53 protein-coding genes and 1 pseudogene (1 of these 54 cut by a window edge) are annotated in these 57,671 nt (G+C 51.0%); 15 read left to right on the top strand and 39 right to left on the bottom strand.

The genetic code is table 11. From position 1 onward, the window contains the following. Positions 1-352 precede the first annotated feature (352 nt). The 3 genes from LGV68_RS08345 (at position 353) to LGV68_RS08335 (ending at position 3,799) form a co-directional block, all read left to right on the top strand. Entirely contained in the window at positions 353-2,122 is a 1,770-nt protein-coding gene (locus LGV68_RS08345) for a sodium:solute symporter family protein (protein ID WP_020328916.1), read from the top strand. A gap of 61 nt (positions 2,123-2,183) precedes the next feature. Continuing rightward, positions 2,184-3,347: an oligogalacturonate lyase family protein gene (locus LGV68_RS08340; protein ID WP_044366496.1), complete on the top strand. Its 1,164-nt coding sequence runs from the start codon at positions 2,184-2,186 to the stop codon at positions 3,345-3,347. Between the two features lie 131 nt (positions 3,348-3,478). Beyond that, positions 3,479-3,799: a heavy metal-binding domain-containing protein gene (locus LGV68_RS08335; protein WP_024375009.1), complete on the top strand. Its 321-nt coding sequence runs from the start codon at positions 3,479-3,481 to the stop codon at positions 3,797-3,799. Positions 3,800-3,921: 122 nt separating this feature from the next. Here LGV68_RS08335 and LGV68_RS08330 read toward each other — a convergent pair whose 3' ends face one another. Next, positions 3,922-4,593, bottom strand: coding sequence for a LuxR C-terminal-related transcriptional regulator (locus tag LGV68_RS08330; RefSeq protein WP_024375010.1), 672 nt, complete (start codon positions 4,591-4,593; stop codon positions 3,922-3,924). A gap of 301 nt (positions 4,594-4,894) precedes the next feature. After that, a complete protein-coding gene (locus LGV68_RS08325; protein WP_020328912.1) occupies positions 4,895-5,347 on the bottom strand; it encodes an Lrp/AsnC family transcriptional regulator in 453 nt (150 codons plus the stop codon). 121 nt (positions 5,348-5,468) lie between these two features. Between LGV68_RS08325 and rarD the strand changes: the two genes are divergently transcribed. Then, complete coding sequence (gene rarD, locus LGV68_RS08320; RefSeq protein WP_233939758.1) at positions 5,469-6,398, top strand: EamA family transporter RarD; 930 nt, start codon at positions 5,469-5,471, stop codon at positions 6,396-6,398. Here rarD and LGV68_RS08315 read toward each other — a convergent pair. Further along, positions 6,387-6,905: a TetR/AcrR family transcriptional regulator gene (locus LGV68_RS08315; RefSeq protein ID WP_172558512.1), complete on the bottom strand. Its 519-nt coding sequence runs from the start codon at positions 6,903-6,905 to the stop codon at positions 6,387-6,389. The two genes, rarD and LGV68_RS08315, sit on opposite strands and share 12 nt — an antisense overlap. 119 nt (positions 6,906-7,024) lie before the next feature. Here LGV68_RS08315 and LGV68_RS08310 point away from each other — a divergent pair, with 119 nt between their 5' ends. Together LGV68_RS08310 and leuA are read left to right on the top strand one after the other, a co-directional pair. Further along, a complete protein-coding gene (locus LGV68_RS08310) occupies positions 7,025-7,231 on the top strand; it encodes a hypothetical protein (RefSeq protein ID WP_032080933.1) in 207 nt (68 codons plus the stop codon). Between the two features lie 175 nt (positions 7,232-7,406). Beyond that, positions 7,407-9,086: a 2-isopropylmalate synthase gene (gene leuA, locus LGV68_RS08305; protein ID WP_252536518.1), complete on the top strand. Its 1,680-nt coding sequence runs from the start codon at positions 7,407-7,409 to the stop codon at positions 9,084-9,086. Here the strand turns inward: leuA and LGV68_RS08300 are convergent. The 5 genes and pseudogenes from LGV68_RS08300 to ppiC all read right to left on the bottom strand — a co-directional run bounded on the left by LGV68_RS08300 (position 9,083) and on the right by ppiC (position 12,812). Further along, a complete protein-coding gene (locus tag LGV68_RS08300; protein WP_222736221.1) occupies positions 9,083-9,847 on the bottom strand; it encodes a helix-turn-helix transcriptional regulator in 765 nt (254 codons plus the stop codon). The genes leuA and LGV68_RS08300 overlap by 4 nt on opposite strands. 649 nt (positions 9,848-10,496) lie before the next feature. After that, positions 10,497-10,846: pseudogene (locus LGV68_RS08295) on the bottom strand (hypothetical protein). A 100-nt stretch (positions 10,847-10,946) separates the two neighbouring features. Beyond that, complete coding sequence (locus LGV68_RS08290; protein ID WP_165881129.1) at positions 10,947-11,333, bottom strand: tautomerase family protein; 387 nt, start codon at positions 11,331-11,333, stop codon at positions 10,947-10,949. Between the two features lie 108 nt (positions 11,334-11,441). Further along, positions 11,442-12,026: a hypothetical protein gene (locus LGV68_RS08285; RefSeq protein WP_202659482.1), complete on the bottom strand. Its 585-nt coding sequence runs from the start codon at positions 12,024-12,026 to the stop codon at positions 11,442-11,444. 507 nt (positions 12,027-12,533) lie between these two features. After that, a complete protein-coding gene (gene ppiC, locus LGV68_RS08280; protein WP_020328905.1) occupies positions 12,534-12,812 on the bottom strand; it encodes a peptidylprolyl isomerase PpiC in 279 nt (92 codons plus the stop codon). A gap of 260 nt (positions 12,813-13,072) precedes the next feature. On the opposite strand from ppiC, the gene LGV68_RS08275 reads away from it, so the two are divergent. Continuing rightward, positions 13,073-13,993 carry a chemotaxis protein gene (locus LGV68_RS08275; protein ID WP_020328904.1) on the top strand — a complete coding sequence of 307 codons (921 nt, stop codon included), beginning with the start codon at positions 13,073-13,075 and terminating at the stop codon, positions 13,991-13,993. A gap of 5 nt (positions 13,994-13,998) precedes the next feature. On the opposite strand, the gene LGV68_RS08270 is transcribed toward LGV68_RS08275, so the two are convergent. Together LGV68_RS08270 and LGV68_RS08265 are read right to left on the bottom strand one after the other, a co-directional pair. Continuing rightward, positions 13,999-14,370, bottom strand: coding sequence for an MmcQ/YjbR family DNA-binding protein (locus LGV68_RS08270; protein WP_172465305.1), 372 nt, complete (start codon positions 14,368-14,370; stop codon positions 13,999-14,001). Between the two features lie 15 nt (positions 14,371-14,385). Further along, a complete protein-coding gene (locus LGV68_RS08265; RefSeq protein ID WP_020328902.1) occupies positions 14,386-14,868 on the bottom strand; it encodes a MarR family transcriptional regulator in 483 nt (160 codons plus the stop codon). Positions 14,869-14,985: 117 nt separating this feature from the next. On the opposite strand from LGV68_RS08265, the gene LGV68_RS08260 reads away from it, so the two are divergent. Both LGV68_RS08260 and LGV68_RS08255 read left to right on the top strand, forming a co-directional pair. Further along, positions 14,986-15,882, top strand: coding sequence for an EamA family transporter (locus LGV68_RS08260; RefSeq protein WP_020328901.1), 897 nt, complete (start codon positions 14,986-14,988; stop codon positions 15,880-15,882). A 207-nt stretch (positions 15,883-16,089) separates the two neighbouring features. Further along, positions 16,090-17,106 (top strand): GGDEF domain-containing protein, encoded by a 1,017-nt coding sequence (locus tag LGV68_RS08255; RefSeq protein WP_020328899.1) that lies wholly within the window; start codon positions 16,090-16,092, stop codon positions 17,104-17,106. 91 nt (positions 17,107-17,197) lie between these two features. Here LGV68_RS08255 and LGV68_RS08250 read toward each other — a convergent pair whose 3' ends face one another. Further along, positions 17,198-17,776 (bottom strand): Malate synthase-like protein, encoded by a 579-nt coding sequence (locus LGV68_RS08250; protein ID WP_020328898.1) that lies wholly within the window; start codon positions 17,774-17,776, stop codon positions 17,198-17,200. A 158-nt stretch (positions 17,777-17,934) separates the two neighbouring features. Here LGV68_RS08250 and LGV68_RS08245 point away from each other — a divergent pair, with 158 nt between their 5' ends. Continuing rightward, on the top strand, positions 17,935-19,449 hold the full coding sequence (locus LGV68_RS08245; protein WP_075990017.1) for a DUF3612 domain-containing protein: 1,515 nt from the start codon (positions 17,935-17,937) through the stop codon (positions 19,447-19,449). A gap of 272 nt (positions 19,450-19,721) precedes the next feature. Here LGV68_RS08245 and LGV68_RS08240 read toward each other — a convergent pair whose 3' ends face one another. Both LGV68_RS08240 and LGV68_RS08235 read right to left on the bottom strand, forming a co-directional pair. Beyond that, the gene (locus LGV68_RS08240) at positions 19,722-20,156 is read right to left on the bottom strand and encodes an Mpo1-like protein (RefSeq protein ID WP_024375563.1); all 435 of its coding nucleotides are present in this window, start codon (positions 20,154-20,156) and stop codon (positions 19,722-19,724) included. 35 nt (positions 20,157-20,191) lie between these two features. Further along, positions 20,192-21,553, bottom strand: a complete 1,362-nt coding sequence (locus tag LGV68_RS08235; RefSeq protein WP_222807791.1) for a diguanylate cyclase — start codon at positions 21,551-21,553, stop codon at positions 20,192-20,194. Positions 21,554-21,687: 134 nt separating this feature from the next. Between LGV68_RS08235 and LGV68_RS08230 the strand changes: the two genes are divergently transcribed. Continuing rightward, the gene (locus LGV68_RS08230) at positions 21,688-22,302 is read left to right on the top strand and encodes an alpha-ketoglutarate-dependent dioxygenase AlkB (protein WP_252536516.1); all 615 of its coding nucleotides are present in this window, start codon (positions 21,688-21,690) and stop codon (positions 22,300-22,302) included. Positions 22,303-22,415: 113 nt separating this feature from the next. Beyond that, positions 22,416-23,525, top strand: coding sequence for a DUF3541 domain-containing protein (locus tag LGV68_RS08225; RefSeq protein WP_199465124.1), 1,110 nt, complete (start codon positions 22,416-22,418; stop codon positions 23,523-23,525). Between the two features lie 64 nt (positions 23,526-23,589). Here LGV68_RS08225 and LGV68_RS08220 read toward each other — a convergent pair whose 3' ends face one another. Then, positions 23,590-24,507 (bottom strand): DMT family transporter, encoded by a 918-nt coding sequence (locus LGV68_RS08220; RefSeq protein ID WP_208553014.1) that lies wholly within the window; start codon positions 24,505-24,507, stop codon positions 23,590-23,592. 92 nt (positions 24,508-24,599) lie between these two features. Here LGV68_RS08220 and LGV68_RS08215 point away from each other — a divergent pair, with 92 nt between their 5' ends. Both LGV68_RS08215 and LGV68_RS08210 read left to right on the top strand, forming a co-directional pair. Beyond that, complete coding sequence (locus tag LGV68_RS08215) at positions 24,600-25,496, top strand: LysR substrate-binding domain-containing protein (protein WP_140229195.1); 897 nt, start codon at positions 24,600-24,602, stop codon at positions 25,494-25,496. Between the two features lie 115 nt (positions 25,497-25,611). Further along, positions 25,612-26,775, top strand: coding sequence for a GGDEF domain-containing protein (locus LGV68_RS08210; protein ID WP_020328890.1), 1,164 nt, complete (start codon positions 25,612-25,614; stop codon positions 26,773-26,775). On the opposite strand, the gene LGV68_RS08205 is transcribed toward LGV68_RS08210, so the two are convergent. Next, positions 26,772-27,065 (bottom strand): hypothetical protein, encoded by a 294-nt coding sequence (locus LGV68_RS08205; RefSeq protein ID WP_020328889.1) that lies wholly within the window; start codon positions 27,063-27,065, stop codon positions 26,772-26,774. The two genes, LGV68_RS08210 and LGV68_RS08205, sit on opposite strands and share 4 nt — an antisense overlap. A 202-nt stretch (positions 27,066-27,267) precedes the next feature. Between LGV68_RS08205 and LGV68_RS08200 the strand changes: the two genes are divergently transcribed. Continuing rightward, on the top strand, positions 27,268-28,116 hold the full coding sequence (locus LGV68_RS08200) for a pirin family protein (protein WP_047460924.1): 849 nt from the start codon (positions 27,268-27,270) through the stop codon (positions 28,114-28,116). A 150-nt stretch (positions 28,117-28,266) separates the two neighbouring features. On the opposite strand, the gene LGV68_RS08195 is transcribed toward LGV68_RS08200, so the two are convergent. From LGV68_RS08195 to LGV68_RS08080, 24 genes are all read right to left on the bottom strand, one after another. Further along, positions 28,267-28,953 carry a response regulator gene (locus LGV68_RS08195; RefSeq protein WP_252536514.1) on the bottom strand — a complete coding sequence of 229 codons (687 nt, stop codon included), beginning with the start codon at positions 28,951-28,953 and terminating at the stop codon, positions 28,267-28,269. Between the two features lie 282 nt (positions 28,954-29,235). Continuing rightward, positions 29,236-30,636 carry an ATP-binding protein gene (locus LGV68_RS08190; RefSeq protein ID WP_158148574.1) on the bottom strand — a complete coding sequence of 467 codons (1,401 nt, stop codon included), beginning with the start codon at positions 30,634-30,636 and terminating at the stop codon, positions 29,236-29,238. Continuing rightward, complete coding sequence (locus tag LGV68_RS08185) at positions 30,636-31,433, bottom strand: protein kinase family protein (RefSeq protein ID WP_158129427.1); 798 nt, start codon at positions 31,431-31,433, stop codon at positions 30,636-30,638. Before LGV68_RS08185 ends, LGV68_RS08190 begins: the two co-directional genes overlap by 1 nt. Continuing rightward, complete coding sequence (tssM, locus tag LGV68_RS08180) at positions 31,430-34,840, bottom strand: type VI secretion system membrane subunit TssM (RefSeq protein ID WP_252536512.1); 3,411 nt, start codon at positions 34,838-34,840, stop codon at positions 31,430-31,432. The genes LGV68_RS08185 and tssM overlap by 4 nt, the downstream gene beginning before the upstream one ends. A 12-nt stretch (positions 34,841-34,852) precedes the next feature. Further along, complete coding sequence (gene icmH, locus LGV68_RS08175; protein WP_158129429.1) at positions 34,853-36,073, bottom strand: type IVB secretion system protein IcmH/DotU; 1,221 nt, start codon at positions 36,071-36,073, stop codon at positions 34,853-34,855. A gap of 4 nt (positions 36,074-36,077) precedes the next feature. After that, positions 36,078-37,403 (bottom strand): type VI secretion system baseplate subunit TssK, encoded by a 1,326-nt coding sequence (tssK, locus tag LGV68_RS08170; protein ID WP_041943237.1) that lies wholly within the window; start codon positions 37,401-37,403, stop codon positions 36,078-36,080. 10 nt (positions 37,404-37,413) lie between these two features. Beyond that, positions 37,414-37,929, bottom strand: a complete 516-nt coding sequence (tssJ, locus tag LGV68_RS08165) for a type VI secretion system lipoprotein TssJ (RefSeq protein ID WP_252536511.1) — start codon at positions 37,927-37,929, stop codon at positions 37,414-37,416. Then, positions 37,926-38,915 (bottom strand): FHA domain-containing protein, encoded by a 990-nt coding sequence (locus LGV68_RS08160; RefSeq protein ID WP_252536509.1) that lies wholly within the window; start codon positions 38,913-38,915, stop codon positions 37,926-37,928. The genes tssJ and LGV68_RS08160 overlap by 4 nt, the downstream gene beginning before the upstream one ends. 8 nt (positions 38,916-38,923) lie before the next feature. Further along, positions 38,924-39,658, bottom strand: coding sequence for a transporter substrate-binding domain-containing protein (locus LGV68_RS08155; RefSeq protein WP_212572291.1), 735 nt, complete (start codon positions 39,656-39,658; stop codon positions 38,924-38,926). Beyond that, a complete protein-coding gene (gene tssH / locus LGV68_RS08150) occupies positions 39,655-42,273 on the bottom strand; it encodes a type VI secretion system ATPase TssH (protein ID WP_252536508.1) in 2,619 nt (872 codons plus the stop codon). Before tssH ends, LGV68_RS08155 begins: the two co-directional genes overlap by 4 nt. Continuing rightward, on the bottom strand, positions 42,239-43,264 hold the full coding sequence (locus tag LGV68_RS08145) for a type VI secretion system baseplate subunit TssG (protein WP_252536506.1): 1,026 nt from the start codon (positions 43,262-43,264) through the stop codon (positions 42,239-42,241). Before LGV68_RS08145 ends, tssH begins: the two co-directional genes overlap by 35 nt. Then, complete coding sequence (gene tssF, locus LGV68_RS08140; RefSeq protein WP_252536504.1) at positions 43,255-45,030, bottom strand: type VI secretion system baseplate subunit TssF; 1,776 nt, start codon at positions 45,028-45,030, stop codon at positions 43,255-43,257. Before tssF ends, LGV68_RS08145 begins: the two co-directional genes overlap by 10 nt. Beyond that, a complete protein-coding gene (gene tssE / locus LGV68_RS08135; RefSeq protein ID WP_004727572.1) occupies positions 45,023-45,445 on the bottom strand; it encodes a type VI secretion system baseplate subunit TssE in 423 nt (140 codons plus the stop codon). The genes tssF and tssE overlap by 8 nt, the downstream gene beginning before the upstream one ends. After that, the gene (locus tag LGV68_RS08130; RefSeq protein WP_233920929.1) at positions 45,442-46,875 is read right to left on the bottom strand and encodes a type VI secretion system contractile sheath large subunit; all 1,434 of its coding nucleotides are present in this window, start codon (positions 46,873-46,875) and stop codon (positions 45,442-45,444) included. Before LGV68_RS08130 ends, tssE begins: the two co-directional genes overlap by 4 nt. Positions 46,876-46,894: 19 nt before the next feature. Then, on the bottom strand, positions 46,895-48,373 hold the full coding sequence (gene tssC / locus LGV68_RS08125) for a type VI secretion system contractile sheath large subunit (protein WP_014257730.1): 1,479 nt from the start codon (positions 48,371-48,373) through the stop codon (positions 46,895-46,897). Continuing rightward, positions 48,373-48,876, bottom strand: coding sequence for a type VI secretion system contractile sheath small subunit (gene tssB / locus LGV68_RS08120; protein ID WP_104965043.1), 504 nt, complete (start codon positions 48,874-48,876; stop codon positions 48,373-48,375). Before tssB ends, tssC begins: the two co-directional genes overlap by 1 nt. Positions 48,877-48,899: 23 nt before the next feature. Beyond that, positions 48,900-49,424, bottom strand: coding sequence for a type VI secretion system tube protein Hcp (locus tag LGV68_RS08115; protein WP_004727569.1), 525 nt, complete (start codon positions 49,422-49,424; stop codon positions 48,900-48,902). 150 nt (positions 49,425-49,574) lie between these two features. Next, positions 49,575-50,900: a type VI secretion system ImpA family N-terminal domain-containing protein gene (locus LGV68_RS08110; RefSeq protein WP_252536499.1), complete on the bottom strand. Its 1,326-nt coding sequence runs from the start codon at positions 50,898-50,900 to the stop codon at positions 49,575-49,577. A 32-nt stretch (positions 50,901-50,932) separates the two neighbouring features. Beyond that, positions 50,933-52,012: a hypothetical protein gene (locus tag LGV68_RS08105; RefSeq protein WP_154183094.1), complete on the bottom strand. Its 1,080-nt coding sequence runs from the start codon at positions 52,010-52,012 to the stop codon at positions 50,933-50,935. A gap of 52 nt (positions 52,013-52,064) precedes the next feature. Continuing rightward, positions 52,065-52,355 carry a PAAR domain-containing protein gene (locus tag LGV68_RS08100; protein ID WP_252536497.1) on the bottom strand — a complete coding sequence of 97 codons (291 nt, stop codon included), beginning with the start codon at positions 52,353-52,355 and terminating at the stop codon, positions 52,065-52,067. Then, positions 52,355-52,936, bottom strand: coding sequence for a hypothetical protein (locus LGV68_RS08095; RefSeq protein ID WP_158129437.1), 582 nt, complete (start codon positions 52,934-52,936; stop codon positions 52,355-52,357). The genes LGV68_RS08100 and LGV68_RS08095 overlap by 1 nt, the downstream gene beginning before the upstream one ends. 2 nt (positions 52,937-52,938) lie before the next feature. Next, positions 52,939-55,002 carry a type VI secretion system tip protein TssI/VgrG gene (tssI, locus tag LGV68_RS08090; RefSeq protein WP_252536495.1) on the bottom strand — a complete coding sequence of 688 codons (2,064 nt, stop codon included), beginning with the start codon at positions 55,000-55,002 and terminating at the stop codon, positions 52,939-52,941. Positions 55,003-55,041: 39 nt separating this feature from the next. Then, positions 55,042-56,049 carry an ABC transporter substrate-binding protein gene (locus LGV68_RS08085; protein ID WP_055465520.1) on the bottom strand — a complete coding sequence of 336 codons (1,008 nt, stop codon included), beginning with the start codon at positions 56,047-56,049 and terminating at the stop codon, positions 55,042-55,044. Further along, positions 56,046-57,671, bottom strand: the 3' portion of a protein-coding gene (locus LGV68_RS08080; RefSeq protein WP_252536491.1) for an MFS transporter. Its footprint extends 486 nt past the window's final position; the window shows 1,626 of its 2,112 coding nt (coding positions 487-2,112); its start codon lies off the right edge, out of view; it ends in the stop codon at positions 56,046-56,048. The genes LGV68_RS08085 and LGV68_RS08080 overlap by 4 nt, the downstream gene beginning before the upstream one ends.

Below are 57,671 nucleotides of genomic sequence, written 5' to 3'. Positions count from 1 at the left end.
TTCCACACCAAAGCACACGACTTCGCGTATTCTTAACAAAGAGCTGATGATACCGAAGCCGCTGTGACTCACTCTCATTTCACTCGAACTGCCTTGTTTTTATCACTTCTGATTATCGTAGAACGGTTAGTTTTTCAGTCAGTTAATCACGCTAAAGCCTTGCGGTACAAGCTCTCAGTCAATATGGAGGCGCGCTGACTATGGCAAGAAACTGGAAAGGTCTGTTTATGATTCAGATCACTAAATCATTAAAAATATAAAAATTGAACCATTGTTTCGATTTTTATCACATACCATTTCAAGTTCTTCTCATATAATCATCGAAAATTAAAACAGCGTTTCGAGGTTTAACATGCAATACGATTATCTTGTCATTGCAGGCTATTTTGCCCTGATGGTGGCAATCAGCTTGCTGTTCAAAAAGATGGCCAGCAACAGTACCAGTGATTACTTCCGCGGGGGCGGTAAAATGCTCTGGTGGATGGTGGGTGCGACCGCCTTTATGACTCAATTTTCTGCCTGGACATTCACCGGTGCTGCCGGTAAAGCGTTCAGCGATGGTTTCGCCGTCCTCGCCGTCTTTATCGGTAACATGGTGGCGTATGTGTTCGCTTACTTCTACTTTGCTCGCCGCTTCCGTCAGATGCGTGTCGATACCCCAACCGAAGGCGTGAAGCGTCGTTTTGGTGGCGTCAACGAGCAGTTCTTCACTTGGGTGATCATTCCTCTGAGCGTGATCAACGCCGGGGTATGGCTCAACGGCCTGGGTGTGTTTGCCTCTGCGGTATTTGATGCCGACATCGTGACGACCATTTGGGTTACCGGCTTAGCTGTACTGGCAATTTCATTGCTGAGTGGCGCCTGGGGTGTAGTGGCTTCTGACTTCATTCAGACTCTGGTGGTTGCGGTTATCTCTGTCGCATGTGCACTGGTTGCGCTCTACGTGGTGGGTGGCCCGAGCGAAATCGTCAATAACTTCCCTGGCGGTTTCATCATGGGCCCGGATATGAACTATCCGCTACTGCTGGTGTGTACCTTTATCTTCTTTGTGGTGAAACAGCTGCAAAGTATCAACAACATGCAGGAATCTTACCGCTTCCTGAACGCAAAAGACTCGAAAAACGCCAGCAAAGCTGCTCTGTTAGCGCTGGGTATGATGGTGGTTGGCGCGGTGATTTGGTTCATTCCACCTTGGGCTTCTGCCATCCTTTACCCTGATGCGGCAACTCAGTATTCGCAACTGGGCGCGAAAGCGGGTGATGCGGTTTACCTGGTGTTTGCACGTGAAACCATGCCTCTTGGCACCGTGGGTTTGCTGATGGCCGGTCTGTTCGCCGCCACCATGTCTTCGATGGATTCAGCACTGAACCGCAACTCCGGCATCTTCGTTCGCAGCTTCTACGCACCTATCATGCGTAAGGGTCAGGCAACGGATAAAGAGCAGCTACGCGCAGGGCAAATCGCGTGTCTGGTGAACGGTCTGCTGGTTATTTTCATGGCGCAGTTCTTCAACTCGCTGAAACACCTGAGCCTGTTTGATCTGATGATGCAAGTTGCGACGCTGTTGCAATCTCCGATTCTGGTGCCGCTGTTCCTGGGTATCCTGATTCGTAAAACGCCAAAATGGGCACCATGGGCAACGGTTGTATTCGGTATGCTGGTTTCTTGGTCTGTAGTGGAATTCTTCACCCCGGCAAACGTGGCAAGCTGGTTTGGTATCGATGAACTGACTCGTCGTGAAGCAGGCGAAATGCGCACCATCATCACGATTGCGGCGCACCTGTTCCTGACCGCCGGTTTCTTCTGCCTGACCACACTGTTCTACAAAGAAGAGAACGACTCATACAAAGCGCAAACAGCCGAGTTCTTCAAAGATGTGGACACAGAATGTGTTGCCGAAGAAGGTCAGGACATCGTTGACCGTATGCAGCGCAACAAGCTGGGCAGTTTGGTGATGTACATGGCGGCGGGTCTGTCATTGATGATTCTGATCCCGAACCCAATGTGGGGACGACTACTGTTCCTGGGTTGTGCGGCGGTGATTGCTTTCGTCGGCTACGCTCTCAAACGCAGCGCCGGGCTGGACACCGTAGTAAAAAAAAGTGTGATTTCTTCTAACTGATTCAATTGAACGTTCACTGCCAATCCTCGTCGGTTGGCAGTGCCATTTGCGGAGATTATTTATGGCTAAAGGTGATGTAATTCAGCTGGCATTCGAATCATTCATCGACAGCGACACCCAAGTAAAAGTTACTCGTCTGACTCCAACGGATGTGATTTGTCATCGTAACTACTTTTATCAAAAGTGTTTTACCAAAGACGGCAGCAAACTGCTGTTTGCCGGTGACTTTGATGGAACCCGTAACTACTACCTGGTCGATCTGAACACACAACAGGCCAAGCAGCTTACGGAAGGCAAAGGTGACAATACCTTCGGCGGCTTCATCTCTGACGATGATCGTTCTTTCTTCTACGTCAAAAATGAACTGAACCTGATGAAAGTGGACCTCGAAACACTCGAAGAACAGGTCATTTACACCGTCGATGAAGAGTGGAAAGGTTACGGCACCTGGGTGGCGAACTCCGAATGCACGAAACTGGTCGGTATTGAAATCCTCAAGCGTGACTGGCAGCCACTGACCTCGTGGGAAAAGTTTGCTGAGTTTTACCACACCAAACCCACCTGCCGCCTGATCAAAGTCGATATTCAAACTGGTGAACTGGATGTAGTCCATCAGGACAACGCGTGGCTGGGCCACCCGATTTACCGTCCGTTTGACGATTCCACCATTGGCTTCTGCCATGAAGGTCCGCACGATTTGGTCGACGCACGCATGTGGCTGGTGAACGAAGACGGCAGCAATGTTCGCAAGATAAAAGAACACGCACCGGGCGAATCGTGCACTCATGAGTTCTGGATTCCGGATGGTAGCGCCATGGCCTATGTTTCTTACTTTAAAGGCATGACCGAGCGCGTGATTTACAAAGCCAACCCGGACACGCTGGAAAACGAAGAAGTGATGGTGATGCCGCCATGTTCACACCTGATGAGTAACTTCGACGGCTCTCTGATGGTGGGTGACGGCTGTGATGCCCCAGTGGATGTGGCTGACGCGGAAAGTTACGACATCGAAAATGATCCGTTCCTCTACATCCTCAACACCAAAACCAAGCACTACGCCAAGCTGGCCAAACACAGTACATCGTGGGATGTGCTCGATGGTGACCGTCAAATCACTCACCCTCACCCATCTTTCACACCGGGTGATACGGGTGTGCTGTTTACCAGTGATTTTGAAGGCGTGCCAGCCATTTATATCGCCGACATTCCGGCTGAATTGCGTTAAATCCCCCTATGCTCCGATAAGCCTTCGCTCACTGCGAAGGCTTTTTTTTGTCCGCCCCGATTGCTGCACGGAACTCTCGGCTGGTTTACACTTCTAACTCGCGTAAACCTTAAAACATAACGGAGTCAGGAATGATCGTCACCACCACCCCTCAGGTTGAAGGCAAACGTATCGTGCGCTATTGCGGCGTCATCGCCGGAGAAGCCATTTTAGGCGCCAATATTTTCAAAGATCTGTTTGCTGGCATTCGCGATATCGTGGGTGGCCGTTCAGCAACGTATGAGCATGAATTACAAAAAGCACGCACCATTGCCCTACAAGAGTTGCAAGCGCGCGCCACAGAGCTTGGGGCGAACGCCGTTGTCGGGATTGATCTGGACTACGAGACATTCGGAAAAACCAACGGCATGTTAATGGTGTCCGTCAGTGGTACAGCGGTAATAGTCGAATAAAGTAAAAAGGCAGCCTTAGCTGCCTTTTCTGTAATAAATAAACCTTCGTTGACTCATAAATATAAATCTAAACTTTAGTATGGCATCGGATATTCATATTTATCTAAGATCTGTTTTTATTATTAGCTGACTTCTTCCATGCCAATATTACTCTTCGCCCAGATTAACGCCTGCAGACGATTCTTCGCATTTATTTTCTTAAATACATTGTGCAGGTGAGTCTTCACGGTGTTTTCACTCACGTAAAGTTTATCGGCGATTTCAATATTTGAAGCACCACTGCCAAGCAGTTTAATAATTTGTTGTTCACGGCGAGTCAAACGAGTGTAGACCTGTGACGTCACAGCCGGAGCACCTGCGCGATAGTGCATGATGTACTCCTGAGCCAACTTACGGGTCAGCCACATTTCGTCTTCCAGAATCTTGTTCATGCCTTTGACTAACGCTTCAATATCGTCGTCGGCGAAGAACACACCAGATAGTTTTTGCCATTTAAACAAAGACTTAGATTCAGCCTCGGGCGGGCAATTGATCACCACCTCTTTGGCCTCCGGGCACGTCATCTGTTTAAACGTGTAGTAATCGCCGAGGGTCTCGCTCTCAATGCATGAATAATCGATGATGATAATTTTGACGTCGTGACACGCAGGATCATTCTCGTGCTGCCACACTTCACTAAACGGTGAAACATCAATCCGAACCGGCAATTTGGATTCTAATGCGTCTTTTAATAATCTCGATTGCATGCATACATCGGAAAGTAATCGTACGTTTAGTCTTTTTCCTTCACTCATTACAAATACTCCTAAGCCCTATGACTGACATAAGTAAAAACTAACCCGAAGGAGGGGGAAGTCAATGCGCCAAATTCGCTAGGAACTATTTATATACGAATAATGCTTATTTTAGTTGAACTAATTCATCAACTTAATTCATTGTCTTATTTATGAGAAGCATTGATAGATTTAATTATATCCATGTATTAGTGAAGCTTAAATAACGACATGCATCACAATTAAATAGCCAAATATTAATAATTCAGACAATTAATATCCTGTTCGATCCAGCTTCTTTGCCCCAACAACCTAAGGCAAGTTACAGTACATCCAACGTCGCCTTCACTCGCTCCAGCGCCACCATGGTTCTGAACCATTTCACGTTGGGGTTACTGTGAAACAGCTTGTCGCAAATCTCCTGAAAACGTTGCATGTTGGGCACCACCAGCACTAAGACAAAGTCAGCATCGCCGGTAACGTAATAACACTGCTGAACTTCTGGGCCGGAGAAACTTTGCTTGAGGACATCCAGATCGAGCGCATACGTTTTCTCTGCCTGTACTTCAACCACAATCGTGATGACCTGATTGAGTTTGTCAGGGTCCAAAACCGCAACATTGGCTTGAATGTAACCATTGTCTTTGAGTTTTTGGATACGCCGCTGAACAGAAGCCGTCGACAAATAAACCGCATCCGCCAACTCGCGCAGCGGGGTTTGGCAGTTACGCTGCAACAATTCCAACAATGCATAATCGTATTTATCTAACGTCATCAGACTCTTCCGGTGAGAAATTTTCTCACTCACGTTATGAATTTCGAGCGCCTTTATCAAGTCTGACGCAATAAAATATCTTCACTTTATTCATAACCCTTTTGTGACCATGCAAAAAACCATGCACACCCCATTAGGCGTCACCCTCAATGTGATTGCCTCTGCGCTCTTTGCGCTGATGTTCGCCTACACCGCTTTATTGCAAGAGCTGAAAGGCGAAGAAATTTATGGCTGGCGAATTCTGCTCACCTTTCCACTGCTCACGCTGTTCATCCTGCTAAGAGGCTATTGGTCTCAGGTCGCCACGTTGTTTCAGCGCCTGCGGACCGAGCGCTTTTTTTGGTTGTCACGCATCGTATCGTCGTTTCTGATTGGCATTCAGTTGTGGCTGTTTATGTGGGCACCCGTCAATGGTTACGGGCTTTCGGTGTCGCTGGGTTACTTCATTATGCCAATCACCATGGTGGTGGTCGGGCGCTTTGCGTTTAAAGATCGCATGTCGCGCTTTCAGCAGCTAGCCTGTTTGTTTGCATTGGTCGGCGTTATAAACCAACTGGCCATCTCTCAAACATTGTCATGGCCAACGCTCATGGTTTGTTTAGGTTATCCGATCTATTTTTGGCTGCGCTACAAAACCGACACCAACCACATTGGCGGCCTGTGGTTTGATATGATGCTCAGCCTGCCTTTCAGCTTGTACTTCATTTTTCACAGCGGCGATGTGCTGCAAGCATTGAGCATCAATTTGGATTTGTTGTGGCTTATCTTAGGGTTGGGCGCTATCAGTGCGCTGGCGCTGGCCTTTCAATCGCTGTCAGCACCGCATCTGAATCTAACACTGTTTGGCTTGCTGGTTTATGTCGAACCCGTGTTATTGCTGCTGGTTGCACTGTTGCTCGGCGAAAGCATTTACGCTGGCGAATGGCCAACTTACATCGCCATCTGGCTTGCCGTCGTCGTATTGATGATGGAAGGCGGGCTGAGTCTGCGTAAGTCCAGCAGGACGGTAAAACGCACACCAAGCGACGAACCCATTCGTTCAACTGAGTAAGCTTTGGTATTTGCTTTCTAATGTTTGAAGCGCGAGTTCAAGATTGGGCTCTGGCTTGCTCAGATGAGTTATCAGAGTCATGAAGTAGCAATCAAGCAACACCGGCATTTTTTCGGCTAACGCCGCCGGAAGATTGGCCGTATCAAAAATCGCCTGATTGAAAGATTGGTAGTAGTCCATGTCCCACACCACTTCTTTAAGCAGGGCACGACTCAAATTCACGTTAGCAAAATAGTAGCCGTAATAGGTGCGAGCAAACTGCATCGCCAGCTCACACATATCTTGCGAAGGTTGATTGACTCCTTGTTGCGACAACCGCTCCAGTTGATTCATGACGCCTTCGCGCAGTATGGCCAATTTAGTCTCAAAGTGACTGAAAACCGTTCCATCCGCCACGCCAGCCTGACGCGCTATCTGGCGAGTCGAGGTTTCTTGATATCCTTGAGTTTCAAACAGTTGCCACGCAGCTGCCAGTATTCGCTCTCTCGTTTGCTCTCGCTTACCCATAATCCACTCATCATCATTTCATGCCGTTGCATCATACCTTTCCCTACTCACATTGACAAACTGAGCGCGCTCACTTATAAATTGAGCACGCTCAATAAAACGATAATTTGGAGAAAATAATGATAACGATGCTCAAGACCGTGATGCTGACACTCTGCCAATGGTTTGTATTTTTGCCAGGCTTGTTTTGCTTTTCGTACCTGCTGAGGCCGCTGCTGATTGTGGTGTTGGTGCCGGGTGGCCTGCTGCTTTTGGCCGTGATTGGCGGACAAGAAGTCAGAGCGGAAATGAAACAGATGCTTAAAGGAATGATGACGTCGCTTTGACTCAAGCAAACAGCCAGTTTCAATATCGATTGCGCGTAATGAGAGCCCGACTTAGCTGATTTGAATGTCGCACTTTGTCCAATTCACGACGATGCCTGTCCAGTTCTGCGCAGATATCCTGGCGGCGCTTATTTAGCATGAATGTCCGATTTACTTACCCACGGATAAATTCATCATGTTAGATAACCCTGCAGACAAATACCGACCGGCTGCGATCATTCCGTTTCCGCAGCGAACCTGGCCTTCAAAAGTGCTGACGCAGGCGCCGCGTTGGTGCTCCACGGATCTGCGTGACGGCAATCAGGCTCTCGCCAACCCGATGAATAAAGAGAGAAAACTGAAGTTCTTTCACCACTTGGTTGAATGCGGATTCAAAGAGATCGAAGTCGCTTTCCCTTCTGCATCACAAACCGATTTCGATTTTGTGCGCTGCCTGATTGAAGAGCGCCTGATTCCAGACGACGTCACCATTCAGGTCATCACCCAATCGAGAGCGGATCTGATTGAGCGCACCGTCGCCGCGCTCAACGGAGCGCCAAAAGCCATCATCCATTTATACAATGCCACCGCGCCGCTCTTTCGTGAGCTGTTGTTCGAGCAAGGCAAGCAAGCCACATTGGAACTGGCCGTCAAGGGGGTGAGGCAGATTAAGGTCTTGTGCGACGCACATCCACAAACGCAGTGGACACTGGAATACTCGCCAGAAACATTCAACTTCACCGAGCCAGAATTTGCACTGGAGATTTGCGAAGCCGTTGCCGCTGTCTGGCAGCCAAGCCAACAGCGCCCGCTCATTCTTAACTTGCCCACCACGGTGGAGTGCAACACGCCGAATGTATTCGCCGATCAAATCGAGCACTTCATTCGTACCTTCTCTTGCTTGCAGTTTGTCACCATCAGCGTACATCCGCATAATGACTGCGGCACCGGAGTCGCCAGTGCTGAGCTTGCGATGCTGGCAGGCGCCACTCGTATTGAAGGCTGTCTGTTCGGCAACGGCGAGCGGACCGGCAACGCCGATTTGGTGACAATTGCGCTCAATCTGTACTCACAAGGCATCGATCCGCAACTGCGCTTTTCAGACATTCGACGCACGGTGGAAGTCGTCGAAGAGTGCAATGAGCTGCCCGTCCACCCTCGCCATCCCTACGGCGGGCGACTGGTGTTTACCGCATTCTCCGGCTCGCATCAGGACGCGATCAAAAAAGGCTTTGCCCGCCATCACCAAGCGCCTCAACCAGTTTGGTCGATCCCTTATTTACCACTCGACCCCATGGATCTGGGTTGCAACTACGAAGAGGTGATTCGGGTCAACAGCCAGTCGGGGAAAAGCGGTGCAGCGTGGTTGCTGCAAGAGAACCACGGCTTGTCGCTCCCCAAAATGCTGCAAGTGGATTTAAGCCAACGCGTGAAACGCCATACTGATCAAACCGGACGCGAAATCTCGCTTGCCGAATTGTGGCAGCTTTTCAGACAAGCCTATGGATTAACGCCATCGCCAGAGATGTGCCTGATGAGTTATCAGAGCCAACCCACACTGGATGGCCAGAGTATTGAAAGCCGCCTGCGTTTCAATGAAGAAGAGATATTATGCTCTGGCGTTGGCAACGGTTTACTCTCAGCCATGTTAAACGCACTCACTAAGCAGTTTGGTGTCGCGAGCAACATCGTCGATTACCACGAACACACGCTCGGCTCGCACACGCAGAGCAAGGCGGTGACCTACGTTCAGCTTCAGTCTCAATCGTCGAATGTGAACCACTTTGGCGTGGCGATTGAAGAGGATGCGACCAAGGCATCGCTGCAAGCCTTGATGAATGCCTACGCCAACCTGCTCAAAACACAGAATAGTTAGAGCGCCATTGAGGCCGTATATTCGCTCGGAGACAGCCCGATACGGCTTTTAAACATGGCGCTGAACGCACTCGGGCTGTCGTATCCAATGGCCAGCGCGCTGTCGAGCACACTGTGGCCGCTGGCTAACAGTTCGAGAGCGTGAATCAAGCGTTTCTGGCGCAGCCATTCGGTAAACGTGAGCCCCAGCTCTTGTTGAAATTTGCGCGAAACGGTGCGTTCACTTTGGCTCAAATATTTCGCCGCATCAGACGCGGTCCAAGGGTGAGCAATGCGTTCAGACACGTAATCACACAGCGTGATTAACCCATCTGAACTTGGATTTGGCAGATAAAAGTCGACTGGTTTAAGTCGGCGCAATTCATCGAGAATCAGCTCAAAAATGCGCTCTTCCCGCGTTCCGGCAATCCGTTCATCGGGCAGCGACACCGCTTCAACAATCAGATGTTTCAGTAAAGACGGCACTTCCGACAACACGCAAGTGTTAGGCATATCAGCTCGTGCCATCGAATCGACAAACAGCGTACGCACTTTGACATTGCCCGTAATTCTGAGGCTATGGGAAACGCCAGCCGGAATCCACATGCCTTTATTCGCGGTCACCACCCAAGTTCCGGCGGCCGTATCCACCCGAATCACGCCATTTAACGCGTGCAGAAACTGCGCACACTGATGCTCGTGTGCAGCTTCTGTATCACCATGAGTGTAATCGTGAGCGTAAGCCAGAACAGGCGGCCCCAACATTTCGTCGCAGAATTTCATTGTGTGTTCGCTAAAGCTAGCCTCATTAAACGTGGTGGAGAATCACCAGAAAAATCATACTAGCGGTCACACCGTGAGATGCAACTGTTTGGAACGTCTGGCTTAATCGGAAAGCAGAGTTTGGTGTTCCACACCCTATCTATCATGGCTAAACAAATCGTCAAACATTAGAAAAGGTAAAAGCGCAACCAAGGGGAAACGCAGTTTAAAGCGCGTAATTAAAATTCGATGAATTAACGCCTCGTTACTGTGAGACAAACGTAAGCCATACTTGAGCGCAGTGAAACTGTCCTGAGGTTGGAGGAGCTCTAAAACAACCTGTTTTCGGCCTGCCCTTATCTCGATATGAATGTATTGAAAATACCGACCAATAGCAGCACACCTATAATAATGGCCAGACCTAGATAGCTTATTTTCATGCGCATTGAGTCGTCGTTTCCAGCCGGAAATTTGCCCAATGTCACCGTTTTTGAAATCGCATATCCAACCGTATAAAAGAACCACCCGACTAATCTAATTTCAAGTAGTAGCATAAACACTCTGCCAAACACTCTGAGCAGCATACTTATAAGATCATCCATTTATTGCTCCATTTTCAATACCAAGCGTAGGGAATAACTATTAACGCCATACTCGTTTATGCTCGTACTCAAAGAAATTGAAGGACTAAACAAGCAATAAACGCTGGTAGACCAGCTATGAAAAAACTAAGCCAGTCTGGTAGTTCATTCGATAGTGCTCTCGTTCGTCTTTTGCGAAATCATGGCCTTCTACCATTTTGTAGACTTTATCTGTTCTAGGATCATCTAACCGAGTCGTCTTACTATGGATACCACCTTCCCACATGAGCTTCGCCAAAAACCATATGACGATGACAACAAAGAAAAGAAAGTCGACCAACTGAGTAGTAGCAAAGAATGGAACAAACTGGGCTAGAGCTATAACAACAAGAACCGCTGAGAGGTTAATTAGAACCAATTTTTTGAGCAAATCGAGCAAAATTACCTCCTAGAGCAGAGCACTGAGTTAAGGGGTGACTGCCACAAAACCACCGCAAACTAAAAAGGCCACGCGGCATGAATCTCTCTTGAGCGCCTTGCTATACGTTGACCTTGTAGGTTAAGTCTGACACTTCATCACCTGTGATACCTCTGAAACCCCAACAATGAGCAGGTTGCTCTTTGATTGTAATTTCAACATCAATGGGAGCGATGCCTAAACTCGATTCAATATTATTAAATAGAGCCTTTATTAGAGCCTTCTTGGTTTCGACTTTGCGACCTTCCATCATATTTACTTCTATCACCGTGTAAGCATCAGAACGGCCACTAGGATAGTAGAAATCACTTTTATCGAGAGGGACGAATCTTTGAGCTCGCTTATCCTCAGGCAAACCTAAGGCTTGAGTCATTGATTGTTGGATCACATCTGATAAATCAGCTTTTATGGCGTTCAAATGCTCTTTAATTCCATATATAACGACCACGATTTCTCCTTAAAACGTATAACGCCCGCCACAAACGCGAGTAACTTGTTGCGAGTTGAGCTGCAAAGCGGCGCTTTGGTGGCGATTGTTAGCCAAATACTAACTAATTTAAAAAACTTTTCCCGTAACATCTATGCAGTAACTGCTAGTCGTTGAATTTACTCTCAGCTGAAGTTTTGATTTCTCAGCGCCATATTCAGCTACGTATTTCTTAACCTCCTGAGCAAATTCCTCTTTTAGAAAAAAACTAGCTGATTGACCGTATGACAGAGACACAGGTAATTGATGCCCAAACCGCTCTAAATTGGTGACAAAATAAACAGCATTTTGTTTATTATCTACAATCAGGGAAATTGAACTAACCAAAGACGGCCTAGCCCCTTTAGATACTACTGTGACACAATAATTTCCGTTTGGAGTAAACTCCGTTATCGCTGTACAAAATTTAACCTCGACATTTTCACTTTCGCGAATCCTCTGCTGTTCTGCTAACCATAGTGCAACCAAAACAGCAACAACCGCTGCAATACTTGAAACCCAAGTTCCAACCATAGAGAGAATGGGTATAACCAAAGCGGAGAATTGCTCTAAACTTAACGAAACCCCCAGCGCAACGCCAAATAAAAAGAACAACCCCGCGCTCAATATAATCGCGAATGTGATTAGTGCGTATTTTTGAAATTTCCAAGTCACTCAGATTTTCTCATTTGACTAACATTTTATTAGTGCGTATGCGCACTTCCCTCATTAAACCAGTAAAAACGCGCATTGTTAACTGATTGTATTTCAAAGAAGTAATTACCTGTATCTTAAATACACCATTCGGGGAAACGCGCATGCGCGTTATCCAAACCTATTATTTACTGGATGAAACACATAGGTGATTAACTTTAAGGTTATTTGCTACGAGAAAAATGAGAAAACGCGCACGAATACAGGGTAGGAATCACTATAAACCCTTAATTTAAATACAGCTGTATAGTTGTAATCAATCTCTGGAAGCTTTCATCAGACGAGATATATAGATGAGAATTTTTCGGGAGAACATCCGTTTGTTGCTTCGCCGCAGACAACTGACTAATTCTTTGGGGCAGAAATAAGCACATCATGGCAAGCCAGAACGTGCTTACCATGATGTTGAGACAGGGATTTGGATGGGAATATTTAAGCTATACGTCGGCGAGCTTACGCTGCTAACGATTAAGTGCGGTACAGCACTTTAACAACGTGCCAGCCAAATTTAGTTTTCACCAGTTGAGGGGTGAGGATTTCACCTTGGAAACACGCTTTATCAAACTGTGGCACCATTTGCCCTTGGCGAAACTCACCCAAATCGCCACCTTTTTTGCCCGATGGACACAGTGAATATTTCTTGGCCAGAGTCTGAAACTTTGCACCTTTCTTTAGCTGCTGAATGATGTCATCAGCCTGTTCTTTGTGCTTCACCAGAATATGAAGCGCTGCTGCGGTTCTTGCCATATTTGACCCTCAAACGACTTAGTGCGGTAAAAAAGTGGCTTAGTCTATCGGAACTCCGACCGAGTTGCACCCTGCATTGACGACGACATTCTAGCTACAATTTAATGAATCTTTGTTATCGGTCGCTAAAGGAATTGAAACGAAGTTGTATAACTTATTGAACAACTTCTCACTCAATAGTAAAAAAGCGCCGTTACCGTTGCTGATACGATATTTTCGGTTAGTATAGTTACTCATGCGTTTAGATTAAGAATTTCGTTATGGCTAAAACCATTAGTAAGGCAAATCAGTCACAAGGCATGCTGATGTTCACGCTGAACATGCAAAAGCAGTTGTTTGCGATTGGTACACTCAAAGTACGAGAAATCGTTCCTTACTTGCCGATGACTCAAATCCCCTACTCTCACCACCACGTTGTGGGCACTGTGACTATCCGCAATATGACCGTGCCTGTCATCGACATGGCTGCGGCGATTGGTTTTCGTCCGATTGCTCCTCAAGAGTACAAAAACAGCTATCTGATTGTGACGGACTGTCTGCGTACCGTAGTAGCATTCATGGTGCGTGGAATTGAGAAGATCATCGAGTGTGACTGGCGTTCGATTGAATCAGCGCCGCCAACCGCCGGACGCAATGTGTTCGTCACTGGCATCACCCGTTATCAGGAGCAGATTGTTCAACTGCTGGATGTGGAGCTGCTGCTGTCAAAAATCTATCCGCAGTATGAATCGACCAAAGTGCCGATGCTGACTGACGTTGAACGTGAACGCTTGAAAGCCCTGAACATTCTGTTGGTTGACGACTCATCGATTGCACGCAAACAACTGGCGGATGCACTGGATCGCATTAATATTCCGTATCAGATCTGCAAAAATGGTCTGGAAGCGGCAGATTTAATGAAAAAGCTGGCTGGCGAAAATCAGGCGATTGATATTTTGGTGAGTGATATTGAAATGCCAGGTCTGGATGGTTATGAGCTGGCGTTTGAAGTGCAGAACGATCCAAAACTCAGCCATGCATACTGTATTTTGCACACTTCTTTGTCGAGTGAGATTTGTGTCGACCGCGCTCATCAGGTTGGTGCGCATGAAGCACTGGAAAAATTCAATGCAACCGAGCTAATCGAAGCCATGCTACGTGGCGCGAAGAAGCTTGAAGCTCAGCGCCACTCACACGCGTAATGCATTCAGCCTTGCAAGGTCAGGCTTTGCAAGGCTTCTCTGTCTGATTTCTTCAGTTTGCTGACCACCAGTTGGTAGGAACGCAGACACAAATCTTCAATCATTCCCGTATCAACATCGCCTTCTAAATCGACCGAAATCCAGTGACGCTTGTTCATATGATAGCCCGGACGAATGGATGAAAACTGGCTGGTAAGAACTTCGCCGTCCTGCGGAGTGCATTTTAGTGTCACGAAGTACGGCGCGCTCTCCTGAGAGACATAAGCAAACATTTTTCCGCGAATCTTATACACCAGTGGATCAGGGCCAAACGGATAGCACGCTTCCGACTGGAGCAGAGAATCGAGATAGTCGGTCAGTTGTTGCAAAGTCATCATCACGTACTCCTAAGATTATTCGAAGCTAGAGAGCCAAAATTTCAGTAACTGAGTGAGTTGCTGCTGATCGTCACCCGACAATCCTTCCACCAGCTTTTCCTGAATTTTCACATGCTCAATCACCAGCTCATTGACCACGTCTAAACCTTCATCACTGAGCTGAACTTCAATACTGCGACGATCCGCGGTGCTGTGCAAACGGTGAATCAAACCTTTTTGTTCAAGCTTATCAAGGCGATTGGTCATCGCACCGGACGTCAGCATCATCGAAGCAAGCAGCTCCGACGGAGTCAGGCGATAAGGTGCGCCCGCTCGCAATAAGGTGGCCAGTACATCGAACTCGCCCATTTTCAAACCGTAGCGCTTATGAACTTCCGCAACGGCAGTTTCCAGGTGTTTGGTCAAACGCATCATGCGTCCCATAATGCTCATCGGTAACGTGTTGAGCTGCGGCCGTTCTTGTTGCCATTGTGACAATACGCGATCAATCGCATCCATCAGTGTGGGTTCTCCGTCTGTGTTTACTGACAAAATACTTTAACATAAAGATACTTTACAAAAAGTATTTCTTACGATAACTTTCTGCTCAGATATCTCAACATAAAGATACTTAACATGAACATTTTAATTGCCATGATACCTGCCTTCTTTTGGGGAACCACCTACGCGGTGACCAAATACACCCTAGCGGACTGGCCTCCGCTACTGCTCGGAGCCATTCGAGCGCTGCCTGCTGGCCTGCTGCTGCTGGCCCTGCGCCCGAGCCTGCCGGAGAAATCCCGTTGGCGTCCACTGCTTACCATTGGCCTGGTCAACATCGCTGCCTTCTTTAGCCTCATTTTCGTGATGGCTCTGACCTTGCCTTCCGCTATTTCAGGTGTGGGCATGGTATCGGTTCCCGTATTCGCGATGTTTTATCACTGGCTGGTCAGTCGTCAGCGTCCATCGTCAATTCAGTTGCTCAGTGGCGCGGCATTGATTGCTTTGGCTTGGTTCTTGTTCGACCCGAAATCGCTCAGCCTCAATCCATTGGGTTTGATGGCGATGCTGGCCGCCATTCTGTGTATTATCTTCGGCTCAACTCTGACCAAGTCTCTCGGCGGCAAAATCCACTGGTGGACAGTGCTCAGCTGGCAGCTGATCATCGGCGGTGTGGCACTTGGTCTGGCGGCTCTCGTGCATGCCTTTTTCTCGCCTCAGGTCTACATGGAGACACTAACGCACATCAGTACACGTAACATTCTGGGTTTATTGTGGATTGTGCTGCTCAACACAGCGCTCGGCTACGGATTGTACGTGTGGCTCTTGCAAAGAATGTCGGTGGTGGATTTCACGTTTGGTGGCATTGCCAACCCGGTCGCCGGGATCGTGTGTGGCGGTTTATTGCTGAATGAGATTTATCGTCCGGATCAATACGCATTGATGGGAGGCATGATTGTGATGTCTTTACTGCCACAAGTGGTTGCTCTGATCCGTCAGCGCCACACTATGCGCGTGGTTTCTCAGCAGTAGTCGTTTTCGACCGGTGTGACGTCACACCGGTCAAGCTTTGATTTAGCGTCGCGGCATCGCAATGCGTGCGTTTTATCACAGAGAGCGACGATAGTGAGAAAAACGTTCAGATAAACCACAATTTCAGTCTGTTTTTTGCGGCGCGAAGCCTCGAGATCCGCTAATCTTAGCGCATAGAGTTTAGGTGCCTTTTAACTTATCCCAAGAATGACTGACGACGACTTTAAAAAATCCACTTCTAACTTAAAGAAGGCCGTTCCGCTGATGATGAAACATCACGTTGCGGCTACTCCTGCGAATTACGCCCTTTGGTACACCTACGTTGACAACACCATTCCTCAGCTCAATCAGGAAATGGATGTTGTACTGGATAACTTCGGGCTGTGCCCGCCTGCATCCGGCGAATACATGTACAAGCAATACATCGCGACCAAAGCCGAAACCAGTATCGGTGAACTGCGCGCCAACATTGAGCTGCTGGTTAACGAAGTGGCAAGTTCGATGTCGGACACCATGACCGATACCACCGCTTTTGAAACGATTATTGACAGAAGCTTTAATGATCTGGAACGTGTCGAAAAAGAAAATCTGTCGATTGAAGAAGTGATGTCGCTCATCCGTCAGTTGGTCAGTGAATCTCGCGATATTCGCCACTCGACCCGCTTTCTTAATAGCCAGCTGAAAACCGCGAGCCAGGAAATCACGCGCCTCAAGACTCAGCTCGCGGAAGTGCAAAAAGATGCGCTGTTTGACACTTTATCAGGGCTATACAATCGACGTGCGTTTGACGATGACATCAGCGCTTTGCTGCACGCACAGCAACCGATGAGCATTGTGCTGCTCGATATTGACCATTTCAAAACGTATAACGACGATTTCGGTCATCTGTTCGGTGATGCGGTGATCCGTGCAATTGGCAAGCGCCTCCATTCCAGTTGCCGCGAAGGCATTACCGCCTATCGCTTTGGCGGTGAAGAGTTTGCATTGATTGTGCCCAACAAGTCGCTGCGCAGTGCTCGCCAGTTCTCTGATGCGCTGCGCCGTGCGATTGAAAAGCTGAGCGTGCGCGATCGCCGCACCAGTATGCAGGTTGGCAACATTACGGCGTCATTTGGTGTCGCAGAGCGCGACCCTACTGATACCGTTGAAACGCTGATCGATCGCGCCGACAAGATGCTCTATGAAGCGAAAAATCTTGGCCGAAACCGTGTGATGCCCATTTAAGTTCAAGGCAGATTTAACATTTGCCATGTGCAAAATAGAAAATCCTCCCAATGGAGGATTTTTTTATGGAGAGCGTTTCATCAGGATGGCATTACAAATTAAAGCAGTAGTTCAGGTAGTAATCTTCGCCGCTTTTTGCGGTGTATTCTTTGTCTTCACTGCATGCCTGAGGTTTACCACGTTCATCACCTTTCACCAGACTAATCCAGTGACGCATCGCTGCGGTTGGCGTGGTGTTGTCGCCCATCTGTGTGAAAGTGGTACAGGTTTCTAACTGAATATCGTCAATCTCTACCAACTCCACACAGCCTGTGCCTTTCTGGCAACCCAACATCACATCCACATGACAGCCGTTACCATCACGGAACAGAATCGAACATGGGTTATCTTTGCCACCCGTGAATGCTACAAAGTGCTTCGGATGTTTCAGACCGCTGTGACGTCCATCTTTGAAGTAAGCGAGAACGTGGTGGTAATCAATCACGTAACTGGTCACTTCCTGATGAGACCCTGTTTCCAGCGGGAACAAACGGTCGAGCAGTTGTTTCGCTTTCAGCTGTTTTTCACGTTGCTGGTTTGCGCTGATTGTCTCGACGGCGAAGACTGCTTCAGCGATAAAGGGTTTCTGTTGTTTTTGGATTTCTGTTTTATCGAATGTCAGCATATTCATCGTCTTTCCCTCATGGATAACATTAAATTTCGTCCTAGAGCAAATAATCCAAACTTGCGTTTAATTTTCGTTCAAGTTTGTGACTTGCTTAATTTGTAGACTAGCGGATTTTTAACTACAATTTCACAACAAAAATTTTACAATGTGAATTTTACAAAATGGCCGTGTCAAAAAGCTTAGTCAGACAATCTCATTTTCTGGGAACGAAAGTGAGAAACCTTAGGAAACGCAACCACTTAACGATGGAAGATCTGTCGGCGCGTTGCATTCGCATTAATCCGGAGTACGCCCCCTCGGTTTCTTACTTGTCGATGATCGAACGGGGAAAACGGGTTCCGAGCGTCGAAATGTTGGAAGTGATCGCCGAAGTGTTCCAAAAGGACCCAACATGGTTTCTTGACGACGAGCCGGAGCAAGCCGACATCACGCCAGACAAAGGCAACCGCGGCGGTATCAGCGGCATGGCGCTGGAGCCGAGCTTTCTGTTTTCCAATGACATCCTGCAAATTGCGATTCCTGAAATGCTGTCACAAACCGGCATCACGGGTCGCCAGTTCGCCCACCTCCTCATTCGCGCGCATCAGGAAAGCCTGCAAAACCACTTTCCGGATCTGGAACGAGCCGCGGAAGATGTCGGCCTGAAGCGCCTGAATCTGGCTGTCGAAGATCTGTTTGATATCGCCAAAAGCCTTGGCCTCAACATTCGTTGGGTACAAAGAACGCCACACGATGTGGTCGACGAACTGGGCGTCAGCGCCAAACAGCTTGTGACCTCGTTCTTTGAGCCGCCAGGCACCATTTATCTCAATGAGATTCTGCGCAACTACCCGACGCGGCTTAAATACGATTTGGCGGTGTACATTGGTCACAACGTGCTGCACAGCAAAGACGGTCTCAAGAGTGTACTGTCGGTCGGTCACACTCAGGGTTGGGAAGAGCAGGACACACAACCGACTTCGGAGCTCAACTCTCAGGACATTTTGCAGGCGTGGCGCGACTTCGAATCGAGTTTCTTTGCCGGTGCTTTGCTGTGTCCGAAAGTGCCGTTTCGTCAGTTGCTTGATCGCAACGGCTATGAAATCGACGTGCACAAGAAAGCCGGCGTCTCTCCTTCGGTTGCGATGCGTCGCATGACGGTGGTTTCGCCTTATCCGCACTGGCACTACTTCGACGCATATGGCGAAGGCAAACTGAAAGCTGTCTATCGTGGCAACGGCATCCCGCTACCGTGGGGTAACATGCGCAAAGTGAACGACCCTTGTCAGCACTGGGCGGTATTTCGTCGATTGTCTGAACCGCAGGATGGCAGCTCAGCTCAGATTTCGATTCTCAACGTGGGAGATGAACCCAGGATCTATTGCTGTGAATCGGTGAACATGATTGATCCTGCGGGCAACAACCGAGTGTTGTGTGCCGGGATTGACCTCAACCCGGCGATTGCGGCGCAAGGTGGCGATGCACGCTCGATTGCAGAAGAACTGAAAGCCTCTTGCGTCAGCCAAGGCGGCAGTACCGTGATCCCTCGTCACATCAAAAAAGATCTGCTGACCATTGCCAAGATCCTGAACATCAACTGGATTGAGCGTGGCATTGAAAATGATGCGAGGCTGATTTGTTCACGCGGAGCTGTGTGTCCACGAAAACCGAGTTGTTATGAGAAATGTGGCGGATAGCAGGCAGAAAAAAAGCCAATCGCAATACTCGCGATTGGCTGATATAGATGTGAACAAGAAGGTTCACTAACAACGTCAGTTGGCTAGGTGACCCTCGGCTTAAAAGGGTCGAACTATATAATGCAGATAGCGTGCCAACTTTTATTTTTACTGAAACACACGCTTTCTGGACAAATATTCATCAGTTTCATTACAACAGATATCATAATTGAATTGCAATTTGCGAATATATGCAGATTGCAAATGTTATATGGAATTAATTGGCCAGCATGTTAATGCTTATAGAACACCCAGATCGGCCCAATTAATAAGAATTGCAGATCACTCAGAAAGGAAGGTTTCTTGCCTTCAATTTTATGGCCAACAAACTGCGCTATCCACAGCAGTACGAACAGAGCCAGTGACAGCGGCAATAAAGGCAATGCCATCAGTTCCACACTCCAGGCCAACCCGATACAGGCCAGCGTAAAGCCGAGCATCATCAGAAAAACGGTCATGGATAAGCGGTAGTAGAAACCAAGAACCGGCACCGCAACCAGCCAGATCCAGTCAACGCGCCATTCCATTAGCGGTGCCGCAGGCAGCGACCAGATAAGGCCAACGATAGAGAGGTAAATCCCGGGCACGGCCACACGGTGAATTCTTTTGTTGATCGGGTTTTGATGGCTGACAGCATACGCATCCAGCCATTGATTTAGCGTTCGCATTATTCATCCTTGAACAACGGTAGAGGAAGGCTCAGTCAGCGATGTGTCTGACGCCGTTTTACGGCGTACATGCGTTCGTCAGCCAGTTTGAGCATGGCATCGATATTTTCGATGTCCGCGCTATAAATAGCGTGGCCAATACTGATATGTAAATCAATCAGATGCCCTTCGTAAATCACCGGAGTGTGACAGAGTGCGGCTTCTATCGCGCTGACAACGGTTTTAATGTCCTCTTCCACAATCCGCGGCAGCAGCACCAGAAATTCATCGCCGCCGATACGCGCGATCACATCTGAACCACGCAGCACAGATTTCAACCGTTCAGCACACGCGATCAGAACCTTATCACCAGCCGCATGACCATAGGTATCGTTGATGAGTTTGAATTTGTCCAAATCAATATTGAGCAGAGCAAAGCTGTCGTGATTGCCAGATTTCTTGGCGTGGTCAAAGAAACTCTGCATGGTGAACATGAAGTAGCGCCGGTTAGGCAGGTGCGTCAGTGTGTCATGCATTGCGCGGTTGTGGGCCGTGCGATAGAGGCGATAAATCACCACAAACGCAATCGCGAGCAGCGCCATCACCGGATAGCCGACCAAACGCACCAGATTGACTTGATACCAGGGCACGTTGTCCAGCATTTCGTGCTTCTCAGCGGCGGCAATCGCCCAGCTACCATAAGGGAAATGCACGGTCTCTACCGCAAACGCATTATCAAATGTACTCTGCTTACCGTAGAACAGGTCACCATTCATGCCGGTGCTGTCGATACCACGAATCGCAAAATCGTAGGTATACACAAACGACTCGATACCCGAGGCCAAAAACAGTGATTCCCAGTCCAGTACAATGCTGCACACACCCCAATATTCCTGATTCATCGGCGGATCAGTAAAAATTGGAATACGCACGATCAACGCCCGCCCGCCCTGTACCAGATTGACTGGGCCAGCAATGAAAATTTGCTTGGCCGTTCGGGCTTTCACGATGGATGCCCATTGGCTGGGTACTGTTCGATAGTCCAGCCCCATGGCGGCTTTGTTCTCGTCGTAGGGGAAGATGTAACTGATGACATCATTCGGTGCGAGACCAATCACTTTGAGGTGTTTACCTTCACGCAGGATGTGGTTGGCTAATTTGTTCCAGTCCCGCACTTTAGAATCAGGGCGCAGAGTGACAAGAGTAGACAGGCTATTCGCCACATAAATATCAGAAAGGATAGAGGCTTCCAGTCGAAAACGGATTAAAGAAAGCTCTTCACGTGCATGAGACTGAAGTCCGTCCCGAATGTACGCTATTTGATGATTGTTGAGCGCTTCTATCAATCCAATGCTGGAAAGAATAAATACGAAAAAAAGTACACGAATAGACTTTCTCTTGCCTGAGGTTTGACTCATGCAATCCCTCTCTTTGCCTGTCGTCTTTTGCGCCAGGTTCTGGTATTTAGTGTATGGCTTGCCGCTATTTACTTAGCATAACCAAAGTAAGCAACAAATCTATAATTAAATAACAACATTATTGATATAAGTTTATGGAATCTGAAAACTTCAGTCTGTTCGCCGATGAACCACAATGGCTCCCCATCACAGATGGTAAATTGCTGTGGGTCGAACACTTTCTGACTCCGACTCAAGCCGATCATGCATTTTCCGTTCTCACTCAAGAGCTGGACTGGCAACAGGAAGCGATCACGCTGTTTGGCAAGTCGGTATTGCAACCCAGATTGCAAGCCTGGTATGGCGATAAAGCCTATACCTACTCGGGCCTCACCATGCCGCCCAACGTCTGGACACCCATGCTTGCCGACCTGAAGCAGCGCTGTGAATTGCTGGCTGGTCAGGCGTTCAACTCGGTACTGGCTAACTTATATCGTGACGGCCAAGATTCGATGGGCTGGCATCAGGATAACGAACCCGAACTCGGCCAACAGCCCGTGATCGCTTCACTTTCTCTGGGCGAAACCCGACGTTTTGTTTTACGCCACCTGCACAGCAAAGAGAAATTTGAGCTGCCACTCAGCCACGGCTCTCTGCTGATTATGGCAGGTAATACTCAGCATTTCTGGCAGCACTGCGTGCCCAAAACCGTGCGTACGCTGGAACCGCGCATTAATCTGACCTTTCGCCTAATACACGGTGGCGGATGATGGGCAGAGTCCCATTCCGCCGATTTTTCACACAACACTGACCCATTGCTCACACGAATACCGCCACCTTGGCCTAATGTGTTACGTTATCTTTGGTTAACTCTCGGTTCACTATGTCGTTACGTAAAACCAGTCTGGCGCTCCTGATAAGCAGCGCTCTAATCCTGCCGTTTTCTGGCTTGCAGGCGCAGCCGGAACCCGTTACGGCATCAAACAGTTACACCTATACCGCCGACGTCATTCGCCATACTTACGAAAGCCAGCTGTATACCCTACCCGCATTTAAAGAAGGTCATTACGGCTTACGCATGTACCGACAAACGCTGGATAAGAAATATGCCGCCGCAATCTGGAGTGACATGGCCCGCGTCGCAAGTCGGCTCAACTACTTCGCCGCGGAAGTGAACACGCCAGAGCAGATTTATCTCTATTCTCAGCAAGAGCTGGCAGACTATGCGGACGAAACTGACGAGCGCTCTAAACTGAGATACACCGTGACCAAACATATGCCTGAATATCTTTATCTCGGCATCGATCTGCTCGGTTCGATGGCGCGGGCGAACGAATATGGTCTCAAACACATTGACGATCAGAAGCTACGCGACGTCATTCGCCGCTATGATTTTCGCAAGTACGCAACTGACAAACCGATGATTGAAGCCTGGGCAGCGCAGCTGGCGAATCAGGTTTATTGGCTGCGTCAGTTGGGAGAGCAGGATGTGGTCAATGATTTCATTCAGGCATTTCGCGATACCTACCCGGATAACAAAGATGCGGGTTTATCGAATCAGCAGTACGGCAACAAACTTTATGGCATGACGCACATCATTTTCGCCGATTCGGAATACTATCAACACGCCGTCAGCGAAAAACAGTATCAGTGGATATATGACTACTACCGCGCCAATATCGACACCATTTTGCAGCGCGCGAAAGAAGACATCATTGCCGAAGTCGGTATTTCGTTCCTGCTCGCAGGGCTGGAGGACGATCCGGTGGTTGAGAAGACCCGTCAGGCAATTCAGAATGCAGTCAACAAAGACGCAGGCATGGTTCCATCCACTACGGGCAGCACCGATGTATCGGAAGGTGAGCACCGCAACGTGCTGGCAATTATGCTGCTGGACTGGAAGGGCGTGAACGAAGCGCCGACCATTCAACACCAACCTAAAGTATTTAGCAGCCTGCCCTACGGTTTGGTTGCCAACACCCCATCAGAATAAAAAGGGGCGAAAGCCCCCTTTTTTACTACCATGACACCGCTACTCCGTAATCCCACTCAAAGCCCTACGAGGCCGAATGTAATTTGTGGCTCGCCGCATGCCACAGCTTGGGCAGCACGCTGGTGCTGACGGTCGCCACCACAATGAGCACTAGCCCCAACTGCTGCGCTGCGGTGTAGCTGACATTGAAAAACAGCAGCTGCAACGCCGCGGAAAACAGCAGGTTGGTGAAAATCAGCGGAGCCAACTGAGACCCCGACTCTGCCAGTCGGTAGGCCTTCGCCCGAAAGACCTGAGTATTGATCACCAACAATGAGACCACGACCAGTGTTGCAACCGTGAGTAGCAGGTGACGGTCCATCGATAAGTCGAGCGCAGAATGCCAAGGCACCAGCGTCAACATCGGGAACAACATGGCCGCTGCCATGGTGAAGCTCCAGACATTGATCTCGACCGAACGTAAGCTGCTTTTCGACGCTTTATAGAGACTCAGTTGTGAACCTGCATTAAATAAGCCCGCGAACAATCCGGCCAGCAGTTCCGGCCGCCACTCCATTTGCGTGACATCGCCAGACAGCATCACCACCCCCGTAAAGGTCGCGATTAATCCTGCCACCGTCACCCAAGGCATCCGCACACCAAAAATCAGTTTTTCTAACAACGGAATGAACAAAGGCCCGGTACTGAACAACACCACCCCTTCCACTAACGAGAGATGCTGCAGAGAATAGATAAAACACACCTGACACGCCGCCAGACACACAGCCCGCACAGCCAGAGGCTTCAACATCGCTCGCTCCGGTATGTGAAAACGGCTGACTGCCAAAAACGCCAACAAAATCAAAGCAGGAACCGCAAAACGCAGAAAGCTTAACAGGCTGATGGGGACAACGGTGGTCAGATATTTGGTCAAAAGCCCCGTGACAGACAAACTGGCCGTCGACGACAACATGAACACTACAGGCAATAGTTTATTAGGCATACAACACTCCTTAACTTGCGCCCTATGTTACGTAAATGACAGCACAAAGAATAACGAGTAATATTGACCAAACCTGTTAGGAAAACTTACACATGCGTAAACTCATCCCACTCAAATCGCTCTACACATTTGTTGCAGTCGCCGAAACAGGCAGCATGACAGAAGCCGCCCAAGTGCTGAGTGTCAGTCATTCAGCGGTCAGCCAGGCCATAAAATCGCTGGAGAGCCAACTTAATCAGCCGCTGTTCAATCGGGTGGGTCGTTCAGTCACACTTAACAGTGCCGGACAAAAATACTACCGTAAAGTGGCTCCGGCGCTGGAACAGATTGTCGATGCCACAGAATCCATGCTGGTGTCGCACAACAGCAATCGCCTGACTCTGAATATGATCAACTCTCTGGCGCTGCACTGGTGGATCCCCCGAGTGCCGACTTTTCAGGCGTTTGCCCCCAACGTGGATATTCGTATTTCGACCTTAACGGGCGCTTTCTCACTTGAGGCAGAAGGGGTCGATGTGGCCTTAATCCACGGTTTTCAGCGGGAGTGGCAGGGGTATTACTGCGAAAAATTGGCCGATGACGAAATCGTGCTGGTCTGTCACCCTGAACTATTGAGTGAGCGCAACATGACGACGGAGCAAGTTCTTGAGCGTTATCCCGCAATTGTCGCGGCCAACCCAAGGCGCCTGAGCGATTGGTCGATTTGGTGCGAGGCCAATCAGTTGCCACAACCCAAGCAGCAAAAAAACCTGACCTTTTCCACATCGGCTCAAGCCGTGCAAGCTACGATACGAAAGCTCGGCGTATTTGTCACTCACCGCCAGTTCGTGCGTGAAGAGATTCAACATGGTCTGCTGATGGAAATTGGTCACAGCACACTCCATCCGGAGCAAGCGTTTTACTTTGCCTGCCCGAAAGACAAGCTCAAACTGGAAAGCGTTTTACTACTGCGTAAGTGGCTAAAACAGGAGTTCAGCCAGGCTCAGTAAAGAATCTTTTGAAAACATTGAATTAGGTCACAGGCTTTTTTTCATACTTTGCTTCAGACAAAAAATTCTTAACTAGACTGTACTCGAGCGGTTTTATATCAAGGATGAGACAGTCATGAACAGTCTGGTGGGACAACAACTTAAAGAGATGGCCAAATTGGGCCGTCTGCGTAAACAAAAAGTTGTCCTGATTAGTTCTATCATCACTGCGTTAGTGCTGAGCCTGAATGGCTATCTGTTGTTGGTTGATAACCAGTTGGTGTACAGCCTGTTTAATCTGGCGTGTGCTGCTGCAGCCATCGCCAATATGATTTACAGCCGCTATCGACGCTCCGCGCATGCTGACCTCATCCTGACCAGTTTGCTGCTTACGCAAGCAATGATGCTTCTGGCACATGGTGACATTGAAGGCAGCAAACTGTTTTGGGTCTACCCGATTGTTGCCACCATCATCTTTATCAACCGTTTCCAGACAGGTCTCTTTCTGAGTATCGGTTTTTGCATGCTGTCGATATTGTCGATCTACAGCAACCGGCATGCGTCAATAGGGCCTGATACCATGGCGTCTGACTACTTTGTCATCAGCCTGATCTCGCTCACCGCAATCTGCAACACCTCAGCCTATTTCTATTCCAAAGCGGTACGCTACATTCATTTACTTTATCGAGAAGGGATTGAAGAGCTGGCCTATACTGACCAGTTGACCGGCCTTGCCAACCGTTGGAGCTTTGAAAACTGGGCGACCGCAAAACTGGCAGAGCCGCATCCTCACTCACTGATTACCGCACTGGTATTTCTCGATATCGATAACTTCAAAGCCATCAATGACAACTACGGGCATGATGTCGGCGATCGCGTGTTGAAGCATTTCGCCCAGCGACTGAAAAACAACGTGCGCCACAGTGACCGTCGAACGGAGCGCCATGACTATTCGATTGCCCGCTTTGCCGGCGATGAGTTCGTGTTGCTGCTTTATGATGTAAAGTCTTTACAAGATCTCGACAGCATTCTGCACCGCATCAGCCATCTGTTTGAGGAGCCATACAAGGAAGGAGACACGAAATTATTGAACAATCTGACGGTCAGTGCCGGGGCTGCGCTGTTCCCGCTTGATGCGGATAACTTAGAAGAGTTGACGCGCTGTGCTGACAAGGCCATGTACGCAGCGAAACATGGCGGCAAAAACCAATACCGCTACTACCACAACGTCACCACGCACCATGATGAAGAAGCCGAGCAAGAGCTCGCTCAATTCACTCCCGCGAAAAACCAAAGCTAAACATCCATATACATCAGCCACAAAGCGATGATGGCGAATACCACCAGCCAAATGGCGTAACGAGCCGTATTCGGCTTGTTCTCTTTCGGTTTGATCACAGGTCGCATCGCAGCGCGACGTGCTCGTCTCGCCACTTCAACAATCGACGGCTGTTCCTGCTCATGCAGCTCTTCACGCTTCTTCTGCGCACTGTTGGCCGCACGGGTAAAGCGCTGCAACTGGTCCAGCGTCATGTCATCATCCGGGTTGTAGCGCGGATTCTGGTCGGTGTGTTTGGGAAGCACAGCCATCGTGACCTCCTCGTCAATGAATTCATCTGGTTAAAGTATAGACCAACTCAATTAGTCCGTTAGTGGGTCACCTCGCATCTGTGTTGAACGACTGACTTTTGGTATTGTTCAAAATTCTTGAATGACTGCCTCAAATCCGCCCCCTCTTCTTTCGTCAGTACTCAACTACAATTCACTCATGTTCCACCAACGGAGAAGAACAATGAGCAAAGTAAGAGAAATTCGTCAGCTGATCCCGTCGCAAGCGACTTCTGACGGCGATGGCGTGAAAATCCGCCGCCTGGCAGGATTCAATAATGCGAGCTTCTCACCGTTTCTGATGGTGGATGAACTCAAATCCGACGAACGCAAAGACTACGTGGGTGGATTTCCTCCTCATCCGCATCGCGGTATCGAAACCCTGACCTACATGTTGCAAGGTCATTTTCAGCATCGCGATCATATGGGTAATGTGGGTGAACTGCGCAGCGGCGGCGCACAATGGATGGCGGCAGGACGTGGTGTGATCCACAGCGAAATGCCAATTATGGAAAACGGCGATTTGCACGGTTTCCAGATTTGGATCAACCAACCAGCGCGCGACAAGATGATCCCGGCCAGATATCACGACTTTCAGCCGGAAACCATCACCGAGCATCGCAGCGAAACACTCGGTCTGCTGCGTGTTCTGGCGGGCGATATTCGCGCTAACGGTGAAGCACTGCAAGGTCCGCTGACTCAAACTGGTGTCCCTGCCACCGTTGCCGATTGGCAGGCTGGTCCGGGCAGTGAGCTGACTATTGAAACCGACGAAAACCACAACATGATGCTGTACGCCTACAAAGGCAGCATCAAAGCGGGTGAACGAGTAGTCATGCAAGGCGAAATGGCATTACTGTCCAAAGGAGAGACGGTGTCTCTGGTCGCCAATAATACCAGCGGCGTGCTGATTTTCATCGGTGAACCGATCAACGAACCTGTCGTACATTACGGCCCGTTTGTAATGAACAGCATTCAGGAAATCGAACAAGCGATCAACGATTACAACGCGGGTAAGTTCGAAAGCTATTAATTGATGAGATTTGAGCCCGGATTGGGCTCATCACTGACACAAAAAGCGAATAATCCACTGCCATTCCTTTTTGTCTTTCTGCCACACTCGATGAGTGTGGCATTTTTCATTGTCGGTTTGTTGAATGAGAAACTGAGCAGTTAAAAGGGGTCATTCAACTTTGTAGCCAACACCGTAGATGGTGTGAATCACATCGCCCGAGCAATTCAGCTTTTTACGCAAGTTACGCATATGGCTATCGATGGTTCGGTCGTTAATGATCCGATCATCCGTGTAGCACGTCTGCATCAGCACTTCCCGAGAAAAAATGCGGCTTGGCCGAATCATCATGGTGTGCAGCAAACGAAACTCGACCGGTGTCAGATCAATGCCTTTACCATCAGCAATACATAAAAAACGATCCATATCGAGCGTAATCGTCCCGTAGCTGATCATCCGTTCGTTGCTGTGCTGACCTCCGTTGTTTTTCTGATTCTGAACCCGGCGTAATATGGCGCTGACCCTAGCGACCACCTCATTGGGCAGAAACGGTTTGCAGACGTAATCATCTGCTCCAATATTCAAACCTTTTAATCTATCCGCTTCATCCACTCGCGCAGTGAGCAAAATGATTGGCACTTCATTCCCCATGGCTCTCAGTTGACTATAAATCGTAAATCCGCTGACTTCCGGTAACATCACGTCAAGAATGACGAAGTCGGGGTTCCCATTGGTGATTTCGGCTACCGCATTTTTTCCTGAAGTAATGATGCGGCATTCGTAATCGTGTTTTGTCAGGTAATCTGACAGTATTTCTGCAATTTTTATTTCGTCTTCTACAACATAGACAAGCGCCATTCTTATTATTCCTGTTTAATCAGTGAATGTTTTGTGGCGTCTTCAGAATCAATTTTTATGGTTTTCTACAGATTCCGATCCGCAATGCAACTGGCAAGCTTAACACTGTTAACATTGTTAACAAAGCCTTGTGAATCAAGGGCTCGACTCACTTAAAAGCGTAATCCAAGTTGCATAGGAATCTATTTTCTTAATAAAAAATGGTGTCTGATCCGCAAAAATGGCTGTGACGCAAGCCATTTCCATGCGCACTTTCAGACTTCTGCCACACAAAACACACAATCAGTTTCTTGGCAGTTCCACCAACACATCCAAACCACCGCAGTCTGATGGCATGGCTCTTATTGTTCCCTGATGGGCATCAGCGATGTTTTTACAGATAGCAAGCCCCAGCCCGGCCCCGTTGTGCGCGCGATTGCGCGAACTGTCTTCACGATAGAGCGGGTCAAACAGATACTGGCAGTTCGCCAGCGAGACACTCGGCGCTGAATCACTCACTTTGATCACCACGTGCTGCTTGGTCTGATACAACATCACCTGAACCACGCCCGGTGCATCGGTATAGCTCACCGAGTTACTGATCAGGTTCTTCATCAATTGCAGTATGCGTGAGCGATCAGCCGACACCATCGCGGACTGGCCTGCAAAGGTCATGGTCAGTCCCTTCTCTTCCGCTTTCCACTGCATGGCATCCACGGCTTCACTGATGACATCAAACAGATCAACACGCGCAAACTCGTAACGCAGACCGCCGATATCCGACAGAGAAAGTTCGTAAATATCCTCAGTAAACTTGCGTAACTGGTCGACTTCTTGCTCGATTGAACGTAAACGTTCCATATCGAATTGGCGTACACCATCTTTGATGGCCTGAATCTCGCCCGTCAGCACTGTGAGTGGTGTGCGCATATCGTGAGAGATGTTGGCCAGCCAGGTTTTGCGTGACAGCATGGAGCTGTGCAGTATGTGCGCCAACTGATTGACATCCCGCATCAGGGTACCGATTTCATCCTTAGAGTCGTCCACCAGATGAATGTCGTAATCCCCGCTCGACATGCGATGAATCGCGCTGATGACTTCACGCGTGCGGCGCAGCAGGAAAATAGACAAACCGTACGAGACCATTGAAATAACGATTAGGCTGATCCCTCCCAACCACAAGCTGCGTTCCAACTGAGTACGCGAAACCTGTGTCTCCATCGTATCTTTGAAATGACGTACCGGAAGACTCTTCAGCCAAGCGACCGTTTTGCCTTCAAAACGCAGCGGCACACGCACCTCATTCGGCTGATCATTCGTCAGCAATGAGGCACCCGCGATAAAATGACCGTTGAGATCGAACAGCGCCGCACTCGGTGCTCTCGCGCCGGGCAACGGTTTGTTGGGAAACTTATTCAGGTTGGGACCTTGCGGGTGTTTCGGAAAACTGGCCAGGATCGCGCTGACCTCATTCTTCGGCATCGCACGAATGTTTTGACCAGACAGCACATACAGATCGACCAACTGAGGTGCCAGCATCTCCAAGCGAGTCTGTTCCAGCGCATTGGTATAATCGAAAAAGCCTTGCTCGTAACTCCAACGAGCCATGATGAGCATGGCCGCGGTTAATGTCAGCATGGTGGTCATCAGCACCAGTTTTAATTTCTGCAGGATATTGAGCCGCTGCCAGATTCTGTTAAACATTACTTCTCCGTTGCGCTAACCGTTTCGCTGGCGGAAGACCACTCCGTCAACGCATCCGACTCCGCGCCTAAATCTAATCTGATAGCCGAGATCCACTTCGCCAATATCGTCTTCACGTCATCCGGCATTCCCCAGTCCGTTGACTTAAGTTCTACCAGTTTCAGTAAGCTATTCACCGTCAGACATTCATCGAGGCTGTCCGGTTCACACAATAAGGTGATACATATCAGCATGGCATAATAATCGTGTTCCAGCCGGGCCAGCGGGCTGGGCGTTGGGTAATGAAAGCTGGGCGTGAACTGCAGCATACCGCGCTCTTTCCATGGTTCACCCACTCGCCGCGCATTGGCAAAGTCCACCAGACAAGCATGCAGAGACGGCAAACAGAGAATGTTGCTGGGTTTAATATCGCCATGCACCACATGCGCTGCATGCAGTTGACCGATATCTTCAAGCAGCGTTGGCAGACTCTGTGACAGCCATTGACGGCGCTGCGTTGTATCCAACGTTTTCCAAAACAGAGCCGCTGGCTGTCCTTCCAGATAGCTGGTGATCAGAACCGTATTGACGGCGTATTTGTTGAGAGACAAAGTTTCGTGAATGGGAATATCGAGATGGCGCAAACGCATCAACCACAACGCTTCCCGTTGCAGCACATAGGCATCTTCCACCGTTTCACCAAATTTCACCCGCCATGCCTGCTGATCATCACGCACCAGCAGGCAGCGGCGCCCCAGCATGATTCGCTCCCCTTGGGGGAGCAAACCATCCAGCCATGTTGGTATCAGGCTACTCATAGTTCGATTGGAATGTTCAGGCCGTCAAAGAAACGGGGGGCAAACGGCTGCTCAGCACTTTTCGACTTAATCTTGAGGCTGACTTCGTTGCTGTCTGACTGATAGCGCCAGGCCACATCATCGCTGCCCACCACCGATGCGCTCTGCATCTTGTCTGCGACCCGGAACCAGCTCCATTCACCGCTCAGCTTCTCGCGGGTTTCCGCCCCTTTATCATCTTTGGTGATGATGGCGATGTCCTGAGTTTGGTTAGCCGGGATCGGCCAACTGAGCGATTGCCACAGCAGCGGGCCATTGCGGTATTCAAACAGTTTGCTGCCTGACTCGAGAGTAAATCCGGTCAAGTCCGGCGACATCTTTTCCGCCCGCAGCAAAAACTCGACGCCTACACGCCCATCAATAAACAGACCACTTTGCATGCGTTTGACCGCATCGCTGAACGGTTGATAAGAGTCGGACAACGGCAGCATCTGATTGACGATGAAGCCTTTCAGCTGAGTTTGACGGCCATGCGTCAGGTCAAAGTAGGCGGCATATTTCTGCGCAAACTCATCAAACTGACCACCGGATTTAAAGAAATCCGCAAAATCGGCCAACGAGGCATCGAACTCCGCTTTCTTATCAAACGGGTAACGGCCGGCAAAATGACGCACATAGCCGCCGTACAGCACGCTCCAGTCGTTATTGATCACCGTTTTCATCGCACTTTGTGCCAATCGGTTAGTCGTTCGCGCCACGCCGCGCATCAATACCGGAAGAACGGGATCATTGTAATCTGCCGCCAGTGTATTGAGCTGGGCCAACGGGTTATTGGAATCGGTGTTTTGCAACTGCGCCAGGAAGTAGCTGCCGCGATCCTGCGTTTCTTTGGACTTCTCTATCCAGTCACGGGTTTGTTGCAACTGTGCCAGCGCAATACTGAGTCGGCTTTGCCCCGCTTCGTTCACCGCCACCAGTTGATGCATCGCCTTGAACGGCGCAGCAATCGATGCACGCACGCGTTCGCTGGTATTGCTGATCGCGGTCACGCTCGGTTCGCCCTCTTCCGTCTGTTGCTCTTTGGCTTCACGGCTCTCTTTTGGCGCGGGTTCGCCTTCTTTCTTCTGGCTCAGGTTGGTATGCACCGCGACCAGATTGTAGAACTGGCTGAGCGGCGAATAGACCGGATCGACCGTCATATCAATCTGTTTGCTGATCTCACCCCATCCAGACACTTCCACCCAACTGATGTTAGCCATCAAATCCTGCCAGTATTTGACGTAATCGCCGATATAGCGTTCACGCAACTGGCGGTTGATTCGGTTCATTTCAGCATCACCGCTGATATTGCCCATCACACCTTCATAAGATTTGATCGCTTCTGACGCCAGCTGAAAGCCGGTTTCGTTGTACAGATCTTCAAAGCCTTCACGGGTAAACAGATACGGAATCAGATAGCCGGTAAAGCCAGGCTTGAACTCGAACACCTTCTGATAGGACGGATTCAGCTTGGTGCGCATATCCACACGGCGTGAAAAATCCGGGTGCTGCAAAATGTGCTGATAGAGCAGTTCACTGATGTCGTTGGCAGACAGCGACTTACGCACCAGCGCCAGCAGTTCAGGTTCCGATTCCGGCGGCGTGGCCCCACTGCGGAACAGGTCTTCGGCCAGCAACTTAAAACGTTCAAGCAGTGCGACATCGCCTTCCCCTTCCTCTTTGAGCGAAGTCAGGTAGTAATTGACCAACGAATCGACATCATCACGATGTTTGCTATACAGGATCTGATGATAGTTCAGCAGCTCCAGCATTTTCACTTTGTCATCCAGAGAGTTGTAGACAAACAGATCTTTGAGGATGTAATCGCGCATCAGGGTCAGCAGTACGCTGCTCAGCTCTTCATAATACGTTTGGTGAACGAAGCGTCTGATACTCGAATCCGGCAGCCAGTCACTGACATACCAAGGACGATGCTGTTTGTTGTACAGATTGTTGATGTCTCGCAGTTCCGACAAACTGAACACGGGCGATGAGAGATCATCGGCGACAATCGTATCCAGTTTCAGATTCTCTTTGTATTGGTTCAGTTTGATCAACGCCTGATTGTCCAAGGACTGCTGATAGTCAAAACTGGCCTTTAACATCCACAAAAAGCTACCGAACAGAAGCAATAATCCACCAAAAATCGCAACTCGCGAAGCACGGTAACGCCACTCACGTTGACGGTATACACCCACCAATGGCGCTTCTTTAACAATACAGCTGCGAAACAGATTCTTGCCAAACAGGCTCGGGCTGGAGGCGTGTTGCTGCATACCAGCCAGAGATTCAAAGCCGAGATCCGAGGCGTGCATGTAAGTCAGAATGTCAGTGGATTCCCCTTCCCCGCCGACGTTGACGAAGAAGAAGCCACGAAAATGCAGCGCGACTTCATCAAACGCATGCTGGCTGAAGGTGAGCGACAAAAAGTCTTCAATGTCGTAGCGCAGAGCAGAGAGCTGGAAAATGCCCGCCACCGAAGAGGCACGAAAATCCGCGTGTAACTGCTGTTTCAGTGATTCGCTGGCCGTGATCGCCAGACGACGGGTCAGATCGTCAAACGATTCATCAAACCAGTCTTTATCATAGCCTTTGCCTTCGTCAGCCGGACGCAGAACACCAAAAGGCTGCTCACGTGCGGATTCATCCAGCGTCGAGAACAACTCACAGAAATCACGTACTGCAGCCATATTGGTAAACACGCAGTAGGTCGGTAGCGACAATCCGGTACGTTGGTTCAAATCGCTCAGCAGCGTTCGGTACTGCTGGCTGAACTCGCTGGCCGCAATTTCGTTTTTCTGTAGCAGATGATCGAGATCGACTGTGCACAGAACACCATTGAACGCCTGACGATCGCGCTTTTTCATCAGCAGTTCGCATACCACATCCAGGCTTGCCTGACGGGTAGCGAGCGGGAAACTCATATCAACTGACACCAACACCGCACTGTCGGAGACCCAAAAGCGCACCGCAATCAAGTCATCCGGTACAGGTTCTATGGATTCCACACTCTCAAAGCCCATCTGTTGCAGCCAGCGAACGTCAGAACTCACGTCCGCCGACACATGCACATACCAAGGCACATGATACGGGTTAGAGGTCACCTTACTGTGCTTTTTCCAAATCAGAGCAAAGCGGTTCTTGAGCACGCGTTTACGCCACTCGTCGTGCTGCTTGAGGGTTTCATCCACTTTCGGGCGACGCAAGTACGCGTACGTTCCCCATCCCACCAGCGCCAGAAACAGCACAATCAACGCCACTTGCAGAGCCACCGCCCACCACGGCGTCAGCCAGTAAGTCCCGGTCAGCCACAACGAGAGACACGTAATCAGTCCAACCAGGAATGTCGCCAGCGTTGAAAAGAGAATGGCTTTTTTCTTATCCATCATGTTGTTTACAACCTAATTGGTGTCAATGAGTAAAAAGGCATCAGAAATCCCCGCACTTTTGGCGGTGGAGAGCGTTTCAGTCGCGGCCGATTTGGTCGCATAATTTTCGCTCACGACCCGATAACGACCGTTAGCCGCTTTTACCTGAGCACTCGGAACGCGAGATTTATAACGGGCAATAAACTTCGCCGCATCACTCGGATTATTAAAACTCGCCAGTTGCACTAACCACTGGCGGTTGGCCGAAGACTTATCGGAGACCGTTGATGTGGCAGGTTCGGCCGCACTATTAACACTGGCCGTGGTTGGATGCCAACCTTCTGATTTCATGTCCGATGGCGTGCTGTCGTAAACATACTCTTTGTCCTGCACGCTGCCTTTGCTGTAATACGTTTGGGTATACTGAGTCAGTTGGGTAAAGGGCAGCGCCTTTTGCGGCGAGGTCGCCTCATACCAGTAGCGTAAACCGCCCCAAACCAAGGCAGACATCACCACAAACAGCGCCACCGAACGCCACACGCCAACCGGTTTTTTCGGCCGTTTGGCGTGACGAGCGGCAACATCGTCGGCGGCCACTGGCGCCAGACGTTCAGCGGCCGAATACGCCACCGGTTTGGCAAACACCGCCTCTTCCAGACGTTTCATCAGCGCGGTCAGTTGATCCTTGCCTTTAGTGCGATAGCGACCACGAAAGCCCATCTTGAGCATGATGTAGATCAGCTCCAGCAGATCGACCAACAGCACCGGTTGCAACAACGCACGCTCGGCAATGATGTAAAACTGCTCACCGCCGTTTTTGATGTTGAACAGTTCGCTGACCAGCGTTTGATTTTCCCACCCCGCTTCATCGCCCCACGATGAGTGCAGGATCTGTTCATCGATCATCACGGCAAACAAAAAACAGGTTTTGTCCGCCACCGAAGGCGGGTAATCCAACGCGGCAATGCGATATTTAAGCTCGGTGATCGCGTGCTTGATGCCAGAACGGAACGTGTAAAGATCCGTCGGGCATTGCATGCGTTTGACCGAGATGATCAGCGACAGCAAGTCCGAACTGACGCGCAAGATACTGTTGTCAAACAGTTGCCCCTGCTGCTGAGCCATGCTGTAGCGCGCATGGTTCTTGAGCATATTGGCGTTACTCAGACGAACGGACTTTGCCGGCTGACTGGACGCAGGCGTCGGATCATTGGCGGCGATCGTGACGGTATCTTCATCGAACAATTGATTCATTGCTTCAACCCAGAGCGTAGAGCTTAATGGAGAGATCCGGCACACGACTGTCGACGTGCAGCGCGATCGGCTCTCGTTTGGTTTTCAGTTGTTGCCAGTACTCATGGGCGGTATCGATTTCGAAATACGCCACATCCGCCTGCGCTTTCAGCTCATTCGGGGCAACCGGTAACACCTGAATCGGCACGCCGGACTGACTGTTGCGCACCAAGTCGGCAATCTGGCTCAAACCACTCAGCGTGCACGCGCTCGGGAACACCTGCAGCAGCGCTGCGGTACCAATCGACGCATGCACCGCCATGACAAAACGGCGGCCTTCGATCTGATTGAGGTTCGGAATCGACAAACGCAGCAAGCGGCGACGCTCGAACAGGTTGGTATCCCAGCTGAATTCCGTCACGTTGTCGCTCTGGACCATCGACAGTTTCTCGCGCAGTTGGGCAAACACGCCCGCAAAGCCCTGCTTAAGATCATCACGTACCAGCGGCTCCGGCATGGCCGTCATCGCTGGTTTAAAGCTGTCGAGTTCAGCGGAAAAGCTCACCAGCCCTTCGTACAACGCATCGACGCTGGTCTGTGGCTGTTCAAGCGTCAGATGCAGCCATGGCAGCCAGCGGTTTAACGTCTGTAACCACAGAAATTCGCGCATCAGGCTCAGATCACTTTTGGTTTGCTGGCCCGCACCAATGCGTTGCACGACGCTATTGGCGCGGGCTTGAGTCAGGATGAAAATCTCTTTCAAACGCTCTTTGAGCAGTTGTGAGGCACCGTAGTGGAGACACGCCGGAATAAAGCTGCGGTCGAGGATGACCTCCCCGTTTTCCTGCCGTTCCAACACTTTCGCCACCGGCAACAACGCCAGCCCCGTCACGTCTTCACCTTCGAGTACCAGACGGATATTCGGCTCGGCGAGCTCGGCTTCAATCGCGCTCTGCACCACATCACTGGCATCAAACAGATTGACCTGTGACACCACGTAACGGCGCTTGTCTGCACGGCTGCCGTACTCATTTTCGCCTTCCACCGACAACGGCAACGCCAGATAGACGCGTTGGTTTAGGGTACCTTCCGGAATATCCAGCAGCAGCTCTTTGACACAATCAAACAGCGTCCCTTCCGGGAAAATCCCCTGGCAATGCACCACACCAAACTTGCCTATCTTAAGGTAATGATGATCAAGCTCCAGCGCCGAAACACCAAAACCACTGCCCTGTGAAGACAGGGCAACATATTTCTGAATGTACTGATGCGTATGGCGGTCCTGCTGCTGAAAATGTTGCGGGGCAATAAACATGCCCTCTCTCCATACGACTTTACTCTGGTGTTTCAAATGACACTCCTTAAAACACGTTCCACCACGACTTGCTGACCGGTTGAGTCAGCTCAACCTTCTGCTTGGTGATGTGGATATAAACTGGGTACTCTTCGGGTTCGCTCACCAGCGCCAGATATGCTTTGGCGGTCGCGGTTTCGTAATGTGCAAATTCGACCAATACGGCGATAAAACGGCTTTGTTGCTGGACATCCAAGGTCAGGTTGCGCAGCTCTCCCGGCAGGACAGGCGCGAGTGTCTGCAAATCCACCAGCGAATCGGCCAGCACGCTCTGATCCGCGTTGTACAGGCTGATAAAATCGGCTTTCTGGAAATTGCCGGCATCCTGCAGCTGATACACGCGTACGACCACCGGTCGCGCTTGTTCATCATCAAACACATTGATGTCGTTACTCGCTTCGACCACCAGCGGCACTTTGAGTGTGGGGGCAAACGTGGTGGTTGAACTGCTTGAACTACAAGCACTCAGCACCAACGCGCAGCAGCCGATTGCCGCAAGGCGAATCCTATTCAGCCAGCTCATCGTTTCTCTCTCAGGGCTTCAAATAACAGGGAGGAGAACTGACGGGAAAACTCCCGACGCTCGGTTTTGCGCTGGAACTGTTTTTTATACAGCGCCCAATATTTTTTATCTTTGTTACCCCAGCCAGAAAGATAGTCGTTAAACTCCTCTTCCAGATGACTCGGGTTGAAATTGTCGAGGAATTTTTCCAGTGTCGACTCGATGCAGGTCATCAGACGTTCACGGTCAATGCCACCCGCCACGCTCAGCTGTTGCTGTTTGAGCATCGAACTCAGCTGTTCAATGCTGTTTTCCAGTGACTCTATCTGGCGATGATCGCTGACCGTCACACTGTGCTGCGTGGCATTATTGTTGTTCTGGAACTGAGTCGCTTCGGGCATCAACACAATCTGTTCGGTGGTGTCTTCACTTTGGCTCTGCTCCAGCACCCAACGCTCATCGTCTTCAAACGGGTCGTAACCATACAGGTCATCGCCCAGCACGTTCTCCGTCGAAAACGGCGTCTCGTCTTGCACCTCATCCTGAATCTCGTCCAGATGCGCAAAACCAAACGTGGTGTCCTGACTGTCATCCAAGACCGAGCTGGCCGCAAACGGCGAATCGGCGGCGCCATTCTGGCTGGCCGTCTTGGCGTCGTCGCTCTGTTGTGGCGCGCGCGTAAACAACGCATCCATATCGCTGACCAATAAGGTGTAGGCCCCAATCACAATCCGGTCGCCATCGCTGAGGCGCTGCGACTCGCCTTTGCCCACCAGCACATCGTTGACAAATACGCCGTTGGTACTGCGGTCGATAATTTGGTAGCCGCCTTTCGGATGCGGTTGAATGTCAGCGTGGACACGTGACAGTGTGCGCTGAAAATCCGGCAACTGAATGGTGCACTCAAACGAGCGTCCTAACGTGCCGCCACTGACCGGCAGCGATACCTGACGGCTGCCGATTTGTTCATCTTCAGGAAGGTCGATTATCTGAAAACTGATCGTCATAATCCTGCCTATTTCGTCTCTATACATGCTTGCAGCGAGGTGTTAAATCGCGCTAAAAATCCGGGGTGATCGCTCAAAAACTGTTTGGAGAAATGCACCATCAAATCCTGTTTTTTCTCGCGAACCGTGTGGAAATAGTCGAGCGGTACGCCCGCTTTTTTCATCGCGTCCTGAAACACCAGTTCGTACTCATAAGCCACATCCAGATCGCCTTCGAGCAGCATCTGCAACAATGCATCCGCATCGCGCGGTTTTTTAATCACGTTGTAGCCTTTGCGTTTCAAGCTCAGCCATTTGTTGGTGTTGAACTTAGCGCCAAAACGCAGGGTGTATTTGTTACTGCCATCATCCAAGTCTGCGGTGATATTCGGCGCGCTAAACCAGGCGAGATATTCCGACACGACAGGAATCGACGCTTCGGCGTACGTCGCGCGCTGTGAGTTCACCGAACCAGAGAAGAAGCCGTTCATCTGGTTAGATTCCACCAAGAGCTGCGCCTTATCCCAGCGCATCACACGAATCTCATAGGGCTGATCCATCTCACCCAGCGCACACTTCACCCGGTCCACCGCCAACCCACCGATGCGCCCCTGTTCGTCCACCGTCTGGTACGGCGTCCAGATTTGCGTGGCCAGCAATAGTCGCTCGGCGGCACTGGCTGAAGCACAGAAACCACCCATCAGCAGCGCGTACAACACGCTGCGAAAATGGGAGCGTAATGTGTGTTTGCCCGGCCCGGTCATACGATATCCAGCAGCAGGGCACCGCCTTGATTGAGATCCGCACTGACCGAAACTTTCTGAATAGGCAGCCCTTCACTCAGGCGCTGAATGCACTCTTCCGCCAAACGTGGCATCAGAGAGCGGTTGATGATTTGCTCCACCGCGCGGCCACCCGTGGTTGGGTCCGTGTTGCGTCCCACGACAAAATCAACGAAGGCCTGATCCCAGATAAACTCGGCCTTGTACTGCTCGTGCAGTTTTTTCGCAATGCGGTTAAGGCTGATCGCGGTGATCTGGCTTAGCTCGTCCTGATTGAGCGGGTAATAAGGCACAATCGTAGTACGGCCGAGGAACGCAGGCTTAAAGTGACGCAGCAGCGCTGGGCGGATTTGCTCCAGCAGATCGTCATTTTCCGGCCGTTGTTCGTTGTCATCACACACATCGCAAATCGCCTGATCGGCCGCGTTGGACGTCATGATGATGATGGTATTTTTGAAATCGACCGTGCGGCCTTCACTGTCTTTAATATGGCCTTTATCAAAGATTTGGTAGAACAGGTCATGCACGCCCGGGTGCGCTTTTTCCATCTCGTCCAGCAGCAGCACTGTGTACGGGTTGCGGCGAATCGCTTCGGTCAGCACTCCGCCTTCACCAAAACCGACATAACCGGCTGGTGAACCCAGCAGCATGGAAATTTTGTGCTCTTCTTTAAACTCCGTCATGTTAATCACGGTCATGTTGTTTTCGCCGCCGAAGACTTCATCTGCCAGCGCCATCGCCGTTTCGGTTTTGCCGACACCACTCGGGCCACACATCAGAAACACGCCGACAGGTTTACGGCTGTCGGTTAAGCCAGCTCGTGAAATACGGATACTTTTCGCCAGCTCGTTGATCGCAGTTTTCTGGCCAATCACGCGGCGGTGGAGCGAGTCTTCCAGCGACAGCAGTGACGCCACTTCTTCTTTGACCATGTTGCCGCTTGGAATGCCCGTCCAGCCAGAGATCACTTCCGCAATCACCTGCGCATCGACCATTGGGAACACCATGGGCTCTTCATCTTGCAGTTGAACCAGCTCGTCCAGCTTGCCTTGCAATACTTGCTGGGTTTGAGGGTCCGCCGCTTCGCCAGCATGGAAGCGGGTCTCAATCTCACCGGTCAGCTGTTTGATGTCCGCTACCAGCGCTTTTTCCTGCTCCCAACGTTCCGTCAGCGTGAGAAGTTCTGCTTGCTTGCGCACCACGGTATCTTTGATCGACTGGCGATCAACCGCGCTGCCCACCAGCACTGTGTCTTCATTCTCCAGCGCTTCAAGTTCGCTGTTGAGGTAGCGCAGTTGCTGCTCAAGCGATTCGATCTGCTCCGGTTTGGCGCCCTGCGTCAGCGCAATGCGCGCACAGGCCGTATCCAGCAGACTGATGGCTTTGTCGGGTAACTGACGAGAGGGCAGATAACGGATAGAGAGTTGTACCGCCGCATCCAGCGCGTCCTCACGAATGAACACACCGTGGTGACGACGTAGCGACTGTGCCACGCCGCGCAGCATTTGCAACGCATCGTCCGCACTTGGTTCTTCCACTTTGACGACCTGAAAACGACGGGTCAATGCGGGATCTTTTTCAAAGTACTTTTTGTATTCCGCCCAGGTTGTCGCAGCCATAGAGCGGAACTCGCCACGAGCCAGCGCAGGTTTCAGCAGGTTAGCCGCATCATTCTGACCCGCTGCGCCACCCGCCCCAATCAGCGTGTGTGCTTCATCGATAAAGACAATGATTGGCGTCGGTGAGTTTTTCACTTCGTTGATGACATCTTTCAGGCGGTTTTCAAACTCGCCCTTGATGCTCGCACCAGCCTGCAACAGACCCAGGTCCAGCGTATGAATTTCCACGCCCTGAATCGCTGGCGGGACTTCACCGCTGACGACGCGCAGCGCCAAACCCTCAACCACCGCGGTTTTACCCACCCCCGGTTCACCAACCAAAATCGGGTTGTTCTGACGTTTACGACACAAGATATCAATCGCCAGACGCACTTCGCTGTTACGACCCGAAATCGGATCAATTTTGCCCTCACGCGCCTGTTGCGTCAGGTTGACGGTGTATTTATCCAGCGCGCCACCCGCGACCGGGCCACTGTGGCCACTAGCAGCAGGCGCAGAAGAAGAATCCGCCTGAACGGTTTGCAACTGCGCAATCTGAGCAGACAACGCTTCCTGAGACACATTGTTCAAACTCTCCAGCGCCAGTTTCTTCACACCAAAACTGTCGGTTTGAGTCAGTACCAACAGCAGATGCAGGCTGCTGACCTGCCCCTGAGAGAAATTAACCGACGCTTGCAGCCAGGCTTCTTCCAGCAGCGAGCTCAATGCACTGCTGATCGCAGGTTGGCTGGCAGAGCCTTTCGTCAGGCGTTCAATACGTGCAGTCAGTTCGGCCATCAGGCGGTTCGCATCGATGTGCTGTTTATTGATGAACGCCATCAGATGCGTTTCTTTGGACAACAGCAGTTGCACCAACCAGTGTTCAATTTCAATGGCGGCCACCGTTTGTGTCATCGCAGCACCGGCTGCTTCTTCCAGTGATGCTTTCAGCTCCGGGGCCAGTTTACTGACCAGGTTGCCCAGTTTTACCTGTGACATAGACGTTCTCCGATTGTAATAATATTTTCCGATAATCCGCAGCGCGACGCTGCGGGGAAAGACAGCTGGCTTCGCCTAGGCGAACGCCTCCAGCCACGGCCGATATCACCGGGGCGTTGATGTATTCACGTTTCACATACAGGTACAGGCGTGTTTCCAGACTTTCACGCAGGTAAGACTGCACCAGAGATTTCAGTGAACGGGCAAAATGACGATTGCGCTCTAAGCCAATAAATTCATTGCGGTTGCGCGGCGTGATCCAGATTTCCAGCGTTTGGTAGGCCTGATTGCCCTGACGGCCCATGACCATGCCACGGCCAAGACGGTGGTTCTGACCACTGTGACCGCCGATACGGGTTTGGTCCTGATTGCGAATGCGATAAACCGCCGAAGGCACCACTTTGGGGGTGATATCGAGGTCGAAATAGTCACACAGAAGGCGCTTGAGTTGCGCCAGATTGCGGTTGCGGGACGCGAGAGCCAGACCATAGCGCATCACACTTTGATCGACTTTCTGCCCGCGCTGCATAGGCAGCGAGAACATACAGGCCAGCGCCTGCTTCTGAGTCAGGCGTGACAGCGCATAACGAGACGCCGCTTCGCGCTCCTCACGCAGCATCAGATTCGCGGCACTTTCCACATAGGCTTTGAGTTCGTAATAACGCTGGTTAAACACATCCAGAAAACGCTGTAACGCACGATCATCCTGATGCAGGCTATGCAGCATCTCTGCATAGAGATAATCGGGAATGACCCCTTTGCAGCCGGACAACGCTTCCAAGCCGAGCTGAACACGCACTTCGTCATGATCTTTTTCGATACGCGTGACTTCAGTCGGCGCGCCATGCGGCATCGGATCCGATTGCAAACGCACCGACAGCGACTCTTGTTGGCTGATGGCCTGCAACAGACGAATCACCTGCACGAAATCAAATTCATGCGGGTGAGTCAGCAAATGCTGTTTGACGGTCTGGCGTGAGCTCAGAGACATAGCTGACTCCCGTGCGTTTTTTCAAAATGAATACCAGCCTCGTCACTACCAAACCGCTCCACACTGACCTGGACGAAACGGTCAAAACTGCAATATTGGCGGAAATAGGCATTCAGCACTTCGCTGACCACGGCAAAGTTGCTGTCGAGCAGTTCATCATCGATCAGGATCATCACCTCGGTGCCGGACGCAAAAATGCTGCGACCATTGATCGTCAGTGGCGCGACCACGTGGTTGTAGGCCACTTTTTTAATCGCATCCGCGACGGCGCACTGCGCGCTGTTACTGCACAAACGCAGCACGTCCTGCAGCATTCGGGTCGGATCTTCGTTCTGAATCAGCCCGGAAAAGTTCGCGTTGAGCATTGCCACAAAGCGCCAGCTCAGCTGATTGTCCAGTGGCGGATACTGCGGCGCGGTCGGCGTTTTCAGCAGTTTGAGATCGCCCGGTAGATCAATCGCAGCTAGCGATTCCATCACCGCATTCGCCGGGATGAGGCACGGTAAACGGCCGTTACACACGTGCAGACGCAGCGACAGCACCACCGACTCCTGAGCCGGTTGCAGCTCGGTATAACTGACGGAAACGTCCATCTGACGGCGGCCACGCTCGTCCCAGAATTGATGAATCTGCCAACGCGGTGACTCATCATCAAGCCAGTATCCGCCTTCGTAGTTCGGACTCAGCGGCACTTCGCCCGTCGGCAGCACTTCGTTGACTTCGTCCACACTGACCACCGTTAGTTCGTTGTTGGCACGCGTGTCCGCGACAACCGGCATCGACAGGCGCGTGAAGTCGTAGCGAATCGGGTCGCCATACTGAGCGTAGAGATTAATCGCCGGCGCGGTATTGAGCGCCAACACGTCACGACTGAACAGGCGCAGATATTCCGCCGGCAGTTGACGCACAAAGAAGTTGAGCGTGACGCGATTGGCGTCAAAACTCCTCAGTTCCTTGCCAAGGTCAGCAATCCGCAAGTAGGCCGCTTTGTCCGGGTAAGCAAAGTAGTCACGCAGCAGGTCGAAGCCACCCAAGTGGTTGCCATATTGAGGCAGCCAGTGAAAATCGGGATCGGCCACACGCGATTTCAACCGCGTCGCGTCAACGACACGTTGCTGACCCGATGCATCAAATACCGACAACACTTCGGTATTGAGCAGCAGCATGTCAACCAGACCACGGGCGCTGTTTTCAAACCCGCGCACATAGAAATCAAAATGTTGCAGCGATAACTGCGAAAACAAAACGGAAGGATCGCTGCACGCCAGCTCGACCTGAATCACCGCTTCTGCACGGCGCAGTCCGGCTGGCGTCGGAAAATTAAACGGCGCCGACTCGGCACGCAACGCCGCAATCACATACGGCTCAATCGTCAATGCCTGCGCCAGCGTAAAGCGGCACTCGGCGTCATTCACTTCCACCGCCACTTCCGAGCCTTGCGGCAACACCACCGCTTCGGTCACTGCGTTGTCTTCAAGGTTGAGCGACAGCGGCGCATAACTCGGCACAATTTGCAGATAGCCGGGATACAGGACGTGAAACAGATCCTGCAGGATCTCGGGGAACTGCTCATCCATGCGTTTTTCAGTTTTCGCGGTCAGCAGCGCCACCGCATCAATCAGGCGACTGATATTCGGGTCTTCCTGACTGCTCTGATTCAAACGCATCGACGAAGCGTGTTCGGGAAAGTCTTTGCCAAACCCATCCAGCGCACGACGAATGTAGGTGAGCTCGCGCTCGAAATAACTCAATAATTGATCAGACAACTTCTTGTCCCTCCATACGGGCGGTCTGGCTGGACAGACTGATATTGGAATCAAACAGGAACACGTGCTCGCCGTTGGCGGTTTTCACCTTAGCCATCAGCGAAAAACGCATCACGTTTTTGCCCGGCTGGCTCTCTTCGACAAAGACGCTCACTTCTGACAGGCGCGGCTCAAAGGTTCTGACCCACTTTTCCATCGAACGGGCAAACTGATCTTTGTTGATCTGGCTGCTGATACTGTGTGCGCAGTCCAGACCGAAGCAAAAGTTGGAGGCTTCGACGGCCGAAAAGCCTTTTGGCAGCGCCATCATCGGCGCTTCAGAATTGAGCAGCGCCGTCAACTGGTAGCGTACCGAATCGAGCAGCTCATGATTGCTGCTGCCGCTTTTATCGAGGAATGTGCGCCAGAAACTCATACCAGACCTCCGGCAAATCTTGGTTCTCTTTCCGGACCGAGGTCCGTCGACAGCAGCACTTCGCCGCACACGTTGTCGAACTGGTACTGCGGCTGAACGAACACGTCACAGGTATAGCGACCATGTTGACCATCGATTTCACGCACCTCAACCCGGCCTTTACTGAGCGGATACTTGGCCAACGTCGCTTCATCGGCGTTAAACAGGTTGCTGGAATACTTATCCAGCCAACGGTTGAGGTAGGTTTCACACTCTTCTGCGGTTTGGAAGTTACCGATCATGCTGCGGATCTGCACTTTGAGATAATGCGCAATGCGGCAGATCATGAGCGTGGTTTGGATCTGGCCCATCACCGACTCGGTATCGTCTTTCGCTTCACTCCAGATGGAGTTGTTGCCGCGAAAGAAATATTTGTCCGTGGTCAGGCTGTGACAGAGCGGAATGAAGCCTTCGTCGGCGTAAAACGTGCCCATCTCGGTGATCAAACGGATATCGGGTGTGGGTCTGAGTGTGGCGCTGACGCCTGCGCCGCCCGGTGGCACATTGCCGAGCGAACCGTAATATTTGTCCTGCCAGCGTGACTTCATAAAGCCAAACCAGTTGATGCGATTGAATTCACGAATCGCAACCGAGGCAAACAGATACGCCGCGCTGCCCCACAAACCGGCCGGATTCGCGCTGTATTCCCGAAATTGAATGGCACTGCTGGCGCTGCGGCCATACGCTTCGCGCAGGCGAATCTTCGGCACCACCAAACCAATAAAACGGGCGGAAGACAAACGTCTCACCCGCTGCCAGGCCACAAATTCCGGACCGTGTAATATTTTCTTTACCCGTTCAATGTCTGAAAACCAGTCGGCGCCTGATTCGCCAAAAAAGTCATCCGACGGAGAGAGAATAAACGGACAAAGACAAAGATCACCCAGTTGAGACAACAGCTCTAAGGTGTAGAGGTCATCGTAGTCACCATCAAGACTCATCGACAACGCATGATCCACCACCACCATACCAAATGGCTGACCACCGGAGGTATTGAGCTCGCGGTTACCAATCAGGTTATAGAGGGATGTGCGTCGCAACGAAACAGCGGTGTTGAGTTCCTGGGAGAGATCCTCCCAGGACATATTTCTGATTTTAATCTGCACTTTCTGGTAGTTAACTGGCAGAGACACTAAGGCCTCGACCCCTTTCCAGGACGCTTCGAGACGAGAAAAATCAGGATGATGAATGACGACTGACAGCTGACGCGACATGCGGTCATCAATCTCTGCAATCAAACGCAGCAATGATGCCAACAGCACCTCACGATTACTCAACATCTGTGGGTCGAGTTTCAACAGTTGCGCCAACGCCTGAGGCAGAAAATCTTCCGCCTCAGGGTTTAGCTGGCAAAACGCGTGTTGAAAATCAGCATCAAACATAGCATTCATCTCAGCAGTCAATCTGGCCTTAGCCTGGAATCTTAGTAACCATACGTACAGACGTGGTTAGCTCTTCCAGTTGTAGCCATGGACGCAGATGCGCCACTGCTGAATAAGCGCCCGGACGACCCGGTTGCTCCACCACTTGAATACGAGATTCACACAGAGGCGTTTTAGAACGTTCTGCATTGCCCACCGCACCTGAGTTGGTGTACTGATCAATCCAGGTTTGCAGATCTTTCTGCACGTCCGCCGCTTCCAGATTTGAACCCAGCATGTCGCGGCCCATCACTTTCAGGTAATGTGCGATACGGCTACTGGCCATGATGTAAGGCAGACGGGCAGAAATTGCCGCGTTACCCGTTGCATCAGGGTCGGTGTACGTTTTTGGTTTCTGCGCAGTTTGGCTGCCAATAAACACGCCGTAGTTGGTGTTCTTGTAGTGCACCAGAGGCAGGAAGCCCAGATCGCTCAACTCTTTTTCACGCTCGTCGGTCAGGTTGACTTCAATCGGACACTGCTGCATCAAGTCGCCTGCTTCTGACTTGTAAGTCAGGTTTGGCAGGTTCTCGACTTTACCGCCGTTGTCCAGACCACGAATTGCCGTACACCAGCCGAACTGAGTGTGCGCCTGAGTCATTTTCAGGCCCAGTTCGTAAGCTGCGTTTGACCACACCAGTTGCGCATTGTTTTTTGGCTTCGGATTGCCATCCGCGTCGGTTGCCAGTTCTTCGTATGCGAACGATTTGGTGCCCAGACCTTTGTCGCCGTATGGCAGACGTGCCAGAGTCTGAGGCAGCGTCAGCACCACGTAGCGTGAATCATCGCTTTCACGGAAGGCATTCCATGATGCGTAGGCTGGCGAGTCAAAACCAGACGCAACGGGTTTACCCTCGTTGAAGGTTTCAAACGAGTCAAACTCAAACATTTCCGGGTTCGCCGCCGCGATAAATGGCGCGTGGCTTGCCGCTGCGGTTTCGCCCATGTAACGCATCAGCGCCACATCTTCATCTTTGTGTGAGAATGTGTAGTCGCCAATCAGCGCACCGTAAGGTTCACCACCCGCCGTGCCGAATTCTTTCTGATACAGCGCATCAAACAGCGGGCTGCGGTCAACCGCAGGTGCGTCTTCAAATTGCTCAATCAGTTCATCTTTAGTGAAGTCCACCAGCTTGATCTTGAGAGACTGACCCGTTTCACTTTCAGTGACGAGCTTGTTCAGACCACGCCATGAACCTTCCAGACGACGGAAATCATCCTGCTGCATGATTGCAGACAGCTGACGAGACATCTGCTTGTCGATTTCCGCGATCGCATTTTCGATGGTCTTCGTCAGGTTTTTGTCCCAAGTGACGGTACCGCTCAGCGCTTGTTCAGCCAGAACGGAAAACAGTTCCTTGGTTTGATCAGCCGGAGTCTGGTTGGTCGCGGCAATCGCGCGATCCAGCAGGCTGAGTGACTCGGTACCAGCTTCAGGGCTAACCTGATTCTCTAACTCAGTACTCATTACTCTTCTCCTTTCGTCTCAAGGCCCAGTTCGCTTGACAGCGCGTTGATCTGGTCTGCGCTTTGCAATACTTCTTTGAGCAGTTTTTCCAGATCACGTGAACGGTCAGCCTTGGACAGCAAGGTTTTCAGTTGCTGGCGTGTTTCAGCCAGTTTCTTCAGTGGATCAACTTGCTCGATCAGCGCATCAGGCTGAAAATCCTTCATTGAGGAGAAGGACAACGCAGCCTCAAATTGGCTGCCGTCATCAACCAGCGTATTGTCCACTTTCAGCTTAAGTTCTGGACCGATACGGTTCAGAACAGCGTCAAAGTTGTCTTTATCGATTTGGTAGAACGTGCGATCTTCCAACTCTTCCCTGTCTTCTTTGTGCGCCGAAAAATCCCCGATCACACCGACGACAAACGGAAGTTCTTTTGTTTCAACGGCACCATTCGTTTCAACGTCGTAAGTAATACTGACCCGGTTTTTGCTGACACGTTTATGCTGAGAATTTAAAGCCACGTTGTGTCTCCTTCCTTGCTAAATTAAGCTGCTTTCGACTCTAATTTGCCTGTAGTACAGTCAAACTTCACAGTGTCGCCTTTCTCGATCTTGCCGCCTGCGCTTTCTTGGTAGTAAACCTTAGTCAGCGTGGTGTAAGTCATGGCAAAGTCTTCCACTGGCAGGTTGCCGTCTGAACCGTGGATGTTGTAGCTCGCGATACGTGCCTTCTCCAGAGTCAGAACCATGTATGGCTCAGAACCAGCACCATCACGAGATGGTTTGGTCAGCAGAATTTCAACTGTTTTACCTTCTGCACCTGGTGCAAACAGGAACGTCGTCAGGTGAGGTGAAGCACCGTCAGAGTTACGAGTGACCGACACTGCATCCAGAGATACCATGCCTTTGTCTGCGTTGTTTGCGTTACCCACATCCACGCTCACACCGCGGTTTGCACCCCAGTTCATGGTGTCGATAGCAAAGAAACCTTTCTTGCCGCCAATGTCGCCGATCGTCGCTGCACCTTTGATATTGTCCAGTCCGTCAATGCGCATGTAGATAGATGCCATAGTTATTCCTCTTTCGTTTTCCGTTTGTCATAGGTGTTATGACGGTTGAGTACCGTTACGAGTAAGTAACAAATACCGTTTAAGTAACGACGACTTCGTCGGATTACTCATTGTTATTAGATTCCCCACCCAATTGAGAGTGAGTGAACACTACCATTCAATCGCTGACAGACCGCTCTCGCTGCCGTTTGCCGTCGATGAAGTTGGGGATACCGAAGGCGCAGCCTCCGGCATCGTAATTTGTGGTGCTGAGGCAACGGGTGCCGCTGCACGGCTTGCCTGATGCTGCGCGCTTTCCAGACCTGCCAATTGTTCAATGCGTTGCTGCACTGCGTTGTTGTCGCCCACCAACTCTTCCAACAGTTCAGGAAGAGACATGCCACCCCAGCGAATCGCACGTTTCAGCAGCAGATATATAGGGCTGTGGGGTTCGGTGGCGAGAAAGTAGTCCGCAATGCGTTGCAGTTCGGCAAATGCCTGTTCACGTGACGCCAGCGCATCCTGAGGCACAACAGGTACCGCCACCGACGCCGCAGTTTGCGTCATGACAGACGCTGTTTGTGACTGACCCTGCGTTGGCTGATGGACAGATTCAGTTGATGCAGAGTGAACGGTGGCCATGGTTTGCTCAGGCACCGTTTGTGGTGTTTCCGCGTCAACCATCGCCGCGTCCAGAGGCCAACGGGCAAATTGATCGCCCACCAGAAAATGAATCGCATTGATCAGGCGTTCGACCGCCTCTTTCACAAAGCGAAAATTAATCGACTGGGTACCGGCCGCCGCACATTTCTGCTGCAGGGTCTTTTCCAGAGCAAGAAGAGCATCTTTACTTGCACCGAGTGCCAGAATGCGCGCTTCCACTTCCGCCTTCTCACGAGAAAAATCCGCCAGCGCGACCGCTTTCAACTGCGGCAACGAACCCGATTTTTCTGCCGCAAAGAAACGGCCATAATCAATGTCGCCGACCAGAGGCAGCATTTGCAGCGGCATGTACAGCAAGCCACTTTCTGCGGAATCGCCAATCAGTTGCAGCAGCGGCTTCACGCGGTGTTCCGCCACTTCTTTGAGTTGTTCGGCGTCGTTGTCTGCTCTGCGTTTGTTCTCCGGCAGTGTTGGCTGGAGTGAGTCCCAGAAACTCTCGATCATCTGCTCCAGCGTATGGAGCGCCTGCGCCAATGACTCGAAAGGCGAAGCAGAGAAGAGCTGGGCCATGGTGAACCAGGAGTAAATTTCGACATCTTTGGACTGCTCAGTCAGACAGCTTTCACACAGTTTGGCCAGAGCATCCCAGTTCTCCGCGTTGGTATGGACCACCACCGCGTCCTGCATCGCATCCGGTGTTTCCACCAGTTGGCGGAACGAGGATTGTGCGACGTTGAATGCATTCCGATACGTGCGATACAAGGTGCGATTATCCTTGAGATATTCGCCACTCGGTTGTTCATCAGATATCGGGTTGAGCAGATGTTCAAACATATCGGTTCCTAACCTTTTCTATCGTCTGCGAATCAACGCTTAGCGTGGAAACTTGACGCCAAACCCGTGACACCTGGCAAATTCTGAAACTTAGTAAATTTGCTCCAGATAAAGCTCGACAGGTATGCAATCGCCCACGCTTGAGCGCCTTGCAAGCTGATGTTAGGCGTGCCACTTTTCAGCGACAGCGCAAAGGCCTGACCACCACGGATCACCAGTGGACGCGTGCCGTTGGCAAACACGTTGTGCTCCGTGACGGTTTTCGTTCGGTTGGTCTTTGGGTCGAGCTTTTGCGTTTCGCGCGTATCGAGAAGACGCAGCTCTCGGGTCAAAAATTTGGACAGAATTTCGCAAGCCAGCAGCACATTTTGATCACCTTCGGCCATGCTGCGGCAGTGAGTAATCGACGTGCGCAACTTGTCACCGATTTTGCCTTTGATGTCGCCGCCGACCGTGATGACGCAGTCGTCGTTATCCCAAACAAAACGTTGCTCGCCTTGGATATAAGCCAAACGCGTCAGGTTGTAGAAAGCGTGTCCGTAGGCTTTACCGCGCGACATTTGCGATACGTTCAACTGCAGCTCAACAATGTGCGGAATGGTTCGGCCTTTGAAATCAATATCCATCGCCAGAAAGAACTTCACATCTTTGTACACATCTTCAATATTCTTGGCCCACAGATCCTTTACCGCAGGGGTTCGGTCAAATTGTGGTTTCTTCAATGCGGTAAATTCATCGGTGGTGTAGATGAAATCCCGAAACGCCAGCATCTGCGCTATGGTGCTGAACACGATGGTGGCTCGTGCGATGTCTTTGACTTCCAGCGGTGTTTTCACCCCTGCACCAGTGATGTCTGTGGTCGTATCATCCCAATTCGTAATGCCACATTTTTCCGCAATACGTTGACGGGTTTTCAACGGACCTCGCGAGTAGGTAATGCGTTTGCCAGACTCGTTGTTGACCTTCTGGGTCAAGTTTTGCATGAACGAATTTAACTTTTGGTTGGCCAATTTGGCCTGCTCGACCAGTTCTTCAATCTGGCCACGCTTGTCATAAGTGCTGGTAAATGTCGTCTGAGAGATACGATCTCCCCAGGTGTAAGTACTTGGCATAACGATTCCTATTTTTCTTGTCGCCTTTTCAGGCCGTCCGAGTTCCGATGGATTAACCGATCAATACGGTTGCCGCTCCGGCCACAATCGCACCGCCGTGGCTGGTGCTGTCGCCCAGCCGTGCCGCCGGTGTGCTGTTGATCAGCACCGTGGTACTGCCCGCCGCAATGGTGTCGGGTGGTCCGACACAGGTAATTGAATCGCCCACCACCGCAGCAGGCAGGCTGCCTATCAGTACGGTTGCCACGCCCGGTCCAATAATAGGGCCACCAACGTGGGGCACACTCCCTGTCGCCATCGGACAGGTATGCATGTCGGTGAGTCTGGCTGCGCACATGCCCATTACATTGGTTCTCCATTTGCTGAGCCGTTACCACCCTCGGCTAAGTCACGGGCCATACGAAAGACATTGCGGTAAAAGGTTTTATTGCCTTTCCACTCGGGAACCACGGCAGCGGTATTGATCGCCCCGGCGACCGCTTTGGCATACAAAAATTCCGCCGGCATCACAATCGGGTTACCCAATGGTGCGATACTGCCCGTGCCGCTCCAGAACACCGCTTGTCCCAACCAGCGAGGCGCGCGATCATTAGCCAGTGACTTGATTTCACTTTCAATCCGGCGACGCAGCGCTTCATTGGGTTCCATCACCCAGCGCATGCAGTCATCAATCAGCTTTTGCTCTTTCGGATGCCAATCTTCATGGCGCGCTTTTAACGCCAACGCCGTCCACCAGATCGCTTCTCGCATCGGCAGGGCGTGAGCCAGAAAATGAGTCAGGTCAACGTTGAGCCCCGCCTCTTCCAGCACGGTCATGGCCGCTTGTGGTGTATCCTGCAGTTCAATTAAATCCATCGCATCGTCAGATAACTTGGTGCGTTTCACGACACTAGACGCTGCCGGATAAGGAATCTTTTTCATCATGTTTAGTTCACCATCACCAATGCGCCGCTGATGGACGCCTGACCATCAGAACTCAGTTCCGCCGTCGCACTGCCCGACACTGTCGCGGTGACATCTGCGCTCAGTGTCGCGTTGAGGCCAGACACGGTGGCCGAACTGCTGGCCGACGCGGTAAAGCTGCTGCCCGCACTCAGAGACATCGAACTGCCCGACGACGCACTCAGAGAACCATCGGAATCGAGACTGATCGAATCACCCGATTGGCTGATGTCGCCACCCGACAGGGAAATGGCAGAATCCGCGGTTAACGCGATGGTGCTGCTGGAAATCTCAATCTTGTCGCTGCTCATCACAATGCTGCTGTCACCCACTTTTAAGGTCAGTGAATCACTGCCCGTGATGGTGATGTCTTTGCCGTCTTGCGTGATCGACTCCGTCACGGTCAGCGCATACGATTTTTCCGTCGTCAGCGTGATGCCCTCTTTGGCCGACAGGCTGTGTGACTGTTCAATCGTTTCCGTCAGGTTCTTGGTGACCGCCAAGGTCATTTCTCCACCCACGGTTTCACTGTGATCGTTCACGACTTCACTGGTGAAATCCTTGGCGGCGTGCAGATACAGCAGCTCGTTGTCTTTCTTGTCGTCGAAACGCAGTTCGTTTGACTCGCCCGCCAGCTTGGTTTTCACGCCACTTTCAGTGGTGTTTTCCGTTGGGTATGGCGGAGTGTTGGTCGAGTTATAGACACTCGCCACCACCACGGGCTGATCCGGTTCGCCGTTGATGAAACTCACCAGCACTTCCTGACCCGCACGTGGCAGGAATTGCATGCCGTAGCCGCTACCGGCCATGCCTTGAGCGACGCGAACCCAGCAACTGGTTTTGTCGCCGGTTTCGTCATCCCAATGGAATTTGATCCGCACGCGACCAGACGTATCACTGGCAGGTTCACTCTCAGTACTGCCCGCCACAACCGCAGATTGCAGGCCGTGTAATACGGGCCGAGCTTTCGCTGGCGGATAGAACACCTGATCTTCTGGCACACACACCAACTCAGCCTGCGCGCTGAACGCATTGCCTTTTTGGTTTTCAAACTGGTAATGCAGCTCGGTCACCAAATAATTGCCTTCTTCGGCACTGTCTGAATGCGCCGCCAGTTTCAGATACTGACCGACACACAAATCTGCCGATTGTGTCTTGGCGTTAACACGGTCATAGCCAGAATCAAGCTGACCACGCTGCAGCGTGCCAAGGGTTGAGGTCAGGCTACTGAAATCATTAGTGATCGATGCCGTCGGATAACGGTACTCTTTGAGTTTGGTGTTACCGGAGACAGAGTAGCCCGACGCTTTGGCGCCGCTGGTCACCACTTTCGATTGTGAGTAGTCGTAACCGGCAATTTCCAGTGAGGCGCTGTGAAACGCATACTCACGCTGCCACGTATCTAACACGTCGTAATCACCCGATGGTGCGGCGGCGTAATCCAGCGTCGCCATGTCGCTTTGTTCAAACGACATCTGCGCTTCCTGCAGATAGAGTTTTGCCGCATTGGCATCTTTACCGAAGTAAAAATGCACGCCATCTTCGGCGAGTAAGCGCGTGACAAACTCAAAATCCGACTCACCGAACTGAACGCAATATTCACGACTGGTCGATGGCATGCTGTTGACGGTGTACTTACCGCTAAAGCCCAGCTCATCGAAAATGGACGTCACGATGTCCTGCGCGGTTGACTCCTGAAATACGCGGCACTGGCGTGAATGCTTGAGCAGGAACAGCCATGGCTGAACAGTCAGTTTGATGCCGTAGTAACTTGAATCAATCCGTTGCGACTGAGCCTGAGCTTTCACCACATAGCCTTGGTACTGACGCAGGCTGGTGCGCGAATCGCCAATCACGTTGTAGACATAGCAACTGACTTCAGTGCCAATCCAATCCGCAGGCGAAGAATCAGACACTATGATGTCGGCTTGCCACTCATAGTGCTGGTTGATCTGCTCAGTCACACTCAGGGTTGAAGCTACAAACTCATTGCCGTTGGCATCCTGAACCACCAGATAGCTGCCTTGCGCATCAATCAATTCATTCATCTGCGACGCCTCTTAATGCCGTGTCTTTGCGGTCAGTCATCATTGAGCCTGCTCCTGCTGCACATTGACCAGATCGGCAAATCGCAGTAGCTGAATGGGCGGAAACAGTGACATCTTGCGGGCAACATCCATATTGATGGTGATGGCGTAGTTGCTCAGTTCAGCAATCGGTAAATCACCGGGCTTGGCATCATCAAACAAAATCTTGCTCGCTTGGTTGGCGGCCAACTGCCCCACACGGTAATACTTGTTGGACACCGAAATCAGCGCCGACGAATTAGTCACCATCGAGTCATAAGCGCTCGCGACGGGCAAACCGTATTTCATCGCGGCTTGTGTAAAACTGTCGCTGTTCGCCAAGTTGTACGAGCTGGATCCGACGTACACAACGTCGACACCCTGCTCGGCAAGGTGCTGCATTTTCTCGTCAAACTGGTTCGGTAGTGGCTTGCCCGCTTTATCCAGCGCATAGGTCTCGGTATACACCGCAAAGCCCATCGATTCTGAAAGCTGCTTGAGCTCCTGCGTGTTCAGTACAGAGTTAAGCTCCGCCGTCGAATAGACCACGCCGACTTTGGTCACAGGGAAATATTCACGCATGGCGCGAATCTGAGTGTCTTCACTGATGCGGTTGCGAATACCCGCCACCGTTGGGCGACCCGTTTTATCGGCAGCGGCACTGATGTCTGCGCCGACCGGATCAGCGACGACCATGAACATCACAGGAATATCGCCCAGCTTGGTTTGTTCGCCGAGTTCAGCGCGCGTGCCGATCATGGCTTTACTCACGCTGGTGCCCCAGGTCACCACTAAATCCGGCGACATGGCTTTGGCTTCGTCCAGAAGATCCGCCAGTTTGCTGGTGTCGCGCTGCGCATCGCGCACAATGACATCCACCGGCAAGCCATTATTTTTAAGGTAATCCTGAAAGCCCTGACACGACTCTTCGCATCCGCGCCAAACCGTCATCAGTACCGTTTTGTGTTCTTCAGCTGCCAGCGTTTGTGCAGAAACCAACAGCAACAGACCCGAAAGAATGGATTTCATAGTTCGGCCTCCATGCCGCGACGGCGCGCGGGCATGTTCAGGAAGAGAATCATCATCACACCGCAGAAAATAATGCCGCACCCAACAATCGCCATCGCAGCGCCGAAGTCGTACACCGCCAGCAGCGAAGCAACAATAACCGGGCCAAGCACGCTACCAATACGTTCCGCGGTACGCAGCACGCCCAGCACTTCCGTGCGACCAACTTCAGGCGTGTCTTCCGACGCCTCCAGCGCACACGCGATCAGGGGTGCTTTAAGAATGGAGTGCGCAATACCCATCAGTGTCACCGCCATCAGCATTTTGATGATGGACGCTTCGCCATAGAGCGACACCAGAATGCCACCCGACAGAATGGTGCCGAGCACGATCAGTTCACGCATCTTCTTGGTGCGGTCAGCAATGCCGGACGCAATCGGGCTGAGCGGAATGATCACCAAAGAGTAAATCATCATGATGCGGCCAATTTCAGACTGGCTGGCATCGAGTGACACCAGATACAGCGGCACGGTGAAGTAAAGAAAACCGGTCAGGACAATTTTGGCTGGAATCGCGCAGCACACGGTCACGGCTACAAAGCGGGCATTTTTTGCCAGTAGTTTGATACTGCCTTTCTTTGCGCCCTGAGTTTTGCCATCGTTGACGCTGCCCGAGAACATGCGCCACGCCAGCAGACCGGCAAACGCGGCCAGCGCAGCAGAAATCAGAAACACAGGTTGATAACCAATACGATCAGCAATGATGCCGCCCAGCGCCGTTCCACACATGGTGGCGGTCATCAGCACGCCGACAAAGATAGACATGCCTTTTGCGCGGTTTTCCGAGGTAACAACCGCAGCGATGTAGCTCTGACAGCTGATGGTGATCACCGCGTAACCGAGTGCGGTCACGCCGCGCGCCATCACTATGTCCATACTGTTGGTCGCAAAGGCGCAGCCAAAGTAGCCACCGATCGCCGGGATCAATCCCAACAGGAACAGTCGCTTTTGGCCCCAACGATCCACCCATTTCGCGGCGAAAGGCGTACATGCGGCGATCACAAACATGAAGACCGAAATCGGCAGGCCCAGCATCACATCTTTGGAGATCCAGGACGAAGGCTCATAGAATTCTTCAACGAACAGCGGCATGAATGATTTTTGTAGCTCTTCGGCAAACGAGAACACAAACAGCGGAATACGCGCATCGACAATGTCGCCTTTTCTCATGCCCAGTCGGCTTTGCAGGCGAAAGCGTTCCGCAATCGATTTAAGACGGCTTTGCAGCTCTAGCGCACTTTCGCTGTTGAGCAGTCCGAACAAGCGGCTGAAGCGGCTTTGCAGTTCACGTGAATCCTGATTGAGGCGGTCTGCAAATGTACCGATGGTGCCGTGGGTCGCCACACTCTCGTTGACGGAGAAGTCACCTTTCACTTGGCGCTTGAGGATCGATTCGGACTCTTCCAGCGGGCCGGAGATGTAGAACATCACCACGACCATGACGACCTCAAAACAGACCAGCAGCACGGCCACTAACACAATAGCGATATCAAAGAAAATATCCGTCAGTTGCGACTGTACGTAAGTTGCGCTCAGGCCGACATACACGCGGCCAGCGGTTTGACCAGACGTATCGATATCGAG

The organism is Vibrio sp. LQ2 (assembly GCF_023920125.1).
GTDB classification, from domain to species: domain Bacteria; phylum Pseudomonadota; class Gammaproteobacteria; order Enterobacterales; family Vibrionaceae; genus Vibrio; species Vibrio fluvialis.
The sequence above is the reverse complement of the archived record's forward strand: the minus strand, read 5'-3'. Positions and strand labels throughout refer to the sequence as shown.

Coding starts and splice junctions, on each gene's coding strand:
- tssH (WP_252536508.1), bottom strand. CDS start 42,273: ATGTCACAGGTAAAACTGGGCAACCTGGTCAGTAAACTGGCCCCGGAG.
- LGV68_RS08245 (WP_075990017.1), top strand. CDS start 17,935: ATGGCCGTGTCAAAAAGCTTAGTCAGACAATCTCATTTTCTGGGAACG.
- LGV68_RS08205 (WP_020328889.1), bottom strand. CDS start 27,065: ATGGCTGTGCTTCCCAAACACACCGACCAGAATCCGCGCTACAACCCG.
- tssJ (WP_252536511.1), bottom strand. CDS start 37,929: ATGAGCTGGCTGAATAGGATTCGCCTTGCGGCAATCGGCTGCTGCGCG.
- LGV68_RS08105 (WP_154183094.1), bottom strand. CDS start 52,012: ATGCCAAGTACTTACACCTGGGGAGATCGTATCTCTCAGACGACATTT.
- LGV68_RS08195 (WP_252536514.1), bottom strand. CDS start 28,953: ATGGCGCTTGTCTATGTTGTAGAAGACGAAATAAAAATTGCAGAAATA.
- LGV68_RS08155 (WP_212572291.1), bottom strand. CDS start 39,658: ATGACCGGGCCGGGCAAACACACATTACGCTCCCATTTTCGCAGCGTG.
- LGV68_RS08260 (WP_020328901.1), top strand. CDS start 14,986: ATGAACATTTTAATTGCCATGATACCTGCCTTCTTTTGGGGAACCACC.
- LGV68_RS08110 (WP_252536499.1), bottom strand. CDS start 50,900: ATGTTTGAACATCTGCTCAACCCGATATCTGATGAACAACCGAGTGGC.
- LGV68_RS08235 (WP_222807791.1), bottom strand. CDS start 21,553: ATGAGTCAAACCTCAGGCAAGAGAAAGTCTATTCGTGTACTTTTTTTC.
- LGV68_RS08310 (WP_032080933.1), top strand. CDS start 7,025: ATGATAACGATGCTCAAGACCGTGATGCTGACACTCTGCCAATGGTTT.
- tssM (WP_252536512.1), bottom strand. CDS start 34,840: ATGATGGATAAGAAAAAAGCCATTCTCTTTTCAACGCTGGCGACATTC.
- LGV68_RS08265 (WP_020328902.1), bottom strand. CDS start 14,868: ATGGATGCGATTGATCGCGTATTGTCACAATGGCAACAAGAACGGCCG.
- rarD (WP_233939758.1), top strand. CDS start 5,469: ATGCACACCCCATTAGGCGTCACCCTCAATGTGATTGCCTCTGCGCTC.
- LGV68_RS08340 (WP_044366496.1), top strand. CDS start 2,184: ATGGCTAAAGGTGATGTAATTCAGCTGGCATTCGAATCATTCATCGAC.
- LGV68_RS08095 (WP_158129437.1), bottom strand. CDS start 52,936: ATGATGAAAAAGATTCCTTATCCGGCAGCGTCTAGTGTCGTGAAACGC.
- LGV68_RS08215 (WP_140229195.1), top strand. CDS start 24,600: ATGCGTAAACTCATCCCACTCAAATCGCTCTACACATTTGTTGCAGTC.
- LGV68_RS08230 (WP_252536516.1), top strand. CDS start 21,688: ATGGAATCTGAAAACTTCAGTCTGTTCGCCGATGAACCACAATGGCTC.
- LGV68_RS08225 (WP_199465124.1), top strand. CDS start 22,416: ATGTCGTTACGTAAAACCAGTCTGGCGCTCCTGATAAGCAGCGCTCTA.
- LGV68_RS08200 (WP_047460924.1), top strand. CDS start 27,268: ATGAGCAAAGTAAGAGAAATTCGTCAGCTGATCCCGTCGCAAGCGACT.
- tssE (WP_004727572.1), bottom strand. CDS start 45,445: ATGAGTTTCTGGCGCACATTCCTCGATAAAAGCGGCAGCAGCAATCAT.
- leuA (WP_252536518.1), top strand. CDS start 7,407: ATGTTAGATAACCCTGCAGACAAATACCGACCGGCTGCGATCATTCCG.
- LGV68_RS08250 (WP_020328898.1), bottom strand. CDS start 17,776: ATGAATATGCTGACATTCGATAAAACAGAAATCCAAAAACAACAGAAA.
- LGV68_RS08315 (WP_172558512.1), bottom strand. CDS start 6,905: ATGGGTAAGCGAGAGCAAACGAGAGAGCGAATACTGGCAGCTGCGTGG.
- LGV68_RS08335 (WP_024375009.1), top strand. CDS start 3,479: ATGATCGTCACCACCACCCCTCAGGTTGAAGGCAAACGTATCGTGCGC.
- icmH (WP_158129429.1), bottom strand. CDS start 36,073: ATGAATCAATTGTTCGATGAAGATACCGTCACGATCGCCGCCAATGAT.
- LGV68_RS08130 (WP_233920929.1), bottom strand. CDS start 46,875: ATGAATGCTATGTTTGATGCTGATTTTCAACACGCGTTTTGCCAGCTA.
- LGV68_RS08270 (WP_172465305.1), bottom strand. CDS start 14,370: ATGATGACTTTGCAACAACTGACCGACTATCTCGATTCTCTGCTCCAG.
- LGV68_RS08220 (WP_208553014.1), bottom strand. CDS start 24,507: ATGCCTAATAAACTATTGCCTGTAGTGTTCATGTTGTCGTCGACGGCC.
- ppiC (WP_020328905.1), bottom strand. CDS start 12,812: ATGGCAAGAACCGCAGCAGCGCTTCATATTCTGGTGAAGCACAAAGAA.
- LGV68_RS08330 (WP_024375010.1), bottom strand. CDS start 4,593: ATGAGTGAAGGAAAAAGACTAAACGTACGATTACTTTCCGATGTATGC.
- LGV68_RS08100 (WP_252536497.1), bottom strand. CDS start 52,355: ATGGGCATGTGCGCAGCCAGACTCACCGACATGCATACCTGTCCGATG.
- LGV68_RS08345 (WP_020328916.1), top strand. CDS start 353: ATGCAATACGATTATCTTGTCATTGCAGGCTATTTTGCCCTGATGGTG.
- LGV68_RS08145 (WP_252536506.1), bottom strand. CDS start 43,264: ATGTCTCTGAGCTCACGCCAGACCGTCAAACAGCATTTGCTGACTCAC.
- LGV68_RS08185 (WP_158129427.1), bottom strand. CDS start 31,433: ATGAGTAGCCTGATACCAACATGGCTGGATGGTTTGCTCCCCCAAGGG.
- LGV68_RS08300 (WP_222736221.1), bottom strand. CDS start 9,847: ATGAAATTCTGCGACGAAATGTTGGGGCCGCCTGTTCTGGCTTACGCT.
- tssC (WP_014257730.1), bottom strand. CDS start 48,373: ATGAGTACTGAGTTAGAGAATCAGGTTAGCCCTGAAGCTGGTACCGAG.
- LGV68_RS08210 (WP_020328890.1), top strand. CDS start 25,612: ATGAACAGTCTGGTGGGACAACAACTTAAAGAGATGGCCAAATTGGGC.
- LGV68_RS08160 (WP_252536509.1), bottom strand. CDS start 38,915: ATGACGATCAGTTTTCAGATAATCGACCTTCCTGAAGATGAACAAATC.
- tssI (WP_252536495.1), bottom strand. CDS start 55,002: ATGAATGAATTGATTGATGCGCAAGGCAGCTATCTGGTGGTTCAGGAT.
- LGV68_RS08115 (WP_004727569.1), bottom strand. CDS start 49,424: ATGGCATCTATCTACATGCGCATTGACGGACTGGACAATATCAAAGGT.
- LGV68_RS08190 (WP_158148574.1), bottom strand. CDS start 30,636: ATGTTTAACAGAATCTGGCAGCGGCTCAATATCCTGCAGAAATTAAAA.
- LGV68_RS08255 (WP_020328899.1), top strand. CDS start 16,090: ATGACTGACGACGACTTTAAAAAATCCACTTCTAACTTAAAGAAGGCC.
- LGV68_RS08085 (WP_055465520.1), bottom strand. CDS start 56,049: ATGAAATCCATTCTTTCGGGTCTGTTGCTGTTGGTTTCTGCACAAACG.
- LGV68_RS08325 (WP_020328912.1), bottom strand. CDS start 5,347: ATGACGTTAGATAAATACGATTATGCATTGTTGGAATTGTTGCAGCGT.
- LGV68_RS08240 (WP_024375563.1), bottom strand. CDS start 20,156: ATGCGAACGCTAAATCAATGGCTGGATGCGTATGCTGTCAGCCATCAA.
- LGV68_RS08275 (WP_020328904.1), top strand. CDS start 13,073: ATGGCTAAAACCATTAGTAAGGCAAATCAGTCACAAGGCATGCTGATG.